Genomic DNA, 54,354 nt, shown 5'->3' with positions numbered 1-54,354 from the left:
ATCCCATGACCGACCTCGCCCCCCTCTTCCACACCCACATCGCCGAGCGCCAGCGGACCACCGCCGAGGCCTTGGCCGAGACGGGCTTCGACACCCTGGTGATCTCCAGCGGCAAGGTCTACACCCACTTCGCGGACGATCAGGACGCCCCTTTCCATCCCACGCCCCACTTCGCCCACTGGTGCCCCATGGCCGGGCCGCATCATGTCCTCGTGATCCGCCCGGGTCAGCGCCCGCGGCTCATCCGCTACGCCCCCGAGGACTTCTGGTACGAACAGCTGCCCCTGGGAAACCCGTTCTGGGCCTCCGAGTTCGATATCGAGGAGGTCGGCACCGTCGAGGATGTGTGGAAGCGCCTGGGAACCCCTACTCGGGCAGCCTACATTGGCAATGAGACGGAGCGAGCCGAGGCCGCGAACCTGGAGTTGAACCCCGCCGGCCTCACCGCCCGGCTGGACTGGCACCGCACCAACAAGTCCGCCTACGAAGTGCAGAACATCGAAGAGGCCACGGTGCTGGCCGCCCGGGGGCATCTGGCCGCCCGGGCCGCCTTCCTGGCCGGCGCCAGCGAGCTGGAGATCCACCACGCCTACATCCAGGCCGTGGGCATCGTAGATCACGAAATGCCCTACGGCAGCATCGTGGCCCTCAACGAGAAGGGCGCCACCCTCCACTACGAGGGGAAACGCACCATGAGGAACGGCTTCGTCATGCTCATCGATGCGGGTGCACAGGTCCATGGCTACGCCGCCGACATCACTCGCACCGTGGCCGCGCCTCACTGCGACAGCCGGTTCGCCGACCTGGTGGACGGCATGGTGAAGATCGAGCTCCAGCTCTGCGATAGCGTGATGCCAGGCCTGCCCTACGGCGACTTGCACCATCAAGGGCACCTCGCCATCGCCGGCCTCCTGAAAGAGCACGGCATCCTGAAGGCGGATCCCGAGGAAGCCGTGGAGAAGGGTCTCAGCCGCCCCTTCTTCCCCCATGGCCTGGGCCATCACCTCGGCATCCAGGTCCACGACGTGGCGGGCCGGCAGGGCGCCCCGGATGGCACCATCGCGCCACCGCCACCCCAGCATCCCACCCTGCGCACCACCCGGACCATTGATGCGGGCCAGGTATTCACCGTGGAGCCTGGCCTCTACTTCATCCCCATGCTGCTCCGGCCCTTCCGGGAGAACGAGCACAAGGGCCGCTTCGACTGGAAGCTCATTGACGACCTCACGCCGTGCGGTGGGATCCGCATCGAGGACAACCTGCTCGTGACCCCGACCGGGCACCGCAACCTCACCCGCCCCCACCTGCCCAACTGAGGGTGAGCCGGGCGACCAGGGGGACCGGGAGCGGGAGAAGGATCAGGGTGAGGGTTCTGGCATCTGCCCAGGAAGCCTGCCCAGCCTGCAGTTCCGTCTTGTGGATCGGGAGGTACTCGGGTCTGATGGGTGAGTTCCTCCCCAGTCCACCATTCTGATCCCAGCCCCGGAGGCCCTATGTCTACTCACGCCTTTGACGTTACGCGGAATCACCTCATTCCTCAGAATGAGGCCGCCCAGCTGGTGGGGGCCTTCCAGAGGGGCATCCGCCCTGGGGAGCACGTCTCGACGGCCTTCAATCGTTCGGCCTTCGAGAACCTCCTGAACCAGGAAGGCTGCGCGGGCATCCGGATCTACCGGGCCACCCACCAGGATGGAACCCATACTCTGGTCATGGTCGGAGTCGATGCTTCAGGGGCCGATCTGGCCGGAGCCGACAACCTCTTTGCCCAGGCTGGCCAGAACTGCCCCCCGGTCTGCGCCCCAATGACCTGGCTGTGACCTACCTCGCGTCATGATCGACGCCACCAGAGCCCTCCTTTTCACATCGCGAAGCCTTGAGCTCTTCTACCTCGTCCCTCTGGCTTCCGCCTGGATGAATCAGAGATCCATCCGCTATCAGCGGGAGCCCTGGATGCCTGCCCTGGTGGTGACGATCGCCTTCAATGTCCTCATCAGGGCCGTCCTCCTTGGAACAGCCATGGCCGGCATTCGGAACCATTGGGTGTCCAATCTCGCCTTCCTCCCGAATTATTTATTGATGACCTGGGTGATCTCCGGCTTCAGGGTGAACAGCCGCACCCGGCCAGCTCTGCTGATCGCCGCCCTCCCGGTGGCCGCATTGGCCTTCTGGGAAGCCAGTCAAGTGGGGTTGAACAGTGTGTGGAACCACTCTGCGACCCTTGCCGCCGTCATCTTTCTCGTTGCGACGCTGGTGGAGATCCACCAACTCTTCCTGCTGGATACCACCGGCACGCTTGGATCGATTCCCGGGTTCTGGGTGGCCACGGCCTGGGCCTTGGACAACGGGATATCCCTCATCTTCCATTCGCTGTTCGATTTCTTTCTGCAGACCTTGTCAAAACCCTGGATCCTGGTCCCGTGGCTCGTCGTGTTTCTCCTGGGGGCTTTCTTCAACCTTTTTCTGGCCAGGGCTTTCCTATGTCTGAAGCCCCAATCGTCTTGAGCTTCATCCTCGCCGTGCTGGTGGCCCTTGCCACGAGCGGGCTGGCTCTCTTCGCCGTGGCGCATGCCAAGAACCGCATCATCCGCGAGCAAAGCAAGGCCCTGGAGGCGGAGCAGCGCCTTCGCCGCGCCCAGGAGGCCTTCATGGACAACGCCCACCACGAGCTGCGCACACCTGTGCAGGTGCTGGGCGGACAGCTGCAGATGTTGCGGGACCTGGAGCCCACGGCGCAGCAGGTCCAGCTCCTCTCCCTGGCCCAGGAGACCACCCTGCGCCTGGGTCACTTGGTGCAGGGGCTGCTTGATCTGGCCAGCCTGACCCAGGGGTCTCTCCCACTCCGTCCCACCCTGACGGACCTCGGCTCGCACCTCGACCAGCTCGGCAAGAGTTTGCAGGCTCGTGCCACGATCAAGGGGCTGCAGGCCCACGTCACTCTCGACCCCCTTCCCCGCCCCCTTGTCTGCGATGCGGCCCGTCTTTCCCAGGCCCTGGAAGCCTTGTTGAACAACGCCCTGGGCTTCACCGAACGTGGCACCCTCGGCTTTCGCCTGAAGGCCCGCCCTGAGGGCCGGACCTGGCACCTGCGGTTCGAGGTCGAGGACCATGGGCCGGGCCTGCCTCCGGACTGGGAGCGGCTGCTGAGACCGTTCGAGCAGGAGGAGCAGAGCCTCCGCAGGCGTCGCGGCGGCCTCGGTATCGGTCTGCCCCTGGCCGCCGGCCTCCTCCGGCTGATGGGTGGCCGGATGGGGCTCGAACCCCTTGCCACTGGCACGCTGGCCTGGGTGGAAATCGAGCTGAGTGAAGCCTGAGACCAGGAAGGCCTCGCTTCGCGATATATATTGAGCATCCACCGGAGCCGCCATGTCCGTCCGAACCCTCCTGGCCTGCCTTCTCCTCGCCCCCTGTCTGCTGGGGCAGGGATCTGGCCTGCTCACACTCGAAGCCATCGCCCATCCCACGAGGAAGGTCGCCTACGCGGGCCTGCCCACCACGCGCCTGGAGTGGCTACCGGATGGCAGCCTGGTGCAGACCCGCCGGGAAGGTGATCAGGTGACCCTGGACCACGTGGATCCCCGGACCTGGGAGCGGAAGCCACTGCTGGAATCCTCGCGACTCCTTGCCGCCCTCGTGGCGGCCGGGGCCACGGAGGCCGCAGCCAAGGCCGCCCTTGGCCGCGGGAGCTTCACCTGGAACGGGGATCACAGTGCCTTCGCGGTGGACGCCGGAGAGAACCTCTTCCTCGTGGATGTGAAGGCAGCCAACGCCAAACGACTCGCGAGTGGAAAACCCGAGGAACCTGCCTTCAGTCCCGATGGCACCCAGGTGGCCTACCTGCGCGGGAACGATCTCTACCGGGTGGAAGTGGCCACGGCCCGGGAGACGCGCCTCACCACCGGCGGCAGCGAGACCGTGTTCAACGGGCGCCTGGACTGGGTGTACCAGGAGGAGGTCTATGGCCGGGGCAGCTTCCGCGCCTTCTGGTGGGCACCGGATTCGAAGCACCTGGCCTACCTCAGCCTGGATGAGACCAAGGTGCCGGTCTATACCCTCATGGACGATCGCTTCCAGCCCCAGAAGGCCTTGATGGCCCGCTACCCCAAGGCTGGGGACCCCAATCCCATCGCCCGCCTGGGCGTGGTGGATCTCGCCGGGACCACCGTTTGGATGGAAGAGCCCTATCCGACCCAGGAGACCCTCATCGTGCAGGTGGGTTGGGATCCCATGGGCCACCTGCTCGCCACCCACCAGGATCGGATCCAGAGTTGGCTGGACCTGCGTCAGTACGAAGGCAGCGTCTCCCGGCTGCTCATCCACGAGAACGGCCGAGCCTGGCAGGAGCGCCTGCCCCTGCCCCGCTTCCTCCCCGATGGGGGTTTTCTCTGGGAATCGGGGCGCACCGGACGCCACCATGTCTACCACTACGGGAAGGAAGCCCAGTTGATCGGCGCCGTCACGGCCGGTGACTGGGATGTGCGGCAGGTCCATGGCACGGACACGACAGGGCGGATTCTCTATTTCGACGCCACGGAACGCAGTCCCATCGGCCAGGATGCCTACCGCATCGACCTTGATGGAAAGGGGCTCACTCGGCTGACGGACCGGCCCGGCACCCATCGCATCCACTTCAACGCCACTTTCACGGCCTTCCTCGACACTTGGAGCGACGCCCGGACCCCACCCCAGCAGACCCTCCACGACGGCGCCGGGAAGCAGCTCCGTCTCATCGATTCGAATCCCAGCGACAAGCTGAGGGGCCTGAAACTTGGCCAGGTGAGCTTCCAGCAGGTGAAGACCCGGGATGGCTTCCCCATGGAGACGATGCTCGTCCTCCCCGTGGACTTCGACCCTGCCAAAAAATACCCCGTGTTCCAGACGCTCTACGGCGGGCCGATGACCCCGGAGGTACGGAATTTCTGGCGCCGGGACATGCTCTGGTTCCAGTTCCTGGCCCAGCAGGGCATCGCCACCTGGGTCTGCGACAACCGCAGTGCCTCGGGCAAGGGGCTGGCCAGTGCCCATGGCATCTACCGCAACCTGGGCGCTCAGGAGCTTCAGGATCAGCTCGACGGCCTCGCCTGGCTGAAAGCCCAGGGTTGGGCGGACATGAGCCGGATCTGCCTCGACGGCTGGAGCTACGGCGGCTTCATGACCACCTACGGCCTCACGCACAGCAAGGCCTGGAAGCTGGGCATCGCCGGAGCGCCCGTGACGGACTGGCATCTCTACGACAGCATCTACACCGAGCGCTACATGGGCCTGCCCAGCGACAACAAGGCGGGCTACGAATCCAGCTCCGTGCTGAAGGCCGCCGGAAACCTCTCCGGCCGGCTTCTGCTGCTTCACGGCACCCTGGATGACAATGTCCATCCCCAGAACACCGTCATGCTCATCGACGCCCTCCAGAAGGCGGGATTCCCCGTCCAGATGGTGCCATTGCCGGGATCCGACCACAGCCCGCGCGCGCCCCAGCACAACTGGGCGCGCTTCCAGGCCATGTGGGAGTTCCTGTCGAAATACCTCTGATCAGGCTTCCCGCCCAGGCGAACCGCGGAACAGGCATCGGGAGGCATCGGCCTCCAACCCGAGGCGCCGACTAGGCACCCCGGGTTGGGTGAGACACCCGTTCAGGCCCGCGTGACCTGGTTCGGTTTCGCGGGCAGCATGCGATCGTACGCCCACAGCAGCACGGCCGTGAGTACGCCCACTCCGGTGATGGTCCAGAGCATGCCGGCCGGCTTGTGGGTCACCTCGCCGAAGTGATGCATCAATTTCCCGCCGAACCAGCCGCCGATGAGGGAACCAAGGCCGATGGGAAGGAAGGCGAAGCCCATGTAGGTGCCCTGCTGGCCCGGAGGGGCGAGGCGCGAGATGTACTCGTAATAGCGTGGCGACTGCACGATCTCGCCCAGCGCAACGCAGATGAGCGTGATGATCACGCCTGTCACGGTCGGCTTGAAGATCAACACGATCCAGGCGAGGGAGGACATCAAGGTGCCGATCGTGACGGCCTTCACCGAGGCGATCTTCTGTGTAGCCAGGTTGATCAGAACCGTCAGGGAGATCACGACCAGCGGGCCGGTCATCAGTAGGAGCTCTGTATCTGCCTTCGGATCGATGTATTTGGCGACATACAGAGGGAGGGTGATGAACTCCTGCCAGTACACCACCCAGTACCCCGTGAAGATCACCAGGAACAGCATGAACTTCGGATTCGAGAGGACGGTGATGAAGTTCCGGCCGGTCTCCGCCAGAGAAGGAGGGGGCGCATCGCCCGCCTGGCGCGGCTCCTTGAACATCAGCAGCACCGCGAAGAACATCAGGAATACGCTGACGGCGGCCACCCGGAAGACGTTCTCGACACTCATGTGCCGGTGGACGTAGGACGCGACAAAGGGGCCGGCGGCGCCACCGATGTTCACCAGGGTGTAATAGATCGAATAGCCGATCGAGCGGACATTCTCCTTCGAGGCACGCGCGGTGGTTCCAACCACGGCGGGCTTCACCAGCGCGATGCCGAGGGCCGGCAACATCAGCAGGAAGGCGACGAGGGCTCCGAGGGGCACCAGGCCACGCACCGGCGCCATCCAGGCGGATCCGAGCGAGCCGAGCAGAAAATAGGAGCAGCTGAGGATCAGGTAGGCGAGGGAAAGCGCCCGACGGAAGCCGAGGCGGTCCGCGATCGCTCCGCCAAAAGCCGCCAGGAACCAGACCAGCCCACCGAACAATCCGGCCAGGCTGCTGGCATCTTGTGTCGGAAAGCCGAGGGATTCGTTCAGATAGCGCGCCAGGGAAGCGAAGGCCGCGTAGTACGAGAGGCGTTCGAACAATTCGCTGATGTTGGCCACCCAGAAGGGGCGCTCAAATCCGTCGCGGATATCACGCAAACGCTGAGCTGTGCTCAAGGTGCCTCCTGGGCAAGGGGACTGCCCTTCGATCTTCCTGGGAATCCGTGGGAGCGGTCAACCGGGCCAGCCGCGACCGATCGCGGAATCAACTCGCCACATGGCAAAACAAGGTTGGGGGCCGGGGGCCCCGGCCTTTGGACAGACCGGCCTACTCCCGGGTCCTGGCGAACTCCACCACGGCCTTGAGCATGTCGCCCACGGACATGATGCCCACCAGCTTGCCCTTGGCATCCACCACGCACAGGCCGTAGAGCTTGTGGTCGAGGATGGACTGGGCCGCCGTGGCCAGGTCCGTATCCGGCGTCACCGTGTGCGGATGCGGGTTCATGACCTCCTTCACCGCGGTCTTGGACAACAGGTAATGCACTTCCCAGGTGTCCAGCGAGGTGGCCTTGCCCGGGGTGTAGTCCTTGATCATCCGTTCCGTGATGAGCCCCACGAGGTGCCCCTTGGCCATGACGGGGAGGCGCCGGATCCCCTTCTCCTTCATGAGGTGGATGGCCTCGATGATCGAGGCGTCCTCATTGATCGTGATGGGATTCTTGGTCATCCACTTTTCGACAGTGGTCATCGGGATCTCCTCACATGCCCAGGAAGGCTTTCTTGATGTGCTCATTGTTGAGCAGTTCGTCGCCCCGGCCCGTAAGCACCACCCGGCCCGTCTCCATGACATAGGCGCGGTGGGCAATGCGGAGGGACTGGTAGACATTCTGCTCCACGAGAAGGATGGTAACGCCCTCCTTGTTGATGCCGGTGATGATGTCGAAAATGTTCTTCACCAGCAGGGGCGAGAGCCCCAGCGAGGGCTCATCCAGCAGCAGCACCTTGGGGTTGGCCATGAGGCCTCGGGCGATGGCCAGCATCTGCTGTTCGCCGCCGGACATCGTTCCGCCCAGCTGCTTCTCCCGCTCCTTGAGGCGCGGAAACAGGTGGAACACCCAGTCGGTGTTCTTCTGGCGGTCCCCCCGGGTAGCCTTGACGTAGGACCCCATGCGGAGGTTCTCCATGACGGTCATCTCGGGGAAGATGCGGCGGCCCTCGGGCACCTGCACCAGCCCGGCTTCGACCACATGGTGCGGCTGCATCTTGCCGAGGTCCTTGCCATCGAAGGTGATGCTCCCGGAGGTGGGTTTGACTAGGCGAGAAATGTTCTTGAGGGTGGTGGATTTCCCGGCACCGTTGGCGCCGACCACGGTGACGATCTCGCCCTCGTTCACTTCCAGATCCACATCCCACAGGACCTTGAGATCGCCGTAGGCGAAATTCAGCTTTTCGATCTTAAGCATGGCTCTCACCCAGGTAGGCATCGATCACGTCCTGATTGCTCACCACCTCCTGAGGGGTGCCTTCGGTCAGCTTCTCACCGGAGGTGAGGACGACGATCCGGTCGGAGATGCGCATGATGGCCTTCATGTCGTGCTCGATGACCATCTGCGTGAGGCCGTGGTGCTTGATATCCAGGATGAGCTGGATGATCTCTTCGCTTTCCGCCGGGTTGAGACCGCCCATGACCTCGTCCAGCAACAGAAGCTTCGGCTGCGTGGCGAGGGCCCGGGCCACCTCGAGCTTCTTCCGCTCGCCGATGGGCAGACCGCCCGCCAGGAAGTCCACCCGGTGTTCCAGGCGGACCACCTTGAGCTGCTCCATGGCCAGCTCCCGGGCGTGCTTCAGCGAGGAGGTTCGCGCGAGGGCACCGACCATCACGTTATCGATCACTGATAGCTTGGCCAGGGGCCGCACTTTCTGCCAGGTCCGCACCATGCCGAGCATGCAGACCTTGTCGGGCTGGAGCCCGTTCATGCGCCGGCCGTTGAAGATGACTTCGCCCTTGGAGGGGGGATAGTAGCCGGTGATGCAGTTGAAGAGGGTGGTCTTGCCCGCGCCATTGGGCCCGATGAGGCCCATGATCGTGCCCTCCTCCACCACGAAGGACACATCGGAATTGGCCGCCAGGCCGCCGAAGAACTTGCTGACGCTCTTGATCTCCAGGATGGCCATCAGACCGCCTCCCGATTGCGGCGCGGGGCCATCTTCTTGATAAAGCCCATGAGCCCTTCCGGCATGAAGAGGATCACCAGCACCACGAGGATGCCGTAGAGCAGGACGTGCGCATGGGAGAGGTTCTCCTTGAGGAAGAGCCCGATCCGCGAATCCGCGCTCACGAGGCCGATCTTCACCAGACCCTCAGTGATCATGTTGCTGCGGAGGGCCTCAGAGAGTGGCACCAGCAACAGGGACCCCAGCACCGGGCCCCAGATGGTCCCCATGCCGCCGATGATGCAGATCAGCATGATCTGCACGGAGACATCCAGCCCGAGCACCGTGGGCGGATCGACGAATCCCACGTAGATGCCGTAGAAGGCGCCGGCCAGGGAGGTCAGCACGGCAGAAATCACCAGCCCGATGTTCTTGTAGACCGTGATGTGGATGCCCAGGGAATGGGCCGCGTCCTGGTCCTCGCGAATGGCCTGGAAATAGTAGCCCAGCTTGGAGTGCTGCACCCAGTACGTGATGGCGATGGTGAAGAGGGCCAGGAAGAGCCCAATGTAATAGAACGGGACCTTGGTGAGGAAATCCGTGATCACCCGCTCCCCGATCTTGAAAGCGGGAATCTCAGTGGCCAGGATGCCCTCCGCGCCGTTGGTGAGCGTGGTGAGGTTGATGGCGGACAGCCTCATGATCTCGGCGACGGCGATGGAGGCCAGCACGAAGTAGGGGCCCCGCAGCCGGAAGCAGATGCTGCCGATCACGAGCGCCACCACGATCACGATCGCGACGCCAACCCAGACGCCCACCCAGGGGACGACCTGCCTGGAATACATGAGCATCATGGTGGTGTAGGCGCCCACGCCGAAGTAGGCGGCGTGGCCGACGGAGTACTGTCCCGCGTAGCCACCCAGGATGTTCCAGCTCTGGCCCTGGGACACACTGAGAAAGAGCAGGATCATCATGTGCAGCGCGTAGGGGCTCTCCACGTATCGCGGAATGACCAGCAGAGCTGCCAGGAAGATGAGGCCGAGTGATGCCTTGATGAGGGTCTTGTACATGTCGTCCTCCTCAGGTCCGCGACTTGCCCATCAAGCCCGAGGGCTTGAAGAGGAGTACGAGCAGGAAGAGCACGAAGACCACGACATCCTTCCAGCCGGATGAGATGTAGACCGCGCTCATGGATTCGGTGACGCCGATGAGGATTCCGCCCAGGGTGGCGCCCACCACGCTGCCCATGCCGCCGAGCACCGTGATGACGAAGGCCTTCAGGGTGAAGGTCCCGCCCACCTGGGGAAAGATGTAGTAGGTCGGGGAGATCAGCGCCCCTGCGGTGCCCGCCAGGGCCGCCCCAAGGCCGAAGGCGATGACGGACATGCGGCTGACGTTGATGCCCATGAGCTGCGCCGCATCCCGGTCCTGCGCCGTAGCCCGGATGGCCTGGCCCGTATCGGTCTTCAGCAGGAACCAGCCCAGCGCCGCCGTGATGGCGGCGGTGATCAGGAACGAGATCAGCAGAGGCGTAGATACCGAAACCCCGCCACCCACCTGGATGGTGGAGGAGGAGTACGAGGTGGTGAGGATCTTGTAGTCCGACGTGAAGATCAGCATCACCGTGTTGCTCATGATGAGGCCCAGCCCGATGGTCAACAGGATCTGGTTCTGGGCGACGGCGTTGAGCACGCGGTTGATGAAGACCTTCTGGAGGAAACCTCCGAAGAAGAACATCAGCGGGAAGCTGATGAGCACGGAGACGAAGGGATCGATGCCCATCAGCGTGAACAGCAGATAGGTGAGGTACATCCCGACCATCATGATGTCGCCGTGGGCGAAGTTGACGACCCGCATCACGCCGAAGATGAGCGTGAGCCCGATGCCGATAAGCGCGTACACGCCACCGATCAGGATGCCGCTGATAAGGGATTGCAGGAATACGGCCATGGGCGTCTGGAACTCCTGGAGGGGGTGGAAAAGGGGGGGCGCGGTGAGGCGCCCCCCGCTCAGGGAGGAGTCACTTCCACTTGGGGAAGGGGTACACAGCCTTCTTGGTGGCGAACTGGGCAGGCAGCACCGTCTCGTAATTCCCGGAGAGGATCTGCTGAACGAGCATCTGGTGGTTGTTTTGGTTCGTGAACCCATCGTAGTCGGCGAACTGGACTTCACCCATCACGCCATTCCATTTGCCGGCCTTCAGGGCATTCCGGGTCTTGGTGCGGTCACCACCGGCATTCTTGGCGGTCTCAGCCATGATCATCATGGAGGCGTAGGCGCAGGCCGCGTGGTAGGTGGGCTCCTTGCCGAACTTGGCCTTGTAGCGGGTGCCGAAGTCCTTGGCCCCGGGCCAGTTCACATCGTTCGTCCATTGAGTGCACGAGATGACGCTCTCAGAGATGGCGCGCTCCTTGGCAAACTCGGTGGTCGTGAAGCCGGCGCCCGCGCCCAGGAACGCCTGGGGCTGAAGGCCGACTTCTTTCGACTGCCGCATGAGCAGGATGGCGTCGGCCACGTAGGACACCATGAACACCAGATCAGGGTTCTTCGACTTCACTTTGGCGAGGGTGGACCGGTAGTCCGCGGCGCCCTTGGGATAGGGCTCGTCAGCTACGATCTGGATGCCCTTCTTGGCCACATACTCCTTGGCGGTCTTGGTGGTCGAGGTGCCGAAATCGGTGTTCTCGTAGATGAAGGCGATCGATTTCGGCTTGCCGAGGGACGCCGCCGCATCGATGAGGCTGGAGGCGTACTTATCCGCGGGAGCGTTCATGCGGAAGACGTACTTGAGGCCCTGGCGCGTGATCTCCTCCTTGGCGGCGGCGGGAATCAGCAAGGGCACACGGTATTTCTCGGCCAGCTTGGCCACGGCATTGGAACACGCCGAGGTGTAGGGACCCACCACTCCCACGACATTGTCACGGGTGGCCAGCTTCTCCATGGCGCTCATGGAGATCTGCGGCTTGCCCGTGTCGTCCTCCCACACAAGCTGCAGGTTGATGCCCTTCTTCTTGAGGTCCTCGTCCGCGAGCTTGATGCCGTTGGTGATGTTCTCTCCGATGGGCGCCTCGGGGCCACTCATGGAATTGATGACGCCGATCTTCTGCGCCATGAGACACGGAGAGAGGGCGAGTGCGGCGCCCAGGGCCAAGAGGTGCTTTCGCATGGCAGCTCCAGTGCAAAAAAGATGTGGGTGGAAGGTATGGGGGATTCTACACCCACCGAGAGCTGAAAAAACCACGGAACCCGTGGGTTGTGACCCATGAGCTCCGTGGCTTTGGTGACAAGAAGGACCTGCTAGGTAGAACGTGCTCGGATCAGAATCCGACCATCAGGGAGGCGACGAGGGAATCACCACCCTGCTCGCCGGTCTGGCCAGCGCGCGGAGCCAGGAAGTTCTTGCTGCGGTGGACATAGTCCAGCTTCAGCTTGCCCGCGCCGTACTTGGCAGGGTTGAACACGTAGTTGTAGCCGACGGTGATCTCGGTGTACTTGGGGCTGTAGTCGCCGCCGGCCGCCGGCATGTAGGGATTGGTGGCCGTGTACCAGTCGTCGCCGGTGTTGTAGTTCAGCATGTCGTAGCGGGCCGTGAACCAGTGCTGGCCCATCTTGTAGGCACCATCGATGGCATAGCCCATGAACTTCTGGTCGAGGTGCTCGCGCAACGGCGTGAGGGTGGTCGTGCCGGCAGCGAAGAGGGTGGGGTAGCGACGACCCAGCAGGCCCGTGGCGAGCTCGGCGCTGGCGTGCCAGGTGGCCGTGTCGAAGGCGTAGTAGGCGCCCAGGAGGGTGGTCTTGTCCTTGTTGTCCTTGATCTGGGCGGCGGAAGGAGCCCCCACGGTCCAGGTGGCGGGAACGGTGGCATTCAGGAAGGTCGAATCCTTCAGCCCGGTCACGCCCTCGCGGTAGTAGGCGCCGAACTTGTGCTCGGGGCCGTAGTTGAACTCGAGGCGGGTGGTCCAGTCCTTCTGGGCATTGCCGGCGCCAGTCAGGGTGTTCTCGTTGTTCTTGCCGCCGCTGCCGTCATCGGTGGTGCCGTTGGAGATGGCGAGGTTGACCTTGCCGTTGAAGCCCTTGGGATCGCCGAAGGCGTAGATGCCCCAGATGGCGCGATCGCGCTTGTCACCGAAGACGCGATTGATCTGGTTGCGCTCGAAGAACAGGATGTTCGTCGCGGCGACCATGGTGGCTTCATAGGTCGTAGGCATCTTGAACTGGCCGGCCTTGACAGTGAAACCACTGCCGAGGTTCCAGGTGACAGCGATGTCCTGCAGCACGTTGTTGGGAGCGGCGGTCGTGTTGCTGTTGTTCGGGTCGAACATCAGGTTCCAGCTGATGTCGTCGGTGATCTTGCCGTTCAGGTAGATCTCGGCGCGCTTGACGGCGAAGGTGTTCTCCTGGAACCGGGAGTCGAGCCCGTAGTACTTGGTGGCGGTGCCGGCCGGAGCAGCGGTCGCGTTGTTGCGCAGGTTGCTGTCCAACATCTGGGTCTGCCAGAACTCGAAGAGGACGCCGGTGAGCTTGATGTCCTGAGCCTGGGCCTGGGTGACCCCGGCGGCGAGGAGGGCGGCGACGCCGGCAAGGCGGGTGATCTTCATGGGTGGGCTCCTAGTGAGGGAGGGTTGGGAGGGATTGAGTGGCTGGAAGGCTGGGAGGGAGTCGGATTCAGGTCAGACCACCAGATGTCTCGGACGCCTGTCGCTCGAAATCGATGAGTGGATCAAACGGATTCAAGCTAAACGGGGGAACTCCTTGCGTCTATTGAAAATGATCGAAAAGTTCCGAGGGTTGTGATGATGGACACAAAGGTGTGGCGACACCCCGCTTGCCAACCACGGGGCAGGTGAACGTGACACCTTCGCGAGGCTGGATCAACTCGACTCGGTTCTTGTGAAGAATCGCGAGACGGCTGGTGAAATATAGACCCTCATAACAGCGCTACCCGTGTAGAAAACCGGGATCGGGACGCTCTGGCACGAATTCACCCCTCAGGTACAGGGCGGTACCGGGATCTTCGCGCCCATGTCACAGGCAGCCGGGAACCTTTCTCCCGTTGGCCTGTCGGCCCTCTAGGAGACTCCATGAAGCGCATCCGCAACCTCAGCCTGGCCGCCCTCGCCCTTGCCGCCCTGCCCGCCTCCGCCCAGACAGTGAAGATCGGGGGCGACATCCAGCTTTGGTACACCCAGATGATGGACAGCAACCTCCGGTACAACAGCGCTGCTCCCGGCGGGTACTACAACCTCCGCAGCGAGTTCAAGGAGAACACCTTCTCCATCCGCCGGTCCGAGATCAAGCTCTCCGGAAATGTGGCGGAGGACGTTGATTACGAAGTCATGTTCGACCCCTCCATCTCCACCGGAACCTCGAACCCCATCATCCTCCAGGACGCGTTCATCGTCTGGAAGCCCCTCGCCGGCATCGACGTGAAGGCCGGCCAGTTCAAGAACCTGCAGACCTACGAGGGCGTGACGAGCTCCACCGAGCTGCTCTTCGCCGAACGCAGCCAGCTGGGCCGCATGTTCGGTGACAAGCGCGACCGCGGCCTCGCCCTCGGATTCTCCTATGGCGATCCCAAGGCCTTCGCCGGCAAGGTCACCGCGGCCGTGTTCAATGGCATGAACGACGCGACCTCCGGCAAAACCAACGACACCAACGCCCAGAAAGACTTCGTTCTCCGCCTGGACTTCAACCTCGGGAAAGCCCACAAGTTCGGCGCTTACACGCTGCAGGGCTCCACAGACGTGGCCGACAAGGGCAACCCCTCCACGGCCATCGCCGCGAACCCCGGAGGCCCCTGGCCGGGCCAGACCGCCATCTACGACAACAAGGACAAAACCACCAACCTTGGTGCGTTCTACGCCTACCAGGATGGGACCTGGACCCTCACGGCCGAGTACATGACCGGGTTGCTCGGCCGGCGCTTCGCCACCCTCGCCGCCACCGCCCCCGCGGTGAAGCGCGAGCACCTGGACCAGAAGTTCGTGGGCTACTACCTCACCGGCGGCTACACCACTGGTCACCACAGCTTCCTGGCCCGCTACGACGTCATGAACCTCAACAGCGGTGACGACTGGTACACGGCCACCAACCCCTACACCACGAACGTGGCGACCGGCCTGTCCACCGGCACCGACTACAGCCCCAAGTACACCGAGGCCACCGTCGGCTACACCTATGCCTGGATCCCCGAGAAGGTGAAGTCCGCCAACTTCAAGCTCAACTACATCGCCCGCAGCAAGAACTTCCTCAAGCCCTTCGGAACCGAGACCGGCGAGCAGGGCGGCAACACCGTCGTGGCCGCGCTCCTGGTCGCGTTCTGATCCATCCGGAAACCCATGCAAGCCCCCGGGAGACCGGGGGCTTTTTCATGGATCAGCTGGCCTCTCCTCCCCGGAGGCGTTTGGAGCCGCTGACGATTGCCCTCACAATCGCCCTTTACCGAGAGCGCGTCGCCGCCCCACCAGAGGCTTTCGTGAAGAAGAAACTGCGGTTCCTCGGCCAGGTCGCCCTCCTGGCCGGAATCTATCTCCTCGGGAACAAGATCGCGGGCTTCGCCCATCTCCCTGTCCCCGGGAACGTGGTGGGCGTCGTCCTGCTCTACGCCCTGCTGAACCTCGGCCTCGTCCCGCTGGAGTACGTCCAGGACGCCGCCGATTTCCTCCTCAGGCACCTGGTCTTCTTCTTCATCCCCGTGGCGGTGGACCTGATGAATTGGGGAACCGTCTTCTACAGGTACGGTTTGGCGTTGGCCTTCGCCATCGTCGTCAGCACGATCTTGACGTTTCTGGGGACCGGCTATCTGGCCCAGTGGTTTCAGAAAGGGGAGAAGCCATGCCCCAGCTGATGATCCTGTTCACCATCCTGCTGACGCTCGGCGCCTATCTGCTCGCCAAGGCCCTGTACCTGCGGTATCGGCATCCCCTGCTGAACATCGTGCTGCTGGGCGCGGCCATCGTCATCGCGACTCTGCTCGCCCTGAACATCCCCTACCAGTCCTACCTTCCCGGCCGGCGGATCATGACGTCCCTGCTGGGCCCCGCCACCGTCGGCCTGGCGGTGCCGCTTTACCGCCACCGCAGTCTGTTGCGGCAGTACGCGCCGGCGATCGTGGCCGGTGTGGGACTCGGCTCCCTTGCCTCCATGCTCGCAGCCGGAGGGATCGCCCTGGTGGCTGGCCTGCCAAGGGAAGTCGTCCTCTCCGTGCTGCCGAAGAGCGTCACCATCCCCTTTGCCGTCGAGATCGCCAGGATCCATGGCGGGAGCCCAGGGCTGGCTTCCGCCTTCGTGGTGGCCACCGGCACGCTGGGTTCCGTGTTTGGAGGCACCCTATTGACCTGGGCCGGCATCAAGGACCCCGTGGCCCGGGGTTTGGCCTTGGGCACGGGAGCCCATGGCCAGGGCACGGCGATGGCCTTCATGGAAGGCGAGCGGGAAGGCTCCATGGCGGGATTGGCCATGACCCTTGCGGGCATCACGACAGCCACCATGGCTCCACTGCTGGTCCGGCTGCTGTTGCGGAACTGACTTCGGACCAGACGCGTTCCAGAAGGAGAAAAGGGGCGGGCACGTGGCGCAGCGGAGAGACCAGGAAATCGTCGTCCTAGGGGCGGAGACCCACAACCTCGCGGGATTCGACCTTCGCATCCCCCGGCGAAGCCTCACGGTCATCACGGGCGTCTCCGGTTCCGGCAAGTCCTCCCTGGCCTTCGACACCCTCTTCCGGGAGGGCCAGCGCCGGTTCCTGGAGACGCTGCCTTCGTTCGCGCGTCAGTTCGTGGGCGGCTTTTCTAGGCCTGCGGTGCGGAGCATCGAAGGCCTGGGACCCGCGGTCGCCGTGGGGCAGCGGCCCACCCTCTCCAACCCCCGCTCCACCGTGGGCACCCTGACCGAAGGCTGGGATCTCCTGCGCCTGCTCTTCGCCCGGCTGGGCTCGGCGCCAGAAGGCATCCATCCCAGCCGGGGGCTCTTCTCCTTCAATGGCGAGGAAGGCGCCTGCCATCACTGCCAGGGCCTCGGCGTGGAAGACCGCCTCGACCTCGACCTGCTGGTGGCCGATCCCACCAGGTCCCTGAGGGACGGCGCGCTGCGCGTGAGCACACCCAACGGCTACCTCATGTACTCGCAAGTGACCTTGCAGGTCCTGGATGAGGTCCTCAGGGTCCACGGTGGGTCCGTGGATATCCCGTGGCGGGATCTGGGCGAGGAGGCGCGCGGGGTGGTGTTCCACGGTTCCGACCGCCTGAAGGTTCCCTACGGCAAGCACCCGCTCGAATCCCGCCTCAAATGGACTGGCATTACTGCCCGACCCCGCCAGGAGGGGTTCTACCGCGGGCTGGTCCCGGTCATGGAAGAGATCCTCCGCGGCAAGCGGAACGATTCCATCCTCCGCTTCGTGCGCAGCGCACCCTGCCCGGCCTGCCAGGGCGCCCGCCTGCGCCCGGAGGCACTTGCGGTGACGTGGTGCGGGTACCGCATCGTGGATCTGGCCGGCATGACCGTCCGGGAACTGAGGGCCTTCCTGGCCTCGGTCGAAGCCTCCCCCTGGGAAACCGCAATCCTGACGCCGATCCGAGCGGATCTCCTCGCCCGCTGCGACCTGATGACGGAGCTCGGACTGGGATATCTGACCCTGGACCGCCCGGCCCCCAGCCTCTCACGGGGTGAGATGCAGCGGTTGAGGCTCATCACCCTGGCCCTGGGAGAGCTGCGCGGCCTGCTGGTGGTCCTGGACGAACCCTCCGCCGGCCTCCATCCCCACGACGTGGGCCGGCTCATCGGTGTGCTCAAGCGTCTGCGGGACGAAGGCCAGACCGTGGTGGTCGTGGAACACGATGCCCTCATCGCGCGCTCCGCGGATTGGCTGATCGACCTGGGGCCGGGCCCCGGACGCGAAGGGGGCCGGTTGCTCTGGAGCGGCCCTCCCTGGGAGTACCTCAAGCAACAGGTGGAGGAACCTGTCCCGCCGACTCAACGCTGGTTGACGGGCACCTTCCCGGCCATCTCCCGGAGGCCCTGCCCTGCCCAGGGAACTCTCAAGCTGCGGGGTCTGCACTGCCACAACCTCCAGAACCTCGACCTGGAGCTGGCCGTGGGCGCCCTCAACGTGATCTCGGGTGTCTCGGGCGCAGGCAAGACCTCCCTTCTGGACGAGGCGGTAGCGCGCTTCCAGGCGGGTCTGGTCCCGGAAGCGCCCTTCCGCCGCATCGTCACCGTGGATGCGGACCCCATCGGGCGGACGCCTCGGTCGAACGCGGCCACCTATACGGGCGCCTTCGACCTCATCCGCGATCTCTTCGCAGCCTCCAGCGAGGCCAGACAGCGGGGCCTCGGCAAAGGAGCCTTCTCCTTCAACACCGGCGGTGGCCGCTGCGAAGCCTGCGAGGGCGCGGGCGTCCAGGAAGTCGGCATGCGGTACCTCGGCACCGTGGACCTGCTCTGCGATGTGTGTGGTGGGCGCCGGTTCCACGCCGAGGTGCTGGAGGTGAAGGTCCAGGGCCGGAGCATCGCCGACGTGCTGGAGGGCAGCATCGCCGAGGCCGCGGTGTCTTTCGCGGAGCATCCGAGGCTCCGACGCATCCTGGCCGCGCTTCTGGATGTGGGGCTCGGCTACCTGCCCCTGGGCCAACCCGCCACCACGCTCTCCGGCGGGGAAGCCCAGCGCGTGAAGCTGGCCACCGAGCTCGCCAAGGCCGGCGGCGGCCCGGCCCTGATCGCCCTGGACGAGCCCACCACGGGTCTCCACGCCGCCGATGTGCGGGTGCTGGTGGAGGCCTGGAACCACCTGCTCGAAGCGGGCCACACCCTGCTGGTGGTGGACAACGACCTGGAGGTGATACGCCAGGCGGACCGCGTCCTGGATCTCGGCCCCGGGAGCGGGCCCGAAGGTGGGCGGCTGGTGATCAGCGGCTCCCCAGCCGATGTGGCCGCCTGCCCGGAATCCCTCACGGGCGCCGCGCTGTGGGAGGTTCCCTCCCCCGTCCTTCCGCCCCCCAGGGCGGCCGAGCCGCCACCCATCGAACTGGTCGGGGTCCGCACCCACAACCTCAAGGACATCGACCTGACCCTCCCCGCACAGGGCTTGACGGTGGTGACGGGGCCCTCAGGCTCCGGCAAGTCCTCGCTGGTCTTCGACACGCTGCTGGCCGAGGCCCAGAACCGCTTTGCGGACCTTGTCTCTCCCTGGGCCCGGCGCCTGCTCCCCCGGCGGGGCGGCGCCGACCTGGTCGCGGCCCGCGGGCTCCAGGCCACCCTTGCCGTACCCCAGCGGGCAGGCCGCCGCAATCCCCGCGCCACCGTGGGAACGACCACCGAGCTGGACGAGCTGCTGCGCCTCCTGTTCGCCCGGGCGGGCGAGCGCCCCTGCCCCGCCTGCGGAACTCCCACCTATGGGGAGCACTGCGCCTGCGGGCAGATCCTCCCGGCCCTCTGGGCTTTCGATTTCTCGCCGCACTCCGAACGCGGGGCCTGTCCCCGATGCAAAGGGCTGGGGTTTCTCCAGCGCTGCGATCCCGAGCGCCTGGTGAGCCATCCCGACCGCCCCCTGGACGGCGGAGCCATGGCGGGCACCCGGTTCGGAGCCTATCTGGGCGAAGCGGATGGCCAGTTCCTGGCCACGCTCCGGCACGCCGCCGCGCAAGCCGGCCTGCACCTGACCCGCCCCTGGCGGGACCTGGGCCCGGAAGAGCGCCGGCTCGCCATGTTCGGCAGTGGTGATGCCGTGCACGAGGTGGCCTGGCGCTATCGACGCGGCAAGGTCGAGGGCACGCATGCCCTGCGAACCACCTGGGCTGGCTTCGCGAACCTTGTGGATCGGGAATACGAGCGGGTCCACGCCGATTCCAAGGGTGAGGAGCTCGAGCCCCTGCTGGTGGATGCAGCCTGCTCCATGTGTGGAGGTGAGGGCCTTCGCGAGATACCCCGCAGCGTCCGCTTCGGGGGCCGCCGCCTCCCGGAACTGATGGCCCTCCCCGTGGGCGAGCTCCTGGGCTGGTTCGATGCCCTGGCGGCCCCCGGGCTTTCTCCCCGGGTGCTCACCCTCACGGAAGGCCTCCGGAAGGATGCCGTCCAGCGCCTCGGAGCCCTCTCGGAAGCCGGGCTCGGCTACCTGGCCCTGCGGCGGGAGCTGGCCAGCCTCTCCGGCGGCGAGGCCCAGCGGGTGCGCCTCGCCGCAGCCCTGAGGGGCGGCCTGGTGGGCGTCACTTATGTGCTGGACGAACCCACGCAGGGACTCCATCCCCGCGACGTGCAGCGCCTCGGCGGCGTTCTGCGCCACCTGGCGGATGCGGGCAACGCGGTCGTCGTGGTCGAGCACGACACCTCCCTGATGGCTTCGGCGGATCGCATCCTGGAACTCGGCCCCGGCGCGGGCCCCGAAGGTGGACGGCTTGTGGCCATGGGATCTCCAGGCGAGCTCAGGGATCAGCCGACCTCGCGGACTGGCGCCCAGCTCCGCCGGTCGCGCCAGGCTCTTAAGGAGGAACCGAAGGCGACCGGTTCGCCGGGAATCCGAATTCGGGGCGCCCGCCTCCACAACCTGCAGGGGATCGACGTCGCCTTCCCCGCGGGTGCGCTGGTGACCGTGACGGGCGTCTCGGGCAGCGGCAAGTCCAGCCTCGTGCTGGAGTCGCTTGCCCCCTCCCTTCGCAACCACTTGCGGGGACAGGGCCCGGTGGGCTGCGAAGGCATTGACCTCCTGACGAACATCCAGGAGGTCATCTCGGCCGATCAGGAGGCCCTGGGCCTCGCGTGGAACAGCACCGTCCTCACCCTCCTGGGCCTCGGCGAGGCCCTCCGCAAGCGCTTCGCTGCGACGCCTCGGGCCAAGGCCTTGAAGCTTTCCGCCAGGTACTTCTCGACCGCCACGCCAGGGGGCCGCTGCGAAACCTGTGAGGGCCGCGGCGTGATCACCGTGGCCATGGACCTTCTGCCAGACGTCACGGTGGGCTGCGAGGCCTGCGAAGGCCGCCGCTTCAAGCCGGAGGTGCTGGGGTGTCTTCTGGAAGGTCGCAGCATCGCCGATGTGTTGGAGGCCAGCGTCGCCAAGCTGGCCGGGCCCTTTGCAGAGGCTGCTGGGCTGGCGAAGGCTCTCGCTGCGCTGGACCAGATCGGCCTGGGCTACCTGCGGTTGGGCCAAGAGGGTTCCGCCCTCTCGGCGGGGGAGCGCCAGCGCCTGCGCCTGGCCGCACTGATCGCGGCCCCGCCGAAGGGAAGAGCCGCCATCCTCCTGGACGAGCCCACCCGCGGCATGGGCTTCGAGGATGTGGATCGCCTGGTGGCGTCGCTTCACCGCCTCGCGGAGGCCGGGCATCTCGTCGTGGCGGTGGAACACGACCTGGACTTCATCGCCAGCAGCGACTGGGTCATCGACCTGGGCCCCGAGGGCGGTGCCGGGGGTGGTCGCCTGCTGGTGGAAGGACCGCCGGACGCGGTGCGCGCCTGCGCGGGCTCCTTCACGGGCGCGGCTCTCATGCATCGGTGAGACGCCCATCGAAACGGGCCCCGCCTCCCCCGAAAACGCGAAAAGCCCCATTTCTGGGGCTTTTCCTTTGGTGGTCCCGGAGCGACTCGAACGCCCGACCCTCAGATTCGTAGTCGGCGTGACCGATTGGGGCCCTTGCGGCCCATAGGGAATTGGAACTACTCTCGCCCCCAGGTAATCAGGAGGCGAACGTGGAAGCGTATCGAACGATCATGTAACGGCTGGGCCTTCGTGATCCGCGCCAGGTAGTAGCTGGATGCAGGATCCAGGGCCGAACCTCGAAGGGCGGGCGGATGGCCTGGCCCGGTGTTCTGCTGCGCGACGGCAGGACCAGGCGCCCAAACCCCCTTCAAGTAGCCGCCCACGGGCGGGCCCTCGGTAGGGCCGCCTGTCCCATTTGGGGTTTTGCCGTGGTGGCAGACCCCGCCCCGATTCGCCCGGCGCTGAATCCAGCGCGGGGCCTTGCCCTGCCTGGACGCAGGGGGAGGATCGCATGCTCGCAAGTCTGACGGTTCAAGACGTCATCAACGGTTTTACCCTGGCGGGCATTGGCCTGCTGGGGATCTTCGGCCTCGTCTGGTGCGCCATGCCCAAGGGGAAGCGCCTGAAGGCCCTGCCCAACGGCACCCGCCGCGTAACCGCTCAGGAGCTGAAAGAGGCCCACGAGCAGACCTGGAAAAACGAGCAGGCCGTCGACGCGCTGCGCCGCGGGGGTGCCCTGTGATCGTTCGCCTGAGCCCAAATCGCTGGATGGACCTGGGCACGCTGACGCGCTTCGAAAGCCGACCGGTGGACCTGGTAGATGGCGTCATGCCGACCCTTTACGTCACGCCCGTTCAGGGGCCCATGCTGGTGCTGAACGATGACGAGGCGCTGGCAGTTGAGAGTTTCCTGGAGGAGCAGACACGCCCCTTCCCCATGCTGACCATGGCCCCGGGCCTTTTGGATCGTGAGCCCCTTGGGGGCGAACCCGAGGCGCCGAGTTTGAGCGACCTGACCGCCGTGGCACTGGCGACCCTGCAAGACATGGCCGAAGCCCGCCGGGAGTCCGCGGCGCTGAACGTGTTACAGCGCCTGCGCCGGTTCATCTTCGGGGGTGCCCGATGACCGGCACCACGAAGCCCCGGGCGGAGGATGCCAACGGCATGGACGTGATTTACGTCGCCGGGCCCTACTCAGCCGCCACGCCCCAGGGAGTGGCCCAGAACGTGGCCGCCGCCGTGGCCTTCGGCCAGAAGGTGCGGGCCCTTGGTGCGCTGCCCGTGGTGCCCCACCTGACCATCCTGCCCACGGATGACTACGAGGCGGCCATGCGGGAGTGCTTCGAGATGATCCGCCGCTCTGACGCTGTGATCCTCATGCCCACCTGGAAGCAGAGCCCAGGCGCCGGCCGGGAATTGGACTTCGCCCGCGCCCTGGGCCTGACGGTCTTCGATCACCTGGTAGACCTCGCCTCTGTGTACGACGCACAGAAGACCCAGGGGGTGGGCCGTGCCCTCGCTTCGTGATCTTCAGATGGCGAACCTTCGGGAACAGCTGGAGGCGCTTCTGGCGCCCCGGTTGCCCCATCCCGTGCCACCCCTGGCGGACCCCGCCTATCAGACCTGGCGGAAGCGCTTCGAGCGGTACGTCGAGCGCAAGACCAAACTGCACGACCAGATTCACGAGCTGGGAGGCCTTCATGCGGCTGCGTGAAAAGGAAGCCTATCAGCGCCACCAGACGCACATCGTCACCATGGATGACGTCGCCAGGGATCGCCGGGCCCGCGAGGCCCAGGCGCGGAAGGACGACGAACGGAAGAGGCAGGCGGCTAAGGAAGCCGCCAAGGGCCCGGCGCTGCTGGGCATGGGAGGCGATCATGCTGAGTGACTTGACCCTTCTGGCCGTGCTGGTGGTCTTCGCCGGGGCCGTGTACGGCATCCTCCGGAGCCAGGACAAGCGGGGATCGCGTGAGCTGCAGCACGGCGAAATCAACGTACCGGAACAGATGATTGCTGACCTGGTGGATGAGATCGAGCTGGGCCGGCTGCACGCTGGTCGCCTGCGCCTCGGCATGCAAAAGCTGATTGACCACTGGCCCGGACATTTCAGGCCAGAGGAGCTGGCGGAAGCCCAGGCCCTCATCGATGAGGCGGCTGGGGTGGGGCTATGAACCGCGCCGAAGCTGAGTTCATCCTGGCCCCCATCGTCCTGGGGTTTGAGTGCGCCAAGGATCGCGCCGCCGAGCTGCTGAAGCAGAGCCAGGACCGCGGCCTGGATCGCACCCGACTCCACGAAGTAGCGAGGCATGAGTGCGATCTGGAGCAGGCCCTGGCCTACGTCCTGGCCCGCGGCAAGAGCTGGAGCGTGGACGGGCTTATGCAGGCCGTGGACACCGGCCGCACGGTGGCAACGTGGCCCGGCGTGTTGCCCGGATCCGACTACCGGGAACGCACCATCGCGGCCTGGCGCGAAAGCAAGGCCGGCGTGGAAGCCGCCTCGAACGTGGTGCCGCTGGCGGTGCCGGCATGAGCGATCTGGTGCATCCGGAAAGCTACTGCCGCCACGGGGAGGCGAGTTGGATCCAATGCAAAAGGTGCGCGGACCTCATCGACCGCGCCAGCTTCCCTCTGATTGGGTTCATGGTGGAGCCCGGGGGCTGTGCTAAGTGGTCACATGACCTGAAGATCGCCCCGGAGCATCTGGCCGAAGTGATCAGCGGCCGGAAGACGTTCGAGGTCCGCCGGAACGACCGCGACTTCCGAGCTGGAGACGTGGTGTATCTGAAGGAATGGGATGGCTATAAGTTCACGGGCCTTCAGGTTTCCAAGTATGTGCCCTACCTTACGGACTTCGAGCAAAAGGCCGGGATTGTAGTCATGAGCCTGGCGCCGTGGAACTGGGTTACGGTGCGGCAATGAAGGGCCGCGAGGTCAAGGCCATCCGGGCAACGCTGGGATGGACCGCGGGGAACCTGGCCGATCTGCTGGCCGTGCACGCCACTACGGTTTTCCGGTGGGAAGCCCAAGGGGATCGACCCATCAAGGCCGAGGGCATGGCGAAGCGGGTTCTTGGATGGCTGGCTCAGGTCGTCGCCTTGAAGCCCGCCATTGAGCAGTTGCAGAAGCGGATGGATCGGGAGGGACACCTGGCGGCATTCGCCTATGTCGTGGGCTATGGCTACGGCCTGGAGCTCTTCCGGACTGAGCGACAGCCCGGCGGATTCGTCCGAAACACCAACCCCTGCGCCCCGCCCTGGGAGCGCCAGAAGTGCCCGAAGTAGCGGCCTAACGCCCCGAGCTAACCCGGCGCGGGCTACCGCGTCCGGCGAGTGAAACGAGCGAAGGTTGAGCGACCTGTTGGGCGCGCGATTGGAGGAACACATGGCAATCAATCCGAAGTGGTGCCGTTACGCGTTGAAGGGGGGCTACGTGAAGCGAATCAGCCGAGCATCAAACCGAGTCACGATCTGGCTTTGGCGGCACAACAGAGGGCTGACGATCAAGGAACTGAAGTAGCGCCCAACTTCGGAGCTAGCTCGGCGCGCAAAGCGCGTCCGACGCTGAGCGACAGGTTAGAAAGCCGCCGACAACGAATAAAGGAAACTCAATGATCGCTGCGCTTTTTGTGGAAACCAACGGATGCTACTTCGGGCTGCCGAATGTGGACCCATGGGACATTCGCCGGGACGCGAGGCTCTACGAGGGGCCTTGGCCTGTGGTGGCACACCCGCCCTGCCAGCGATGGGGACGCTACTGGGGTGGAGCGCCCCGCACCTGGCCGCGCCTCAAACTCGGTGACGATGCTGGATGCTTCGCCGCAGCCCTGGCTGCTGTGAGGAAATTCGGTGGTGTCATCGAACACCCCGAGGGAAGCCACGCCTGGAAGCACTTCGGAATCAACGCCCCCCCCCGGCGTGGTGGGTGGGTTCCTGCTGGGGGCTGGGTTGAGGGTGAGAAGGGGTGGACCTGCTGTGTCGAGCAAGGGGCCTATGGACACCGCGCCAGGAAGGCCACCTGGCTTTACGCCTTCGGCATTCCTGAACTGCCCGAGTTGAAGTGGGGGAGAGCGGATGGTGACTTTCTGCGACTCGATGACGGGTTTCACTCCAAAGAAGAGCGAGCTCGCGCTGTGAAAACCGGCTCTTGCCAACGCCTGAGCCAACGCCAGAGAGCCGCTACGCCGGTCCCATTCCGGGATCTCCTCATCTCCCTCGCGGCCAGAACGGAAGAAATGGTGAAGGCTATCTAACTTTGAATTAGACGACCTAAGAAAAACGGCCAACGCCAACCACTGAACGCAGCAACCCAGCCAGGCCCAGCACTGAACAGTTCGCCTAAACCACTAAACGAGGCAAGCATGCGAGGCACCACGATCCAGCCCGCGACCGGTCCCCATTCCAGTGTCCGGTACGTCATCGAATGGCAGGCCTGCGAACCCTTCGGGGAGCGGGCCCTGCTCATCAACACGTTTGCCACGATGAAGACGAATCGAGTGTCCCAGGTGCTGGGCCATGTCTGGCCGAAGATGGGGCGCTGGTGCGCCTCGGACAAGGCCGGGAAGTTCCTGGGCCGGTTCCGCACGCAGGAGCAGGCCCGCGCCCGCGTGGTGCAGCCCCAGGTTCTGAACGGGGCGCCCGTGCTGGTCAGGTCGTTGAAGTAGTCCAATCGCTCCATCAATCCCACGAAAGGGGAAGCCATGCCCGAACCGCACGTATTTGTCTCACTGGCCGAAGCCCTGCCACAAGAACAGGCCCGCGTCCGAGAAGTTCTTGCCATATACAAATCCCTCGGGGCGGCAGGCGTCATCGGCGCGGCGATGATCGAAGACGACCTTAGGGCCGCTGATCGAGCCATTGCCACTCAAGACATCGTAGCGATGCTCCGGTGCTATCAGACCCTGAAGCAGATCCACGAGTAATGCCCAGGGGTGCGGGGCGCCGCAGGCGCTCCGCACCCCTAGTCTTGACTCCGGCGCTACATTTTTCGCGCCGGGGGTTCCGGAAGGGGAACCTAGTGAAGAAAGAGAAGATGGACGCGGCGACACCCGGCGAACTAGCCGCCGCTCTCCGTCATTCCATCGGGCAGGACCACATGGGCCAACCCATCCACCCGGAGGACGGGGGACACGTCCGGGAGCTGGCCAGGATGGGGCGGGACTTCGGCCTGGCCTACGGTGCCCATGAGTCCCTGGGCCTCGAGCCCTGGAAGCGCCTCAGCCTGGATCAGCTCGCCGCCTTCGTGGCGAAGACCATCAGCCCGCACCCGGAGGACTTCCAGGCCAAGGCCGAGGCCGTGAAGCGCTTCGAGGGAGAGCGGCTGTGGAAGGAAGCCAAGCGCCTGGACACCTGCGGCACGCCGTGGGGCCGCGTGGTGCGCCTGTTCTGGAAGGATCGCAAGGGCCGAGAGGTCATGCGGACCCGCGGACTTCATAGCTGCAAGCACCGCTGGTGTCCGCGCTGCGGGAAGCCCAGGCAAACCAGACTCGCCGGCCAGATGGAGCGGGTAGTGGAGCTGGCCCGGGAGTGGGGATTCGATGAGGCACACCTGCGCTTTGTCACCCTCACCGTGCCCAACGGAAAGAACATTCCAGCACTACGAGAAGAAGCACACTCCGCGTGGGCTCGCCTTCAGAGAACGCGCTGGTGGCCGGGCCGCGTCTTCGGCTGGTTCCGCGGCTCCGAGGTCATCACCGGCAAGGATGGCGCCTGGAACATGCATCTTCATATCGTCGTGATCCTTTGGTCCCGACAGATCAGCTATCAGAACGTCTGGGATGCCTGGGAGGCGGCCTGCGGCGGGCGCTACCAAGTGGACATTGAAGGCCTTCAGGACATTCGCCGGAAGGCCAAGGGGAACGGCACGGTGCGGGCCGTCCACTACATCAGCAAATACATCGCCAAGCGTGAGGAGCTGGCCAAGCTGAAGGAAGGGCCCGGCGGCCTGGCTCACCTGTTCAGCGGTACTCGAGGCATGCGGACGTTCGCCATGGGCGGCGGGTGCAGCGTCCTCCGGCGCATGCTGGACGTGCTGATGCCCACCTGGGCACTCCAGGCGGAGCGCGTCATGGAGGATGCCGAGCTGCGCGACGGGAAGGCCCCCTTCCGCTGTGAGGAAGTGGACCCCACGACCGGCGAAGTCATGGAGTCCGCTATCCCCAAGCCGTACCTGGATGAGCGGGAAAAGGCCCGATGGCGGGCCCTAGCAGAGCCCCTGTGGTTCGAGTCCACCCGAACCGTGGGCCGGAAGGCCGGGCCCCGGGGACAGTTCCGGAGGATCGGCGGCCTACCCTACGAAAGCAAGGGCATCACCCTGGACGACCACCGGAAGGGAAAGCAGCAGGAAGGCATCCGCGCCCTGGTGGCCGGCGGGCGCTGGCGGGTTCAACAGTGGGAAGAGTTCAGCAAGAAGACCGGGAAAACGCTCAAATTCAGCGTGGTCCTGCCGGTCGGGCGCTACTCGTGGCGACCCATCGCCGCCAGGGTCTGGGCCGCCATGGGCCTCGATCAGCGCGGCTGGAGCGAGCTGCGCCGCGTGGCCTTCCGTGCCCATGCTGAGGCTTCCGTTCATCCGCTGGACAAGCGCGACAACATGCACATCATCGCCGCGGCGCTGGATGACCGTCTGACCTTCAGCGACGGCGAACACCGCACCACCACCACCCGCCGGAGCCTGAAGGCCGCCGAGCTGTGGAACCAGTACCTCACCGAAATGAGGACCAACCCCCTGGCCGTCTGGGATGACGCGACCCAGGCCATCCGCCGCCGTGCCCTTCACCTTGAACGCCCCAACCTGCTGGAAGTCGAAGGCCCAGCCCTTCGCCAACTCCGGCAAGACCTCGACCCCACCTTCTAGGAGCCCCATGCCCATCGAAAAACAGTCCTACCGCTACTCTGACGCCGCCATCGTGTTAGGCGTCAGCCGCCGAACCATCCGCCGCTGGGTGGACCTCGGCCTGTTGCCAGTCATCCGAGTGACCCAGCGGACCATCTTCGTCTGCCGCAAGGCCGTGGAAGCTATGATGTCCACGCCGCTGCCCTTCGATGAAACCGACCGCAAGGTTCTATTCGCCCACAAGAGGAGTTGAGAACATGTACCAAACCGATGACTGGTCCTCTGAAGTCAGGGCGATATGGGGTTTCGGTAGCATCATCGCCGTAACCATTTCCTGGGGCATCAATAAGTCAATCCTGTGGGCGATGCTGCACGGCGTCTTGTCCTGGCTTTATGTGACGTACTACGCCCTCCGCCGCCTTGGGCCGATGTGACCCATGGCGATGACGAAGAAGAACCTGCTGGCCCTGCTGGAAGACTGGCCCGACGAAACGGAAATACACGTTGAGGCCAAGCCCGGCGGAGTGACCGAGATTCGGCTTTGCGCGTTCGGGAGGGCGGAGGCCTTACTGGACAAAGACACGGGAATCCTTGCCGTGGGGCCCGTGGTCTTCAACCCCAAAAACTAGCCCGCCACTCCCCACCCGAAGGCCCTCCACCCGGGGGGCCTTTTTCTGCCTCGTCCACCCCGCCGGCCATCACACCCCTGAACCCATAGGGGGAACGCGGGGGAATGGCGGGGGCACGCAGGGGGCACGGCGGGGGCCCGCTGGGGGGAATGGGCGAATATGGCCGCAACCGGGACAGATGCGGCCACGGACCCGGCGCGGAAACCGGACTCTGGAGCGGGAGGAAAGCCGTGGCAAAAGACGGAAAAATCAATTGGATGGAACCGCCCCGCGTGGTCAAGCCGGAGGAGCTGCCGTCCTTCTTACAGCCTGGGAGGCCTGACCTGGCGATGCCAGACCCGACGATGCCAGTGCTGTCCGAGGCAGAGCAGGAGGCCATCACGGAAACGGCCAGGCGTCAGCGGGAACTGGATCACACCGAGGCCGTGGCCCGGGGGACGGCCGCCGCAACCGTCAATCAGATGCTGGCCGCGCACTCGAAGACCACGACGCAGGCCCAGGAGGAGGAGCGCCAGCGCCTGGCCCCGTTCTATGCCTACATGGATAGCCTGCGCGACCTGACCGCCGACGACCAGGGCGAGGCCCGCACAGAGCTGAAGCTGACCCTCAACCGCCTCGAAGCGAACGGCGGCCCCAAGCCCACGCGGATCTTCTGCGAGGAGCTGGCGCTGGACCAGGAGGGAGTCAAGGCCCTGGGCGATCCCGGGTTCGAAATGCGAACCATGGACTACGCCAAGCGGTCCGGGCGCTTCGGCCGCTACGAATGGCGGATGAAGGGATGGGCGGCCGGTGAGCTGACGCTGGACACCACCACCACCGTGACCGTCGAGCCGCCCCCGGGCTACGTTCCGCCCGTCAATGCCGTGATTGAAGACCGGCCGAAAGAGGATCCCATGGGACACCTGAACACGACTCTGGACATGGTTTCGAAGGTGGCGGGCCTCTTCGGCGGCGGCAGCAAGGGCGGAATGGATCCCGTGGAGATCGAGAAGCTGAAGGGATTCAGCTACGAGCAGGGCCAGCGTTCCGGGAAACTGGAGGGCCAGCTGGAGGCCGACCGTGCCCACCGGAAAGAGCTGGACGAACTGCGCGAACGGCACCGCCGGGAACTGGACGAGGCCGAGCAGCGAGGCATGGCCCGCGGCCAGATCGAAGGGGAGCGCAAAGTGCGCGACGAACTGACACCCCGGATCTGGAAGCTGGAGCACGAGGCCGGCGTACCCGAGTCCAGCGTCATCGGTGAACTGGTAGGACACATGGGCGGCCCGGAGGCCTTCCAGGGCCTCATTGGCGCCGTGGTGAGCAGCCTGAACAAGCCCAAGGCCACCGCGCCCCAGCCGCACCGCCAGCCGCCCCCAGCGCCCCACCAGACGCACGCGGCGCCCGTGGTGATCAACCCCAGCGGAGAGCCCACCCGGGCCGAGCATCTGGAGGCCATGAGCCTCGTGGACGAGGCCGCGGCGATCATCGAGGAGAAGATCCCCGACGAGGGGCCCGAGGCCGCCGCCCAGCTTGCCCAGGTTCAACAGATGTTGGAGGACTTCCACGCCGCCGGCATGCAGGAGGGCCCAATGGCCGCGTGGTGGGCCGCGTGGACGCAGCACTGGAAGGCCAACGTGGAAAACATCATTCAGGCGGCAGAGCAGCACGCCGCGGAACGCGCGGGCCAGGTGCCCGCCTCAGAGGAGAGCAGCGTGGACCTGGAAAGCTTGCGAGCCAAACTGATGGAGGCCCTGGATTCAGGCAAGACGGATGAGGAAATCCTGGAAGGCCTGAAATCCACCGTTCCCGATGAAACGCGGGCCGCCTGGCTCCGCGCCATGGGCGCCATGCCCATCGCCTTCGTGGCGGGCGCCATCGGTCAGGGCCAGCACAATGACCGCCTGATGCAGCTCCTGACCGCCTTCAAGGCCCAGCAGTAGACCACCCCAACCCCAACCATCGAAAGGGAAACCATGATCGTCTATCGCAACTGGCAGAAGAAGACCGGCGGAGCCGTGGGGAACCTCTGCGAAGGCTGGTTCCTGTTCGGGATCCTGCCGCTCTACATCCGCAGCCTCAACGTCAAGGTGCCCCTGCCGAAGCGCTGAAGCCCCACGACCGAGCAAAGGCCCGCCACCCGGCGGGCCTTTGCATGTCCGGCGCCAGGTGCGGCCCGGAGCGGCCACGGGCCGGAACGGAACGCCAGAGGCTTGGGACATGCTGTGGACCCCGACCGTCTCCCCGCTGGAATACCGACCCCCTGTGCTGGCACCGCCGGCCGCCGTGGTGAGCCAGGCCCCGGCCTCCTCCCCCAGCGTCCAGCCCCCGGCCAAGCCCCCGGCGCTGGCGCCGAAAACGGGAATCCAGACGACGAAGACGGTCAGGGTCTACGGTTCAAATGACGAGCAGGCCGCCGCGAAGGTGGCCGTGTTGCGTGAGCAGGTGGTCAGGCCCGCCCTGGGCGCTGGCCCGCGCGGCATGGCGAACACCCGAGCCCTGCTGGCCGAGGCCCTGGGAAGCGCGCCGAAGACCACCAACGGCCACCACAAGAGCGCCGAAGCCGTGCGCATCTACGAATGGGTGCGCAGCCGCGTCCGGTACGTGAACGACCCCGCCGGCCGTGAGCTGTTCCAGCAGATCCCGGAACTGATGAAAGACGGAATCGGGGATTGCGAAGACTTCACCGGCCTGCTGGCGGCACTCTTCACGGCCGCGGGAATTCAGGTCAAAGCCCGCCTTATCCAGATCCCGCGAAAAAAGGGCTGGGCCCACATCTACCCCGTGGCCCTGCTGGACGGGAAGTGGAGGGCCTTCGACGCGACGGAAAACAACCGTGCCGGCTGGGAATACCCCCAGGCCACCAAAAGCATGGATCTTGAGGTGATGCCTTGAGCACAATCCAGATTCTCGGCAGCACCGAAGCCTTTTCAGGCCTGGCGGATGATCTGCTCTACCTCGTGAGCGGCCCGGCCACGGTGCCCACCGCGCCGGCCGTGTCGTCTTCGGTGAATCCCTACGTGATCACGGCGGAGCCCAGCGGCGGGGGCTTCCTCGACTTCCTCACCACGGCCAGCAACTTCGTGACGAAGGCCGGCCAGAGCGCCGTCCAGGTGATGAATGCAGCCGGCAAGGCCAAGGCCCAGGCGCGAATCACCGGCACCGCCGTGAATGATGCCTACTACCGGAACATCGTCAACACGCCGTATTCCTGGTTCGACCAGGAAATGGTCCCGGGCCTGAAAAATTCCGCCTTGCTGGCCATCTTGGCAGCCGCGGGCCTCGGCCTGTTCCTGATGAACCGCAAGCCTTCCCAGGTGGTGCAACCATGACCGGAGTCGTCACCAACACCTTTTACACCCCGGACGACATTCAGCCCCTGGTGCAATCCTCAGACGGCCGGATGGTGCCCGCGGGCTCCCAGAGCATGCTCCCCGCCACGCAAGGCGGGAACCTTCCCACGTACCCGCAGAGCGTGCCCGGTAACTCCTGGATGACCCAGGAAAGCATTATCCCGGGCCTGCGCAACGTGACCGTGCTGCTGGGAGCCGGCATCGCCGCCCTGGGCATCTGGTTCATGGTCCGCAAGGCCAGCCACAAGGTGATCGCGTGACCGCCTTTGGCGCGGTAGCGCCCGAGCTGGACGAAACGCCGCTCCAGATGAACCCCATGTTCGCCCGGATCGTTCAGCCCCTCATCACGCAGGTGAAGGCCCGAGCCTTCGCGGAGAAGCAGGCCACGGCCCAGGCTGACACGCCGGGCGCCAGTGCGCCGCTGCCATCGCTGCAAGAGCTGATCAAATCCGTCACCGCGCCGCAGCCAATGATCGCAACCGCGACGAACATCGGACCCGCCAACGGCGAAGCCATTCTGCCGACGCCCATGCCCATCCAGGCCCCCACGACCGAGACCGCGGCCGCGACCGCCACGGCACCCGCGGCCGTGCCCGCCGCCATGCCAGTGGCATCGAATCCCCAGCCCCAGGCGCCCGGGTTCTTCGACCAGCAGATCATCCCCGGCGTGCGAAACCTCTATCTGGTGGCCGCCGCCGGGATCCTGCTCGCCTTCGTCTTCTTCCGGAAGGGCCGCCGATGAGTCACGTTTTCATTCTTCACACCCCATTCGATCCCCTCAACATTCAAGCCCGCGCCGTGCCGCAGCCCATGGGCTGGCGGCCGATGACGCCGCTGGATGACTACGGCGACATGCAGGGCCTGGGCAGCTTCTTCAAGAAGGTGGCGCAGACCGTTTCCAAGGTGGCGCTGGCGCCCATCAAGCTCGTGAGTCCGCAGCTCGCAAAGAACCTGTCGAAGATCGACAACAAAATCATCGACAAGGTGGACGACCTCCACACGAAGATCAACGTCTGGGCCAAGAAAAATTCGAAGTGGCTGATTATCGTGGCGGCCATCGCCATCACGATTTACACCATGGGCACCGGGGCGACCATCGCCGCGAAAATGCTCAGTGGGATGCAGGCCATCGGCGCCAAGATGGCCGCCGCAAAGGCCGCCGTGGGCTCCCTCTTCACCAGTGGCGCCGCAGCAGGAGGAGCGACGGCCGCCACCACGGCCACCACCGCCGCCGGCACATCCTGGATTGCCACGGGCGCAAAGCTGGCCCTTGCCGGTTCCCAGCTCCTCGTCAATGGCAGCAAGGTCAGCGACCTCAGCGCCGAGCAGGCCGCCCAGATGCTGGAAGCCCAGAAGCAGGGTTACAACCTGGTAGACCCATCCCTCCAGCCGCTCCTCCAGCAACGGGTCCAGCTGGGCGGCGGCCCCATCCAGTACGACGCGAACGGCTACCCCATTGAGCCCACGGGAGGCTTCGGCCAGGTGCCCGCTGGCATCACCGCGAACGGCACCTATGCACCCGGGACCTATACCCCGGGCATCGGCGGCGGCGGCAGCATGGGCTCGGGCAGTTCCAACCCCTGGTTGGTGCCGGCCCTGGTGGTCGGTGGAATCGGCCTCGTGGTGCTGGCCACCCGATGACGTACGCGGAAACCTTCAACGTCCAGGAATGGCTGGAAGATGACGCCAAGTGGCTGCGCTGGGCCATGCAGAGCCTGACGGCCCGCAACCTGGAAGACGTTCGATACAACCTCCAGCAGTTCTGGGCGTCCCTCGCTGACGCGAAGCTCGAGGCCTCCACCCCGCAGGATTGGGGCGACATTCTCACGCTGGATTCCCAAAGCCAGTGGACCTTGGGGAACCTCTACCAGAACGACCAGAGCGACCTCCTCAAGCAACTCAATGACATGATGCTGGCCCGCAACCTCGTAGCGCCCTCGCTGGGTTCGGTCGTGGTCATGGCGGCGCAGTATTTCAACGCCGAAACCTCCGGCATCCGCTCCCAGATTCAATCCCTGGGAACCTCCGCCGGGGCCGCCTTCGAGGCGCAGAAGAACCTGGCCAGCCAGGCGCAGGCCGCCTACCGGGACGCGAAGACCACGACGAACCAGGCCGGCAACTCCGCCGCCGTGGCGAAGACCGCCGCCTCCGGCAACGCCGGGAATACCGCGTTCAACCTGCGGCAAGCCTCCGCCATTGAAAAGCCGGTTTCCCTGATGGATTTCCTGAAGGGCGATCTGTTCGGCCTTCCGACCTGGGCATGGCTCGCGGGCACCGCGGCGATTGCCCTACTGGTGCTGACCGGCCCCACGGTCGTGATGGCCAACACCGCCTACCGAAAGGCCACGGCATGACCGCCAAGACGAACCCCGCCCCGGCCTTCGGCTCCGCCGAGCGGGCCCGCGTGATGAAGGGCATCAAGAAGGTGTCCGGCAAGTCCGGCGCCCGCGCCAAGAAGCGGCGCGACCGAGGAGCCAAGCGCAAGGCCCAGGACCACGCCGAGAAGACCTATCAGCGCCTAAGCACCAAGGAAGCGAAGGGCGAGAAGCTGACGAAGGCCCAGGCCGCCGCACTGAAGCGCCACGAGCCCGCAGCGCTACGAGGCGCGGGCCTGGTGGGAACCGATGCCGAAGTGATGGCCGAGGCCGAGCGGCTTTCCAAGGAACACCAGAAGCAGGAGGCCGCCTACGGCAAAGCCGTCGCCCGCATCCTGGGCGAGAAGGGCATCACCAGCGCCGTCAAGATCAGCCGCGCCGATGGCACCCCGTTTGAGCGTGTCGAGCTGGAAGGGCTTCAGTCCATGGGCTGGCAGATCCACCCCGGCGGAACCATCGCGGCCCAGGTCGGGAAGGTGCTGAAGGGCAACCGGTTCAACCCCACCGATGCACTGGCCAAGGCCCTGGGCCCCGAAGGGGAAACCCGCGCCGTGGTCATCGTGGCGCCGGGCATCACCGAGGACACCCTGCACCGGCTCCGAGGCTCTGGCTACGACCTCAGCCCAGCCCCCAAGCGCATGCGTGAGGCCGAAGTGAAGACGAACCCAGCGCCCGGGAAACTGTCCCGAAAAACGGCCCTCGGCCTGCTGGCCGTGGCCGGCTACCACGGCGATCACCGGGCATGGGTTCGGGTCTATGTCGAGAACCGAATCAGCCGGAAGGCGGCCGATGAAGCCTGGGCCAAGGGCGAAAACCAGCGCCGGGCCGGGATGCCCTGCTCGTGCTGGGAGTGCAAACCCAAGACCAACCCCACAGCGGCACAACCCGCCGTCCAGAAAAAGGTCTATGACGCGCTCCGCAAGGGCATCGCCGCGCCTTCCGACATCGCCCGCGTGGCGAAGGTGGAGGAGCCCCAGGTAGAGGCGGCACTGACCCGGCTCCAGTCCATGGGCCTCGCCCACGTGGTGCGGGAATCCATGTTCGGCTGGGAGTGGGCACCGGGCGCACTCCAGAAGGGCCTTGCCTTCAATCCCAACGGGCAGGAGCGTCCGCGTGCGGCCACGGGCCAAGTCAAAGGGCAGCAGCCTGGGAACATGACGAAGGCGAACCCCAAGAAGGCCCCGAAGAAGACCGCCCCCAAGGCGGCCAAGAAGCCCGCCGCCATTGGTCCGGATAAGGTTCAGCCCCTCAAATCCAAGGCCGCCGATCGGCACCGCCTGGAGGTGGCCGTCACGGAACTGCTGAAGGGCAAGCCCGCGCCGAAGGCCAAGGCGAAGACCGCCAAGGCCACCCCGGAAAAGTTCACCATCACGGGCCGATTCAACCCCACCAACCCCGCCGATCTGCTGAAGGTCTGGCGCGACTGGACGGGCTCCGATCCCCGGGAAACCCTCACATTCAAGGTGGATGGCGACACCCATGGCATGCCCTCGCATGTGGTGGTCCTCGGCCGCGTCAGCCGCTTCATCAGTGAAGACGGGAAGCTCGTGGATTTCGGAGAGTCCGGACCCATGGCGGTGACAGACAAGAGCGCCCGCCGCATCTGGCTACTGGACGGCCGCGCCCGAAAAGTCAGCTTTACCGCTTCCGTCATCTGCTACCTGGCCCGCAAACCGAAGTTCGGGGACCGCGGCCTGGTGGAGTACGTCCACGCCTTCACGCGCCCCGCCCGGGTGGTCATGAACGGCCAAGTGGGCACCCTCGCGGGCGGCTTCAAGATCACGCCTCGCGGATTGGAGGGCTAGACCCATGAAGACCATCCAGGCCCTGAACGGCAAAGACGACCAGTTCACGCTCACCGCCCTCAACCGGGCGGCAAGTAAGGCGACGGGCCAAGCCCGCGCCACGATCCAGGGACTAATCCGGTCCCTCTCTTCCACAACTGCGGCCCGTGGCCGCTCTGCAAAGGAGCTTCCCATGAAGAAGCACCACAAGCGGGCCACGAAGAAGGCCCGCAAGTCCAACCCCACCGCCGCCCCCAAGGCCTACAAGGTCAACCGGCACGGCAAGCACCACACCACCAAGCACAACCCCACCGCGGCGAAGGCCCGGCCCAGCTTCAGCGGCAAGCTGAACATGGCCGGCATCATCGAAGTGGCGAAGGAAGGCGCCCTGGTGGCCGCCGGTTCCCTGGGCTCCTCGTTTGCCCAGCGCCAGGCCGAGCGGCTCCTGCCGGACTTCAACCCGACGCTCCGGACCATCCTCGCCACTGGCGCACTGGCCGGCGGCGCCCTCTACTTCGGCGGCAAGACCTTCGGCAAGCCCATCGCCGTTGGTGCCATCGCGGAAGGCATCCGCAGCCTGGGCCAGTCCTTCATGCCCGAGCTCTTCGCGGGCGTGGACGGCAACGATGTGGCCGGCGTGACCGGCTACTGGGACGAAAACGGCCAGTGGGTTGATGCGGGCGTGTCCGGCCTGACCTACCCCCTCGGCTACGCCGAGCCCACCCTGCCGATCCGGCCCGCCGGCTTGTAGGGAGGTGCCCATGCGCTCGCTCTTCTCTCGCAACGCCCAGGAACGGCTCCCCAAACGGGCCGTACCTGCCACCCCCGCCACCCCTGCCACCCCCGGCATTTCTGCCACCCCCGCCACCGCTGCCGCCCCTGTGGCGACCAGCCCCCAGGAGATTCGCACCATGGCCCTCGACAACATCGGCGAGAAGGACACCCAGCCCCTCTTCTTCCGTCTCACCCAGGCCGCCAACGCTGCCCAGGCCGGCAACTCCAAGGTGCCCCTGTTCAACGTCACGCGCACCACCAACCCGGACAAGACGAACCTGGAAGTGGCGAACGGCATGCCCAACACCAGCCGCTTCATCGTCTCCGGCGTGGAAATCCGCGTGAACCCCAACACCACGGCCGCCGCGCTGGCCATGTTCATCGCTCACACCCGCCTCGTCCTGAACGTCGGCGCCAAGGGCTATGAAAAGCTCAACCAGCCCACCATCCTGTTCCCCGGCCTCGGCGGCGTGCGGAACATCACCGGCCTGGACTTCAGCACGTCTGACGTGCGCGGCCTCCACACCTTCAACCCCGGCGAGGAGGTCAAGCTCCAGGAGTCCCAGACCTTCGACATGCGGTTCGAAGTGGACGCCACCGGTTACACCCTCGGCGCTGCTGACGTCCTCGACGTGGTGGTGATCCTCAAGGGCCAGAAGCAGAGCCAGGTGGCCCTCTAGCCACCACGCGCCACCTGTGAACCAGCGGGCGGGCCCGCAACGGCCCGCCCGCGCCTCTTCCGGAGAACCCCATGGGCATCCCTCAGATTGCCTCGTTTCGCATGAAGCTCGGCACCACCGAGCCCACTACCAAGAGCCTGGATATCACCGGCCGGGCGGACGTGATGGTGGATCGCATTCAAGCGTTCATCACCGTGCAGCCTTCGGCCGCGGGCGCCCTGCCCACCCGTGACGCCGTGCGCATGATCGAGCGGGCCGTGCGCCTGCGCTTGGCGCTGGACCGCCAGGATGCCCAGGTCATCACCGTGGGCGACATGCCCGCCGCGATCTTCAGCCAGCTCGACCAGGGCCCCGTCGCCGTGCCGCCCTTCAAGCTCGTGGGCAACAACCAGCCCACCGTCAAGCTGGATATCAATGCGAACGTCTTCCAGACGGACGTCCTGAAGAACTACGGCGACGTCGAACTGGAAATCGTTTTCTGGGGCCAGGGGGCCTGACATGCAGCCGCCTGATTCCGAGCTGAACCCGCTATCCGTGTCCCTCGTGGGCCGGGTAGCCACGGTGATGAGCAACGGGCGAATTGAGGCCCGGGACGAGTCCCGAGGCTGGCGCAAGTATCAGCTGATCCGCTATTTCTGCGGGTCGGACGCCTACGCCCGGATCATGCGTATCCAGATCGAAGTAGCCGGAGAAATCCGCTACAACATCACCCCGAAGGGCCCCGTGGATGAACTCTACATCGAAGGCCTGGTGAAAGAGGGCGCCCCGCTCGTCGTGCGCGTGGTGCGCGATCCCAACACGGACCCCTCGGTGTTCCCGGTCCCGTTCCCTGATGCAGATGTTCGCGTCGAGGTGTTCGGGTGATGACCCTGCTGGGTCTGCTGCCGCCCGCCATTAGCTGGCGGGTCTTCCAGGTGCAGAACCTGGTGGCAGGCCTGGCCCCCTTCTGGCGGTCCTGATGGCCTTCCTGGACTTAAAACCACTCATCGAAGCCGCAGCCAAGGCCTACGGCTACGATGCCGCCCTACTGGCCGCCCAGGCGCACCAAGAAAGCGCCTTCCGTGAGGATGCCGTGTCACCGGCCGGCGCCATGGGCCTGATGCAGTTCATGCCCGCGACGTGGGACGAGTGGGGCCGGGGCGGCGATCCGTTCGACCCCGAGGACTCCATTGACGCAGGGATCCGCTACATGCAGATGCTGCTCGCCCGCTACCGCGGCGCGGCCGATCCCGAAGCCCTCGCCCTGGCAGCCTACAACGGCGGCATGGGTCGGGTTGACGCGGCGATCCGCAAGACCGGCCGCACCGATTGGGATGGCATCGTGGGCGCCCTGCCGGCCGAGAGTCAGGCCTACGCCCCGGCGATCCTCGCCCGGCGGACCTTCTACCGAACCATCTTCAAGGTGGGCATGGGCAGCGCGGCCGTGGGCCTCCTCGCCCTGCTCGCGTTCTTCGTGGCCCGGAGGGTCTTCGCATGATGATCGCAACGGATATCGGGGACACCCCCTACACCCCCGGCGGAAGCTACGGCGGCGGCACCGGCTCCGGCACGGGCGGCACCGGCTCAACCTCGGGCAGCACCACCGGCACCACCCCGGGAGGCGTGGCCCAGGCGATCAAGGTTCTATTCTTCCGCGTCGGGTTCGACATGGAGCGCATGCCCATCGAACGCTGGGCCTACAGCGGGCCCTTTGTGCGGCCGGAAATCCAGGCGACCGTCTTCAACGATTCCGGCATCTTCCACCCCATTCCTGACGGCGTGGTGAGTCTCGACCTGGCCCCTGGCGAAGTGGTGCGATGGTCCGAGTCCGCCGACCCCGGCGCCCTGGTGGATTCCCTCGACACCGCCACCGCCATCGAAGACCTTCACCAGCCGACCATCGGCCTGCGCGTGACGCGCCAGCTCGTGGAGCCCTTCCAGAAGTATCTGCGGGCCATCATCATCGGCCCCGCCGCCGGCCTGCTGACGAAAATCGAGGCCCTGGGCGACTACGACCATCCACCCGCGACCATGATCCCCGGGCGCCTCATCACCGTTGTGAAGTAGGAGCCAGCCAATGACCATGAGGGTTGTCAAATCATTCTCCATGACCCCCCCGGCCGCGGCCGTGATAGCGGACATGCAGCCCGTCATCAACGCCCTGGGCCTCACCATGCAGGCCACCGCCGGCCAGGCGATCATTGACGCCCTGGCGCTGCTCCCCAAGGCCGCCACCAAGGCCCGGGAGGTCACGATCAACATGGCCGCCGGCCTGGTGGATTCCGCCGTCGCCCTGGGCACCCTGACGACCGTGCAATCCGTCTTCGTGAAGGATCTGACCGGCGCGATCGTTCCCACCCTCAAGCTGGGCGGAGCCGGAGAGAGCCCCCTGACCCTCGCCAAAGGCGACACCCGCGACGGCTTCAGCGTGACCGGCCTGCTGCTAAACTGCGGAGCCGGCGGCGGATCCATCACCCTCGAACTTTATGGGAGGTAAGGCATGGGCCTGCGCCAAAGGCTGAACGCTGATCGTGTGGCCTATAAGGCACCTTTAGCGGGTGCCAGTGAGAGGATGCAACAGGATAAAAATAGGGAATATGTATCGGTTTCAGACTTTGCGGGATACGATCCCACGGGCGGAACAGATAGCACGGCGGCGATCATCGCCGCCCTGGCGGCATCTAAGCATGTCGTTGTCCCGGATGGCCACACGCCGCTGATTTCTAGCACCATTGTGATCCCTTCTCTGACTACGCTGGAATTTAGGGGCGCTCATTCCGTAGTCTCTGGATCGCATCCAGGATCTTATTTCATCAAAAAAGCGACGATGGTAGATAACGGCATCGAAATGCGGGATTATTCTCGAATTTCTGGCGGGGGACTTATCTATCAGGCTGGGGCAACCGGCGACGGAATTGCTGTCCAGGGTAACTCGTGCCGAATGAATAACGTCGCGGTCATTGGGGTGGACAAGGCGACCCCATCAGGGGTGGGGATCCGTGTGGGCAAGGATGCCGCCGGAGCTAACGCAAACTCTTGGCAATTCACGAATTGCAACGTAGCAGGAATGTCCGGGCACGGCTTTTATGTGCACGACAAACCGGGCCTCCCGCCAGATGCGAACGCGGGCAACGCCATCGGCTGCTTCTCCATGAACAATGGCGGCGATGGCTTCAACGTGGACAATGCGAACTTGTGCACCTTTCACGGGTGTCTGGGAGAGCTGAACACGGGGAATGGCATTGTTTTCGGGACGAACGTAGCCGATGCGGCCCATTCTTACTGTTACGGAAACATCATTCTGGGCGGAGACTATGAAATGAACACCGCGGGGCAGGTGCTGCTCAACCGCGGAGCCCGTAATTGTGGCGTTCATTCGGGCAATGTAGGGCTGTCCGTGGTGGACAATGGCTACAGGACGCAGCGGCTAGACCTGGTTCAGGGCAAGCGCCGATCATTCACCCCCGCGCTGACCGGAACAACCGCCGTTTCAAAGGCGATCACCGCTTATTCAATCGTCGGGAACACGGCGACTTTGACTGTCGCGGGGCACGGTTACGCCAACGCGAAATCGGTATGGATCCGCTATTTCAACGGCGGCGGGAAAGAAAACCTGAACGGGGTATTTGTAATATCGAACGTAACGGTGGACACGTTTGATATCACAATCGGGGATGATGTGACCTTCGTCCAACCATCCGGAGCCGGAGCAGTGGCCGGTCCCATGGCGGTCCTGTGCGGGACGTATAGCACGGCCCAGGGAAGTTACCGGATCGAACAAGACCGAATCTTTTTTGAAGCGGCAATCGTTACAACCGATATCAGCAACATCACCGGAACCGTGCAGCTCATCCTCCCGTTTCCTGCGGCGAACCTGGGCGCCCTTATGCCTGGACACACAGAAATAGAGTCGTATTCAGGTGTTACGCACACCGGGAAATTAGGTTGCATTATTTGGCAAGACGGGAACGCTCAACAGAAGTTCTATCAGAGCATCGGGAGCGGACTGGCCCCTGGACTATTGACCAATGCGGGACTGGCCGCCGCAACGTCGTTTTACATCTCCGGATGGTATTTCTCGCAGTAGCAACGACCGGATGATCTGGGAGTCATGAATGAACGCCAAGGATGTATTTAATCACCTGTCTGCCGCCTTTCTCGACCCGGCCTCCTCCCTCGGGACGGCCCGCTGGGTGGCCCTGGGCCTCACGGCCTATGACGTGATCCGGAACAACATGAACGGATGGAACGGCGGGGCGATGCTGCTGCTGGCGGGCATTGAAATCGCCGGCCGCTGGTTCAATCGCACACCGATGCCGCCCACCATGCCGCCCGCTGTGCCCACGATGAACCCACCGGTGCCCGCATGAGCCTGCCGATTTTGGATCTGCTGGCCCGGCTGACCATCACCGCGGGCCTGCTCACTGGCCTCTGGAAAATCCTCAGCTACGTGTGGGGCGCTTTGGTTGAGCGCGTGAAAGCCCTTGAGGCCTGGCGCACCAAACACGAGGACGGGCACGTCAATGTCCTGCTGGAACTCCAGCAGCTCACGCTGCAAGCCCAGGGCACGCGGGAAATCGTGGAGGAAATGAAGGGCATACTTTCAGACGTGGCGGCCATCGTGAACCTGCGCAAGCCCCCCACGCGCCGAAGGGCCGCCGGGGCGCTCCCGTGATCCGCCGGGGCCTCACCGCCGCCGGAATCTGCCTCGCCTGCCTCGGCCTCGGATTCCTCGCCGGCCGCTGGACCCTTCCGGCCGCCGCGCCCCTCACCATCGGCGCCACCACGCCGAAGCCGGAGCGCGATCTAAGCCCCGCCGGAGCGCCCCGCACCATCATCGTGACCCGGATCATTCCCGGGCCGCCCGCGGCCCTCCCAGAGCCCGCGCAACCGCAAGCCGAGCAGCTGGGCCATCACCTCAGCACCACCGAGACAGCCCTGCCCGCCCTGGCTACCGGAGGGACCTTCCATTCCGCCCTCTTCGGGCAGGTGGAAGGCCCGCGGCTCACCCTGCGTACGGTGGAATGGCTGGACACTCCCGCCGGCCGCGTGCCGCTGGGCGAGGCCAGCACCCGGGAAACCGTGACACAGTTTCCACTCCCAGCTTCCCGGCCCCTGCCGCGCTGGACCGTGGCCATCGCCCCAGGCCTGCGGGACGGCAAGGCCAACCTGGGCGGCCTGGCGCAGTACGCCCGCGGCCCCGTGGTGGCCGGCGCCGGGTACGTGAACGGCGGCCCCTTCGGCATCGTCGGCGTCCGGTGGTAGTTGTGATCCGGCCCGAGGCCGCCCCGTCAGATACTCCGGGATCACCCGGAGGGTTCCATGTTCAAGCCCGAACTGATCGAAGCACAGGCCCGAGGGCTCGAGACAACGGCCACGCAGTACGTCATCGTGGCCGTCACGCTGGGGATCATTGCTGGGGTTCCGATCTTCATCCTGCTGCAGAAGCTTACGGACTTCGCCCTGGTGGCGGCGCTGGTCCCGGTCTTCATCGGCGCTCTGATCGGGGATGCGAAGGGCCGCGCCCTGCGTCTTCAAGCCCAGCAGATCCGCCTTCAGCTTCAGATCGAGGCAAACACCCGACACCTGGCCACCATCCTAGAACTGCTTTCCAATAGATAGCATCTCGGCAGTGTTTGCCTAAGTGTTGAATTGAGACAAACATACAATTAGCTGTGACCATCTCCACCGCCAGGCCCGCCGATAATTGACCATCGGGGGTATTGAAAGTGGACATAACGGCCGGACGGAGACAGGAGCCCCCGCCCGGCCGTTCCCCTGTTAGGATTCGGGCTCGCGCAGCCTCTGGACGTGAAAAGTCCGAGGAGCGGAGCATGGCCAAAGCGGAAGCCAACCCCCTCCAGAAGGCCGCGGGAGCCTACCTAGTCGCGTCCGAAGTCCTGGGCAATGCCACCCGCTGGGTCTATCAGCAGGCCGTCATCCTGGGCGACTTCAGCAGCCACCTGGAAGCCGAGGGCATCAGCGATCTATCCAAGGCCGAGCCGCACCACCTGACCGCCTTCCTGGCCCGCTGCAAAGCCGCCGGGCAGGGGAAGACCACCCTACACCGCAAGGGGACCGTGATTCGCGCCTGGGCCCGCTGGGCACTCGCCAGCGGCTACCTGAAGCGCGCCCCACTGGCGGCGGCCAAGCTCAAGAAGCCGCAGCGCCCGCCGATTGAGCTGGCCCAGTTCGCCGCCGTACTCGAGGCCATCCTGTCCGTCTGGAAGCGCGACTACCGGGAGGCCTTCCTCTGCCTGCTGGGCTCCGGCCTGCGCCGCGGCGAGCTGCTGGCGCTCCGCTGGATGGATTGCGACCTGGCGGCCGGCGTGCTTGAGATACGCCCCCACAAAGTCACCGGCTGGAGCCCAAAAAGCAAACGCGCCCGCGCCGTGGGGATTCCGCTGTGGGTGGTCGAAGTGCTGACGCTGCGCAAGGCCCAGCTCGGAAACGCCGGCCCATTCCAGGATGCCGAAGGCGCCCCGGTCTGCCACGAAAGCACCCTCAGCCATGTCTGGGGCCGCGTGAACCGAAAGCACGGCCTGGGCATGGCCCTGAAGGATCTGCGCCACGCGCACGCGACCGAGGCCCTGCAACGAGGCGCGACCATCCGCGAAGTGCAGGCGCAGCTCGGCCATGCCAGCGTGACCACGACCGAGATCTACACGCACGTCGATCGAAAGAGCGCCGGCCGCGTGGCGCTGGCCATGGAAGGCGCCATGATCGCCCGGGCCGAAGCGAAGTAGCGCCGGAACGCAAGCGAAACCGCCGAACGGTCGAAAATCGCCCCTGAACGGGAGGCCAACAAAAGACCGCCCCGGCGAGGTGCCGGGGCGGCTGGAGGGGAGGATGGTGGTTCAGGTAATCAGGAGCCCCCCCTCCAACAAAGTTTGCAGCACCCCCAGAAAAAAAGTTAAATTTATTTTTGCGGGTTGTGCTGCCTGTTTTTTACATGCTCCCATCATGTTTTGTTGGTGGTCCCGGAGCGACTCGAACGCCCGACCCTCAGATTCGTAGTCTGATGCTCTATCCAGCTGAGCTACGGGACCGCACTGAAGGAATGATTCTACCGGATCTGCGCCGCCTGTCCATCCCAAAGGCGCAGGAGTGCGGTGGTGGAGGTCTCGCAGCGCAGGCCCGTGAGGTCCGTGGCCAGCCGGTCCATGAGGGCGCGGGCGGTGGTGAGCTTGCCGCCGAGCACCAGGGTGAGGTTCGGAAAACGGGAGTGCCGTTCCAACACCGCCTCGCGGCTCAGATGGGTGGTGGCACCCCCCCCGGCCACCAGGGGCCGCACGCCCAACTCTTCGGCCCGCACTGGCATCTGCCGCCAGGGGAGGCTGGGCAGGTTGCTCTCCAGGGCCCCGAACAACTCTTCGCGCTCCGCCTCGAGAATCGGCACGCAGCCATCCTCGACCTCGCGCTCCGTGGTGCCCACTTGGAGCATCCCGTCCCGCGGGATCACGAAGAGGATGCGCCCCTTGGGCCGGCGGATGGCCCAGGGCCGTTCGCAGCCCGGCACGGCGTCGAACCACAGGTGGATACCGGCGGACAGCCGCAGCCGCTTCCGCGACTCACCGAACCACTGCGCCATGGCGCCATCCGTCCAGGGCCCCAGGGCGAACACCCAACGGCGCGCCGCGAGCCGCCGGGCGGAACCATCCCGCCGGTCCCGCAATCGCAGGGCTCGCAGGCCACCACCCCCCTCTTCGAAGGCCTCGGGCTCATGGAAGTCCAGGACGATGGCGTCACTGGAGGCCGCCAGATCCCGGGTCAGCTCGCGATCCCAGGTCATGAGGTCGGCGTAGGCCGTGGCGCCGCGGAAGGGACCGAGGACACCCCGCGGGTCGGTCAGGAAGGCTTCCTTCGGAATGTGGCCGAGGCTCAACTCCGCTGGCCAGCCGGGCCGCTCGGCACCCCAGTGGTCGTAGAGGCCGATGCCGACGCGGTGCGACAGGCCTTCGATCCACCCTCGGTGGGGCATCCAGAAGGCCTCCCAGCGGCAGCGGTGGGGCGCGATACGGGCCCAGGTGGCGCGCTCGGCCAGGCCCTCCCGCATTTGGCGGATGTCGCCCGTGAGCATGTAGCGGATGCCGCCGTGCAGGAGCTGGCTGGACCACTGGCTGGTGCCGCCGCCCACCTCGCCCTTGTCCACCAGAGCGCAGGACACGCCACGCAGGGTCAGTTCCCGCGCCAGGGCGGCGCCGTGGATGCCGGCGCCGAGGATGGCCACCTCCACCTGCAGATCCATGGCCGCGGAACAGGCATTGGCGGGCGGGGCGGGCCAGGCTGATTCGGGCACGGACTCCTCCAGCGCCCAGTGTGCCTGACCCAGGGCCCGAGCGCGCGAATTTGAATCCCCGGGCCCGCCGCCGCCACTTGAACTGGGACCCGATCACAGGAACGATGGATCCACCCACCCCCAGCACATCTGGAGCTGCCTGATGAAAAGCCATTCCTGGAAGGACGTCGTCAACCTCACCGTGATCGTCGGCGCCCTCGGCTACTTCGTCGACATCTTCGACCTGATCCTCTTTCCCATCATCCGCACGAAGAGCCTCACGGACCTCGGCGTCCCGGCGGACCAGATCCTCCCCACCTTCGTCTACCTGTTCAATTTCCAGATGATCGGCATGCTCGTGGGTGGGGTGCTCTGGGGCATCCTGGGCGACAAGAAAGGCCGCATGTCGGTGCTCTTCGGGAGCATCACCCTCTACTCCCTTGCGAACATCGCCAACGCCTTCGTGACCACCATCCCGGCCTATGCGGCCATGCGCTTCCTCGCGGGCCTGGGACTTTCGGGCGAACTCGGGGCGGCCATCACGCTCGTGAGCGAGGTGCTTCCGAAGGAGATCCGGAGCTACGGCACCGCCGTGGTGGCCAGCGTCGGCATTACCGGAGCGCTGGTGGCCGATTTCGTGGGCAATACCCTTTCCTGGCGGGGAGCCTTCATCACCGGTGGTGTCCTGGGCCTCCTCCTCCTCATCCTCCGCATCAAGGTGACCGACTCTGGGATGTTCAAGAACCTCGCCAGCCAGAACGTGGTCAAGGGGAACTTCCTGATGCTGTTCACCAGCTTCGCGCGCTTCTCCCGGTACTTGCGCAGCATCCTCATCGGCGTCCCCATCTGGTACGTCGTGGCCATACTGGTCGCCTCCTCACCGGAGCTCGCCAAGAGCCTCGGCGTCGTGGGAGCCGTGAACCCGGGCCATGCCATCGCCTCCTGCTACCTGGGCCTGGCCATCGGCGACCTGGGGTCCGGATTCATCAGCCAGTGGATCGCCAGCCGGAAGAAGACGGTCCTGATGTTCCAGGGATTCACGCTGGCGGCCGTGCTGGCCACCCTCCTCAGCCGCGGGATGCCCGCCCAGGCCTACTACGCCATGTGTGTGGCCCTCGGCTTCTCCGCCGGGTACTGGGCGGTGTTCGTCACCATCGCCAGCGAGCAGTTCGGCACCAACATGCGGGCCACGGTCACGGTCACGGTCCCCAACTTCGTCCGGGGGGCCGTCGTCCCAATCACCACCGGCTTCCTGGCGCTCAAAGCCCACTGGGGCCTCGTGAACTCCGCCCTGGCCATCGGCCTAGCCTGTCTGGCCGTCGGGGCCCTGAGTCTCTGGGGCATGGAGGAGACCCATGCGAAGGACCTGAACTTCCTCGAAGTGGATTGATCCCCGCACCGCTGAGCAGCGCCCGGTCAGCGGGCCTAATAGACCGCGTCAGCTCCGCCGTCGAGCGGGATCACGGCCCCTGTCGTCCAGCCGCTCTCGCCGCTGAGCAGGTGCGCCGCCAAGGCGGCCACTTCGGCTTCGGTGCCGAGGCGCCCCAGGGGATTCACGGCCGACAACGCGGCGAGATCCCCCTCGGGATCCGGGCTGGAGGCGAGGCGGGCCTCCACCATGGCCGTGCGGACGGGCCCCGGCGCGATGGCATTGCAGCGGATGCGGCGAGGCGCCCATTCCAGGGCCAGCACCTTCGCCAGCATGTGGACGCCGGCTTTGGCCACGCTGTAGGCCGCGCTGTCCGGGATGGCCCGCAGGCCGATGTTGGAGCCCACCAGCACCACGCTGCCGCCGTCCTTCACCCGGCCACCCAGATGATGGGCCATGAGCCAGGGACCGCGCAGGTTCGCCGCGATGGCCGCATCGAAATGGGCGATGGGCGTAGAAGCCACCGAGCCCAGCACCAGAGCGCCCGCGTTCAGGAACATCCCATCCAGCTCGGGGCACTCACGGGCGAAGGCGGCCACGCCCGCGTCGTCGGTGTGATCCAGAACCACGTGGACCGCGTCCGGCAGCGTGTCCCGGAGCGCCTCCAGGCGTCGGCCCGCCAGGATCAGATCCGCGCCGCGATCCCTGAAGAGCCTGGCCGCCGCCCGCCCGATGCCGCTGCCGGCGCCGGTGATGAGGATGCGTCGGCCCTGCAGGGCGGTCATGACTTCTCCGGCATCCGGAACGTGCCAGTCCCCGTCCGGGCCGGCACCACCACGCCACCGCTGATGGCCCAGGTCAGGGCCTGGTCGGCGCTGAGGTCCGCTGGCGACACCTTCGAGGCCTCGAGCATGATCACGTAGCCTGAGGTGGGATTGGGGGCGGTCGGAATGTAGACGGCGAGCATGCCCTGCCCCCCGGGGATGGCCCAGGAACAATCCCGGCTGGCCACGAAGCCCAGGGTATAGGAACCGGGATGGGGCCACTCCACGACCACCACCTCCTTGAAGCTGCCGCCCTGCCCCGACTGGATGGCGCCCATGAGCTGACGAGTGGCGCCGTACACCCCCTTCACGACGGGCAGGGACATCATCAATTCGTCCAGCCAGGTCAGCAGCTGGCGGCCGATGAAGTTGCCCATCAGGGCCCCCACCACCAGGAGCAGCAGCACCGTGGTCAAGGCGGAGAACAACGCCAGCGCCCAGGTCGGGGGGTCCGGAACGTGGATCAGGTGGGACAGCCAGGTGAGCGGCTCCCGGAAGATGCCCACCAGGGCCGTGAAGATCCCCTTGAGGATCCAGAGCGTCACCACCATGGGCAGCAAGGTGAAAAGGCCCGCGAGGAGGTACTTGCGGATCATCGGCACACCCCAAGTCGGCACACGGACCACGCCCCAGCGAGCGTCTCACGCATCCCCACAGGGGATGCCGAGAGCAAACCTGCGAGGAGATACTTGCGGATCATTCAGAGTCCTTCGGAACCTGGTTCCCGGTGAGACGTCCGTCTTCGGCCATGATGCTCGGTCCCACCACCTTCCAGAAGCCGTGGAAATAGGAGATGGCGCTCCAGATGGCGAGGATGACGGCGCCCCAGAGCAGGAGCACGCCCATGCCCCAGAAGAAGCTGTAGGGCCGGTTGAGCTGGATGAAGAGGTGGAAGATGTCCTTGTGGGTCCATTCGTAGAGCCAGTAGTCGAGCCTGGGGCCGAGGATGAGGCAGGAGATGGCCGCCACCTGGAAGCCCATCTTCCATTTGCCGATGGCGCCGGCCGGAATGGTCATGCCCTCCTCGCTGGCGATGCCGCGCAGCCCGGTCACGGCGAATTCCCGGGCCAGGATGATGAAGGTCATCCAGGCCGGCGCCAGGTTCAGCTCCACCAGGGAGATCAGGGCGCCCGACACCAGCAGCTTGTCCGCCAGCGGATCCAGCAGCTTGCCGAGGGTGGTCACCTGCTTCCAGCGCCGGGCGAAGTAGCCATCCAGGGCATCCGTGATGGAGGCGGCCCAGAACACCAGCACCCCGATGACCTCGTGGTTGGTGACCTTGGTCATGAGCACCACGACCAGGACGGGGACCATGAGGATCCGCGCGAGCGACAGGAAATTGGGCAGGTTCATGGCGGGCGTTCGGCTCCGCATCCAGCCTACCGCCTTTCCGGGCGAGCCGCCGCTCCGCCCTGGAACCCCGTGACATCGGCCTGCCCGGGGGCGAGGATAGTCTTGGGAGGTGGCCTCCGCGTGCCAGTCGAACACTCCGATCCGCTGGCATTCAAGACCTGGCTTCGGACCGAGGCCCTTTCCGCCGGCTTTGCCCGGGTGGGGTTCGCTGGCTGCGACCCCTTTCTGGCGGAGGAAGCGCGGCTCGGCACCTGGTTCAAGGAAGGCCGGGGCACCCTGCTCCCCTACTTGGACCCCGCGACGCTTTTGGATCCCCAAGCCCTCTGGCCCCAGGCCCGCACCGCCCTGGTGGGCTTCTTCCCCTATGCCCGCCCGGAGGCCACCCCCGGGGCAGCTCCGGGCAGCCTGAAGCTGAGTCGGTATCTGTGGGGCCCGGACTATCACATGATCCTGAAACCACGGCTGGCCCGGCTCCTGGAAGCGGCCCAGGCGCAGTGGCCGGGCCTGGAGGGACGGGTCTGCGTGGACACGGCCCCGCTACTGGAGCGCCAGCTGGCGGCCCGGGCCGGCCTGGGCTGGCAGGGGAAGCACACCCTCCTCATCGCCGGGAAGGATGGTTCCTGGGGCTTTCTCGGGGTGCTGCTGCTCTCCATCGAGCTGCCACCGGATAAACCGTTTGGAACCCAGCAGTGCGGAACCTGTACGGCCTGCCTGGAGGTCTGCCCTTCGGGCGCCCTGGAACCCTTCCGCCTAGACCCGTCCCGGTGCCTGACCACCTACACCATCGAAACCGAGGCTGAACCGCCCCCAGAGGTCGCGGCGGCCCTGGCGGCAAGCCGCTGGGCTGCGGGCTGCGACGCCTGCCAGGAGGCCTGCCCCTGGAACCGGGCTCCGATCTGGGGGGATCCGGCCCTCTGGGGCGGCCCCAGCCCCCTCCACACCCGTTCTGCGGGGGAACTTCCCCGGGGTGCGGCCCAGTGGCGGAAGCTCACCCGGCGGACCGCCCTGAGGCGCGTGAGGGACCGCCATTGGCGGGCCACCCTTGCCCGGATCCTCGGGGAGTGATTTTTCATTGGAACTATTGGGCTTTTTTCCATATAAACAAACTTCCGGCCAAAGGTGGCCGCCCCGATTTTGAGGAGGCACCTCGGATGCCCATGAAGCACTGGACGGTCCAGGACGCCGCGACCTTGTACGGCGTGAAAGAGTGGGGGAATGGCTACTTCGGCATCAACGCCAAGGGCCATCTGGAGATCACGCCCACCAAGGACGAGTCCCTCAGTTGCGACGTCTACGAAATCGTCCAGCATCTGAAGAAGAAGGGCATCCGCACGCCGGTGAACCTGCGCTTCCCGCAGGTGCTGGACCATCGGGTGGTCGAGGTCAACGAGGCCTTCCGCCGCTCCATCAACGAATTCGGGTATGAGGGCAGCTACCAGGGCGTCTACCCGGTGAAGACCAACCAGACCAAGGAAGTGGTCGAGGAGATCGTCCGCTCCGGCAACAAGTACCACTACGGGCTGGAGGCGGGCTCCAAACCCGAGCTCATGATCGCCCTGAGCCTGGATCTGCATCCTGAGGCCCTGGTGCTCTGCAACGGGTACAAGGACGAGTCGTTCATCCGCATGGCCCTGCTGGCCCGGAAGGCCGGCCGCAAGGTGGTCATCACCGTGGAGAAGATGACCGAGCTGCCGCTGATCCTGAAGGTGGCCAAGGAACTGAAAGTCGAGCCCCTGATCGGGCTCCGCGCCAAGCTCAACGCCCAGGGCAGCGGCAAGTGGGAGACCAGTGCCGGCGACCACGCCAAGTTCGGCCTCACGACCCGCGAGATCCTGGACGCCATCGAGGTCCTGGAGAAGCGCGACCTGCTGGACAGCGTCATCGAGCTGCACTTCCACATCGGAAGCCAGATCACGGACATCCGCAAGATCAAGTCGGCCATGAAGGAGGCCACCCGCATCTACGCCAAGCTCCGCAAGATGGGCGTGCCCATCCGCTACCTCAACGTGGGCGGCGGTCTGGGCGTGGACTACGACGGCAGCAAGACCACCTTCAGCAGCTCCATGAACTACACCATCGCCGAGTACGCGGCGGATGTCGTCTACACCACCAAGGACATCTGCGCCCAGGAGCAGGTGCCCATGCCGGATCTCCTGAGCGAGTCGGGGCGCGCCATCGTGGCCTACCACGAGGTGGTCGTGGTCGACATCATCGGCCTCATCGACACCACCCACACCAAGTACACGGTGACGCTCACCGGCAACGAGCCCCAGATCCTCAAGGAACTGGCCTACACCCGCGACAACATCTCCGTGAAGAACTTCGCTGAGATGTACCACGACGCCATCACCCAGAAGGATGAGCTGCTCACCCTCTTCAACCTGGGCTACCTGGGCCTGGAGGACCGCAGCAAGGGTGAGACGCTGTTCTGGGAGGTCTGCCGGAAGCTGTCCCGCATCCTGACCAGCAAGAGCCTGAAATACATTCCCGAGGAATTCCAGGATCTCAACAAAAGCCTGGCGGACAAGCTGATCGCCAACTTCAGCATCTTCCAGAGCATGCCGGACCACTGGGCCATCGAGCAGCTCTTCCCTGCGATGCCCATCCATCGGCTCAAGGAAAAGCCGGGTCTGTCCGCGACCCTGTGCGATATCACGTGCGACAGTGACGGGAAGATGGAGAAATTCATCGACCTGAAGGATGTGCGCGACGAGATCCCCCTCCATGAACCCCGGAGCGGCGAGGCCTACTATGTGGCCTTCTTCCTCACGGGTGCCTACCAGGACATCCTGGGCATGCGGCACAACCTCTTCGGCGCGCCCAACGAGGCCCACATCGTGGTCCACGAGGACGACACCTTCAAGATCCAGCACATCGTCAAGGGCGACACCGTGGATCACGTGCTGCGCAGCGTCCACTACGATCCCGATGTGCTCATCCAGGGCCCCCAGACCAAGCGGAAACCCAGCGCCAAGGGCGATGCCGCCGAGGCCCTGCGGGCGTTGCTGACCGAAGAGCGGAAACTGCACACGTATCTGGAAATATAGCGGGCAGCTGTCAGTAGGGGATCTTGTCGGCTTTCCGGTCCCAGGACTGGAAGACGGCCTGGGCCTCGTCGCGCAGCACCTGGAAGGTCGGCAGGCTCCGTTCCTCCATGGGCAGACCCACTTCGCGGTAGAGCCAGTCGTCGTCGAACTGGATGGCAGCGGCATCCGCTCGATCGTTGGCGTACCAGATCCGATCCAATCGGGCCCAGTAGATGGCCGCCAGGCACATGGGACAGGGTTCGCAGCTCGTGTAGATCTCGCAACCCCGAAGCTGGAAGACGCCGAGTCTCGCGCAAGCCTGGCGGATCGCCACCACCTCGGCGTGCGCTGTGGGGTCGTGGCTGGAGGTGACCTGGTTCCAACCCTCACCCAGGATTTCCCCGTCCTTCACGATCACCGCGCCGAACGGGCCCCCGTGGCCCAACTCCATGTGGAGGCGGGAGAGTTCGATGGCACGCCGCATGAACCGCAGGGAACTCGCATTTGTCCGCATGGCCTATCCCCGGAGCTGGTTCCGTTTCATTCTTCCACCACTCAGAGGTCCCAGCGCCCATCGGGCCGCTGTTTCCAGAGCCAGATGATGTAGTCCACATTCTTCGGCTCGGCCCCCAGGGCCTTGAGGCGCGTCATGTTCTGGGCGCGGTGGTGCTGGGTATGCAGGCAGATCTGGAGCAGCGCCTCGGCCACGGACACCAGGCAGGGCGGATCCGGGAACCACGGCACTCGTACGATGCGGGCCAAGGCGGCCGCGTCCAGGCCGCGCCCCAGGGCGCCCAGGGCCTCGTGGTTGGCCCTGCAGCGCCTTTTCAATGCCTCGAAATCCTGAAGGGAACGGGCCTCAGGCACCCCTGCGTCGCCCTTGAGGATTCCCAGGAAGCCCTCCTGCACATCCACCAGATGGCCAGTCCTGGTCCGCAACTCGAGGTCCTCCCGGCCGGCCGACTTGCCCCAGGCATGGAAGAACATGGCATCCGCCCAGACCTGATGGCCGAGCAGGTCTTTCAGCAGGCCGGTCACGGGCACCTCCGGGGAATGGCCGATCATAACCAAAGAACCCTACCGCAGGTCATCCTCCCCTCCAGCGCAGAAGCGGCAGAGAATGGGGACCAGACCATCACCATTCCAACAGGGAGCGCCTTATGGACATCCAGCGCATCGGCATCGTCGGTTGCGGGCTCATGGGCTCGGGCATCGCGCAATGCGCCGCGGAGGCGGGCTGCGAAGTCTGGGTAAAGGAGGTGGACGAGTCGCTCCTGACCAAGGGGCTGGCGCGGATCAAAGGCACCTGGGAACGCGCCGTGGCCAAGGGGAAGATCACTGAGGAGCAGAAGGCTGCCTTCAGCGACCGGCTCCATGGCACCCTCGCCTTCGCCGCGCTGTCGGGTTGCGATCTGGTGGTGGAGGCCGTCCCGGAACGGATGGATCTCAAGCTGGAAACCTTCGCCGAGCTGGACAAGGTCATGGGCTCGGGCGCCCTGCTCTGCACGAACACCTCCAGCCTCACCGTCGCCCACCTCAGCCCTGTCCTGTCGCCGGGCCGCCTGCCCCGGCTGGCGGGCCTGCACTTCTTCAATCCCGTGCCCGCCATGTCCCTGGTCGAGATCGTCCGCACCCTCGCCACGGATGGAGAGACCCTCGACGCCCTGAAGGCCTTCGTCCAGAGGCTCGGCAAGACCGTGGTGCTGGCGCCGGACGCCCCGGGTTTCGTGGTGAACCGACTCCTGGTGCCCTACCTGCTGGACGCGCTGCGC

The 54,354-nt window shown here is 65.5% G+C and carries 64 protein-coding genes and 1 tRNA gene (1 of these 65 running past the window's edge); 50 read left to right on the top strand and 15 right to left on the bottom strand.

The annotated features are described in order from the left end of the window. Positions 1-5 precede the first annotated feature (5 nt). The 5 genes from pepQ to NOV65_RS01080 all read left to right on the top strand — a co-directional run bounded on the left by pepQ (position 6) and on the right by NOV65_RS01080 (position 5,526). Positions 6-1,316: a Xaa-Pro dipeptidase gene (pepQ, locus tag NOV65_RS01100; RefSeq protein ID WP_257303481.1), complete on the top strand. Its 1,311-nt coding sequence runs from the start codon at positions 6-8 to the stop codon at positions 1,314-1,316. A 177-nt stretch (positions 1,317-1,493) separates the two neighbouring features. Continuing rightward, on the top strand, positions 1,494-1,817 hold the full coding sequence (locus NOV65_RS01095) for a hypothetical protein (protein ID WP_257303479.1): 324 nt from the start codon (positions 1,494-1,496) through the stop codon (positions 1,815-1,817). A gap of 133 nt (positions 1,818-1,950) precedes the next feature. Continuing rightward, a complete protein-coding gene (locus tag NOV65_RS01090; RefSeq protein ID WP_257303477.1) occupies positions 1,951-2,502 on the top strand; it encodes a hypothetical protein in 552 nt (183 codons plus the stop codon). Continuing rightward, positions 2,478-3,311 carry a sensor histidine kinase gene (locus NOV65_RS01085; RefSeq protein ID WP_257303475.1) on the top strand — a complete coding sequence of 278 codons (834 nt, stop codon included), beginning with the start codon at positions 2,478-2,480 and terminating at the stop codon, positions 3,309-3,311. Before NOV65_RS01090 ends, NOV65_RS01085 begins: the two co-directional genes overlap by 25 nt. Positions 3,312-3,363: 52 nt before the next feature. After that, positions 3,364-5,526, top strand: coding sequence for a S9 family peptidase (locus NOV65_RS01080; RefSeq protein ID WP_257303472.1), 2,163 nt, complete (start codon positions 3,364-3,366; stop codon positions 5,524-5,526). Positions 5,527-5,627: 101 nt separating this feature from the next. Here NOV65_RS01080 and NOV65_RS01075 read toward each other — a convergent pair whose 3' ends face one another. The 8 genes from NOV65_RS01075 to NOV65_RS01040 all read right to left on the bottom strand — a co-directional run bounded on the left by NOV65_RS01075 (position 5,628) and on the right by NOV65_RS01040 (position 13,483). Beyond that, on the bottom strand, positions 5,628-6,905 hold the full coding sequence (locus tag NOV65_RS01075; RefSeq protein WP_257303470.1) for an MFS transporter: 1,278 nt from the start codon (positions 6,903-6,905) through the stop codon (positions 5,628-5,630). A gap of 151 nt (positions 6,906-7,056) precedes the next feature. Then, positions 7,057-7,479: a CBS domain-containing protein gene (locus NOV65_RS01070; protein ID WP_257303468.1), complete on the bottom strand. Its 423-nt coding sequence runs from the start codon at positions 7,477-7,479 to the stop codon at positions 7,057-7,059. 10 nt (positions 7,480-7,489) lie between these two features. Then, positions 7,490-8,194, bottom strand: a complete 705-nt coding sequence (locus NOV65_RS01065; RefSeq protein WP_257303467.1) for an ABC transporter ATP-binding protein — start codon at positions 8,192-8,194, stop codon at positions 7,490-7,492. Continuing rightward, positions 8,187-8,906, bottom strand: a complete 720-nt coding sequence (locus NOV65_RS01060; protein WP_257303466.1) for an ABC transporter ATP-binding protein — start codon at positions 8,904-8,906, stop codon at positions 8,187-8,189. The genes NOV65_RS01065 and NOV65_RS01060 overlap by 8 nt, the downstream gene beginning before the upstream one ends. Next, the gene (locus tag NOV65_RS01055; protein WP_257303464.1) at positions 8,906-9,955 is read right to left on the bottom strand and encodes a branched-chain amino acid ABC transporter permease; all 1,050 of its coding nucleotides are present in this window, start codon (positions 9,953-9,955) and stop codon (positions 8,906-8,908) included. The genes NOV65_RS01060 and NOV65_RS01055 overlap by 1 nt, the downstream gene beginning before the upstream one ends. 10 nt (positions 9,956-9,965) lie before the next feature. After that, on the bottom strand, positions 9,966-10,835 hold the full coding sequence (locus tag NOV65_RS01050) for a branched-chain amino acid ABC transporter permease (RefSeq protein ID WP_257303463.1): 870 nt from the start codon (positions 10,833-10,835) through the stop codon (positions 9,966-9,968). A gap of 70 nt (positions 10,836-10,905) precedes the next feature. After that, on the bottom strand, positions 10,906-12,051 hold the full coding sequence (locus NOV65_RS01045; protein WP_257303461.1) for an ABC transporter substrate-binding protein: 1,146 nt from the start codon (positions 12,049-12,051) through the stop codon (positions 10,906-10,908). Positions 12,052-12,202: 151 nt separating this feature from the next. Next, positions 12,203-13,483, bottom strand: coding sequence for a porin (locus NOV65_RS01040; RefSeq protein ID WP_257303459.1), 1,281 nt, complete (start codon positions 13,481-13,483; stop codon positions 12,203-12,205). 483 nt (positions 13,484-13,966) lie between these two features. Between NOV65_RS01040 and NOV65_RS01035 the strand changes: the two genes are divergently transcribed. The 41 genes from NOV65_RS01035 to NOV65_RS00835 all read left to right on the top strand — a co-directional run bounded on the left by NOV65_RS01035 (position 13,967) and on the right by NOV65_RS00835 (position 44,478). Next, the gene (locus NOV65_RS01035; RefSeq protein ID WP_257303458.1) at positions 13,967-15,208 is read left to right on the top strand and encodes a porin; all 1,242 of its coding nucleotides are present in this window, start codon (positions 13,967-13,969) and stop codon (positions 15,206-15,208) included. Positions 15,209-15,360: 152 nt separating this feature from the next. Continuing rightward, positions 15,361-15,732 carry a CidA/LrgA family protein gene (locus NOV65_RS01030; protein WP_257303456.1) on the top strand — a complete coding sequence of 124 codons (372 nt, stop codon included), beginning with the start codon at positions 15,361-15,363 and terminating at the stop codon, positions 15,730-15,732. Continuing rightward, entirely contained in the window at positions 15,720-16,412 is a 693-nt protein-coding gene (locus NOV65_RS01025) for an LrgB family protein (protein WP_257303454.1), read from the top strand. Before NOV65_RS01030 ends, NOV65_RS01025 begins: the two co-directional genes overlap by 13 nt. 43 nt (positions 16,413-16,455) lie before the next feature. Next, positions 16,456-21,366 carry an ATP-binding cassette domain-containing protein gene (locus tag NOV65_RS01020; RefSeq protein WP_257303451.1) on the top strand — a complete coding sequence of 1,637 codons (4,911 nt, stop codon included), beginning with the start codon at positions 16,456-16,458 and terminating at the stop codon, positions 21,364-21,366. 493 nt (positions 21,367-21,859) lie between these two features. Next, positions 21,860-22,090: a hypothetical protein gene (locus NOV65_RS01015; RefSeq protein ID WP_257303450.1), complete on the top strand. Its 231-nt coding sequence runs from the start codon at positions 21,860-21,862 to the stop codon at positions 22,088-22,090. Further along, the gene (locus tag NOV65_RS01010) at positions 22,087-22,473 is read left to right on the top strand and encodes a hypothetical protein (protein ID WP_257303448.1); all 387 of its coding nucleotides are present in this window, start codon (positions 22,087-22,089) and stop codon (positions 22,471-22,473) included. The genes NOV65_RS01015 and NOV65_RS01010 overlap by 4 nt, the downstream gene beginning before the upstream one ends. Beyond that, on the top strand, positions 22,470-22,874 hold the full coding sequence (locus NOV65_RS01005; protein ID WP_257303445.1) for a DUF4406 domain-containing protein: 405 nt from the start codon (positions 22,470-22,472) through the stop codon (positions 22,872-22,874). The genes NOV65_RS01010 and NOV65_RS01005 overlap by 4 nt, the downstream gene beginning before the upstream one ends. 7 nt (positions 22,875-22,881) lie before the next feature. Next, on the top strand, positions 22,882-23,061 hold the full coding sequence (locus NOV65_RS01000; RefSeq protein ID WP_257303444.1) for a hypothetical protein: 180 nt from the start codon (positions 22,882-22,884) through the stop codon (positions 23,059-23,061). Beyond that, positions 23,048-23,236 (top strand): hypothetical protein, encoded by a 189-nt coding sequence (locus NOV65_RS00995; protein WP_257303442.1) that lies wholly within the window; start codon positions 23,048-23,050, stop codon positions 23,234-23,236. The genes NOV65_RS01000 and NOV65_RS00995 overlap by 14 nt, the downstream gene beginning before the upstream one ends. Then, positions 23,226-23,519: a hypothetical protein gene (locus NOV65_RS00990; RefSeq protein WP_257303440.1), complete on the top strand. Its 294-nt coding sequence runs from the start codon at positions 23,226-23,228 to the stop codon at positions 23,517-23,519. Before NOV65_RS00995 ends, NOV65_RS00990 begins: the two co-directional genes overlap by 11 nt. Then, positions 23,516-23,878, top strand: a complete 363-nt coding sequence (locus NOV65_RS00985; RefSeq protein ID WP_257303438.1) for a hypothetical protein — start codon at positions 23,516-23,518, stop codon at positions 23,876-23,878. The genes NOV65_RS00990 and NOV65_RS00985 overlap by 4 nt, the downstream gene beginning before the upstream one ends. Beyond that, the gene (locus NOV65_RS00980) at positions 23,875-24,267 is read left to right on the top strand and encodes a DUF3850 domain-containing protein (protein WP_257303437.1); all 393 of its coding nucleotides are present in this window, start codon (positions 23,875-23,877) and stop codon (positions 24,265-24,267) included. Before NOV65_RS00985 ends, NOV65_RS00980 begins: the two co-directional genes overlap by 4 nt. Beyond that, positions 24,264-24,629: a helix-turn-helix domain-containing protein gene (locus tag NOV65_RS00975; RefSeq protein ID WP_257303435.1), complete on the top strand. Its 366-nt coding sequence runs from the start codon at positions 24,264-24,266 to the stop codon at positions 24,627-24,629. The genes NOV65_RS00980 and NOV65_RS00975 overlap by 4 nt, the downstream gene beginning before the upstream one ends. Before the next feature lie 1,076 nt (positions 24,630-25,705). Beyond that, complete coding sequence (locus NOV65_RS00970) at positions 25,706-26,008, top strand: hypothetical protein (protein WP_257303432.1); 303 nt, start codon at positions 25,706-25,708, stop codon at positions 26,006-26,008. A gap of 36 nt (positions 26,009-26,044) precedes the next feature. Then, positions 26,045-26,266, top strand: a complete 222-nt coding sequence (locus NOV65_RS00965) for a hypothetical protein (RefSeq protein ID WP_257303431.1) — start codon at positions 26,045-26,047, stop codon at positions 26,264-26,266. Between the two features lie 95 nt (positions 26,267-26,361). Continuing rightward, positions 26,362-28,200, top strand: coding sequence for a protein rep (locus NOV65_RS00960; protein ID WP_257303429.1), 1,839 nt, complete (start codon positions 26,362-26,364; stop codon positions 28,198-28,200). Positions 28,201-28,207: 7 nt separating this feature from the next. After that, positions 28,208-28,432: a helix-turn-helix domain-containing protein gene (locus NOV65_RS00955; RefSeq protein WP_257303428.1), complete on the top strand. Its 225-nt coding sequence runs from the start codon at positions 28,208-28,210 to the stop codon at positions 28,430-28,432. A gap of 4 nt (positions 28,433-28,436) precedes the next feature. Beyond that, complete coding sequence (locus NOV65_RS00950) at positions 28,437-28,613, top strand: hypothetical protein (RefSeq protein WP_257303426.1); 177 nt, start codon at positions 28,437-28,439, stop codon at positions 28,611-28,613. 3 nt (positions 28,614-28,616) lie between these two features. Next, a complete protein-coding gene (locus tag NOV65_RS00945; RefSeq protein WP_257303424.1) occupies positions 28,617-28,808 on the top strand; it encodes a hypothetical protein in 192 nt (63 codons plus the stop codon). Positions 28,809-29,137: 329 nt separating this feature from the next. Further along, positions 29,138-30,730: a hypothetical protein gene (locus NOV65_RS00940; protein ID WP_257303422.1), complete on the top strand. Its 1,593-nt coding sequence runs from the start codon at positions 29,138-29,140 to the stop codon at positions 30,728-30,730. A 33-nt stretch (positions 30,731-30,763) separates the two neighbouring features. Then, positions 30,764-30,898, top strand: a complete 135-nt coding sequence (locus NOV65_RS00935; RefSeq protein ID WP_257303420.1) for a hypothetical protein — start codon at positions 30,764-30,766, stop codon at positions 30,896-30,898. A gap of 109 nt (positions 30,899-31,007) precedes the next feature. Continuing rightward, complete coding sequence (locus NOV65_RS00930; protein WP_257303418.1) at positions 31,008-31,682, top strand: transglutaminase-like domain-containing protein; 675 nt, start codon at positions 31,008-31,010, stop codon at positions 31,680-31,682. Beyond that, positions 31,679-32,119, top strand: a complete 441-nt coding sequence (locus tag NOV65_RS00925; RefSeq protein ID WP_257303415.1) for a hypothetical protein — start codon at positions 31,679-31,681, stop codon at positions 32,117-32,119. Before NOV65_RS00930 ends, NOV65_RS00925 begins: the two co-directional genes overlap by 4 nt. Beyond that, on the top strand, positions 32,116-32,400 hold the full coding sequence (locus NOV65_RS00920) for a hypothetical protein (protein ID WP_257303414.1): 285 nt from the start codon (positions 32,116-32,118) through the stop codon (positions 32,398-32,400). Before NOV65_RS00925 ends, NOV65_RS00920 begins: the two co-directional genes overlap by 4 nt. Continuing rightward, a complete protein-coding gene (locus NOV65_RS00915; protein ID WP_257303412.1) occupies positions 32,397-32,882 on the top strand; it encodes a hypothetical protein in 486 nt (161 codons plus the stop codon). The genes NOV65_RS00920 and NOV65_RS00915 overlap by 4 nt, the downstream gene beginning before the upstream one ends. Continuing rightward, positions 32,879-33,781: a hypothetical protein gene (locus NOV65_RS00910; protein ID WP_257303410.1), complete on the top strand. Its 903-nt coding sequence runs from the start codon at positions 32,879-32,881 to the stop codon at positions 33,779-33,781. Before NOV65_RS00915 ends, NOV65_RS00910 begins: the two co-directional genes overlap by 4 nt. Then, a complete protein-coding gene (locus NOV65_RS00905) occupies positions 33,778-34,494 on the top strand; it encodes a hypothetical protein (protein ID WP_257303407.1) in 717 nt (238 codons plus the stop codon). The genes NOV65_RS00910 and NOV65_RS00905 overlap by 4 nt, the downstream gene beginning before the upstream one ends. Then, on the top strand, positions 34,491-36,320 hold the full coding sequence (locus NOV65_RS00900; protein WP_257303405.1) for a hypothetical protein: 1,830 nt from the start codon (positions 34,491-34,493) through the stop codon (positions 36,318-36,320). The genes NOV65_RS00905 and NOV65_RS00900 overlap by 4 nt, the downstream gene beginning before the upstream one ends. A gap of 4 nt (positions 36,321-36,324) precedes the next feature. Next, a complete protein-coding gene (locus NOV65_RS00895; RefSeq protein WP_257303404.1) occupies positions 36,325-37,050 on the top strand; it encodes a hypothetical protein in 726 nt (241 codons plus the stop codon). 10 nt (positions 37,051-37,060) lie between these two features. Beyond that, on the top strand, positions 37,061-37,753 hold the full coding sequence (locus tag NOV65_RS00890) for a hypothetical protein (protein WP_257303402.1): 693 nt from the start codon (positions 37,061-37,063) through the stop codon (positions 37,751-37,753). A gap of 71 nt (positions 37,754-37,824) precedes the next feature. Next, complete coding sequence (locus tag NOV65_RS00885; RefSeq protein ID WP_257303399.1) at positions 37,825-38,250, top strand: hypothetical protein; 426 nt, start codon at positions 37,825-37,827, stop codon at positions 38,248-38,250. 1 nt (position 38,251) lies between these two features. Beyond that, complete coding sequence (locus NOV65_RS00880) at positions 38,252-38,617, top strand: hypothetical protein (RefSeq protein WP_257303397.1); 366 nt, start codon at positions 38,252-38,254, stop codon at positions 38,615-38,617. A gap of 94 nt (positions 38,618-38,711) precedes the next feature. After that, the gene (locus tag NOV65_RS00875) at positions 38,712-39,230 is read left to right on the top strand and encodes a transglycosylase SLT domain-containing protein (protein WP_257303395.1); all 519 of its coding nucleotides are present in this window, start codon (positions 38,712-38,714) and stop codon (positions 39,228-39,230) included. Beyond that, entirely contained in the window at positions 39,227-39,799 is a 573-nt protein-coding gene (locus tag NOV65_RS00870) for a hypothetical protein (RefSeq protein ID WP_257303394.1), read from the top strand. The genes NOV65_RS00875 and NOV65_RS00870 overlap by 4 nt, the downstream gene beginning before the upstream one ends. Before the next feature lie 10 nt (positions 39,800-39,809). Next, on the top strand, positions 39,810-40,229 hold the full coding sequence (locus NOV65_RS00865) for a hypothetical protein (RefSeq protein WP_257303392.1): 420 nt from the start codon (positions 39,810-39,812) through the stop codon (positions 40,227-40,229). A gap of 3 nt (positions 40,230-40,232) precedes the next feature. Continuing rightward, positions 40,233-41,819: a hypothetical protein gene (locus tag NOV65_RS00860; RefSeq protein ID WP_257303390.1), complete on the top strand. Its 1,587-nt coding sequence runs from the start codon at positions 40,233-40,235 to the stop codon at positions 41,817-41,819. 28 nt (positions 41,820-41,847) lie between these two features. After that, positions 41,848-42,102, top strand: coding sequence for a hypothetical protein (locus NOV65_RS00855; protein ID WP_257303388.1), 255 nt, complete (start codon positions 41,848-41,850; stop codon positions 42,100-42,102). After that, positions 42,099-42,407: a hypothetical protein gene (locus NOV65_RS00850; protein ID WP_257303385.1), complete on the top strand. Its 309-nt coding sequence runs from the start codon at positions 42,099-42,101 to the stop codon at positions 42,405-42,407. Before NOV65_RS00855 ends, NOV65_RS00850 begins: the two co-directional genes overlap by 4 nt. Beyond that, the gene (locus NOV65_RS00845) at positions 42,404-42,997 is read left to right on the top strand and encodes a hypothetical protein (protein ID WP_257303383.1); all 594 of its coding nucleotides are present in this window, start codon (positions 42,404-42,406) and stop codon (positions 42,995-42,997) included. The genes NOV65_RS00850 and NOV65_RS00845 overlap by 4 nt, the downstream gene beginning before the upstream one ends. 57 nt (positions 42,998-43,054) lie before the next feature. Beyond that, entirely contained in the window at positions 43,055-43,354 is a 300-nt protein-coding gene (locus NOV65_RS00840) for a hypothetical protein (protein ID WP_257303382.1), read from the top strand. Positions 43,355-43,566: 212 nt separating this feature from the next. Continuing rightward, the gene (locus NOV65_RS00835; RefSeq protein WP_257303380.1) at positions 43,567-44,478 is read left to right on the top strand and encodes a tyrosine-type recombinase/integrase; all 912 of its coding nucleotides are present in this window, start codon (positions 43,567-43,569) and stop codon (positions 44,476-44,478) included. Positions 44,479-44,704: 226 nt separating this feature from the next. On the opposite strand, the gene NOV65_RS00830 is transcribed toward NOV65_RS00835, so the two are convergent. Together NOV65_RS00830 and NOV65_RS00825 are read right to left on the bottom strand one after the other, a co-directional pair. Further along, positions 44,705-44,781 (bottom strand) — tRNA-Arg (locus tag NOV65_RS00830). A gap of 17 nt (positions 44,782-44,798) precedes the next feature. Further along, entirely contained in the window at positions 44,799-46,031 is a 1,233-nt protein-coding gene (locus NOV65_RS00825; protein WP_257303377.1) for an FAD-dependent oxidoreductase, read from the bottom strand. A gap of 142 nt (positions 46,032-46,173) precedes the next feature. Here NOV65_RS00825 and NOV65_RS00820 point away from each other — a divergent pair, with 142 nt between their 5' ends. Then, entirely contained in the window at positions 46,174-47,400 is a 1,227-nt protein-coding gene (locus tag NOV65_RS00820) for an MFS transporter (RefSeq protein ID WP_257303376.1), read from the top strand. 35 nt (positions 47,401-47,435) lie between these two features. On the opposite strand, the gene NOV65_RS00815 is transcribed toward NOV65_RS00820, so the two are convergent. The 3 genes from NOV65_RS00815 to pgsA all read right to left on the bottom strand — a co-directional run bounded on the left by NOV65_RS00815 (position 47,436) and on the right by pgsA (position 49,556). Then, a complete protein-coding gene (locus NOV65_RS00815) occupies positions 47,436-48,164 on the bottom strand; it encodes an SDR family NAD(P)-dependent oxidoreductase (RefSeq protein WP_257303374.1) in 729 nt (242 codons plus the stop codon). After that, complete coding sequence (locus NOV65_RS00810) at positions 48,161-48,799, bottom strand: DUF502 domain-containing protein (protein WP_257303373.1); 639 nt, start codon at positions 48,797-48,799, stop codon at positions 48,161-48,163. The genes NOV65_RS00815 and NOV65_RS00810 overlap by 4 nt, the downstream gene beginning before the upstream one ends. A gap of 100 nt (positions 48,800-48,899) precedes the next feature. After that, positions 48,900-49,556, bottom strand: a complete 657-nt coding sequence (pgsA, locus tag NOV65_RS00805; RefSeq protein WP_257303371.1) for a CDP-diacylglycerol--glycerol-3-phosphate 3-phosphatidyltransferase — start codon at positions 49,554-49,556, stop codon at positions 48,900-48,902. 120 nt (positions 49,557-49,676) lie between these two features. Between pgsA and queG the strand changes: the two genes are divergently transcribed. Together queG and speA are read left to right on the top strand one after the other, a co-directional pair. Continuing rightward, on the top strand, positions 49,677-50,621 hold the full coding sequence (gene queG / locus NOV65_RS00800) for a tRNA epoxyqueuosine(34) reductase QueG (protein WP_257303368.1): 945 nt from the start codon (positions 49,677-49,679) through the stop codon (positions 50,619-50,621). A gap of 92 nt (positions 50,622-50,713) precedes the next feature. After that, positions 50,714-52,603 (top strand): biosynthetic arginine decarboxylase, encoded by a 1,890-nt coding sequence (gene speA / locus NOV65_RS00795; RefSeq protein ID WP_257303367.1) that lies wholly within the window; start codon positions 50,714-50,716, stop codon positions 52,601-52,603. A gap of 10 nt (positions 52,604-52,613) precedes the next feature. Here the strand turns inward: speA and NOV65_RS00790 are convergent, their stop codons facing one another. Together NOV65_RS00790 and NOV65_RS00785 are read right to left on the bottom strand one after the other, a co-directional pair. Beyond that, positions 52,614-53,096 (bottom strand): nucleoside deaminase, encoded by a 483-nt coding sequence (locus NOV65_RS00790; protein WP_257303364.1) that lies wholly within the window; start codon positions 53,094-53,096, stop codon positions 52,614-52,616. A 41-nt stretch (positions 53,097-53,137) separates the two neighbouring features. After that, positions 53,138-53,620, bottom strand: coding sequence for a DinB family protein (locus tag NOV65_RS00785; RefSeq protein ID WP_257303363.1), 483 nt, complete (start codon positions 53,618-53,620; stop codon positions 53,138-53,140). Positions 53,621-53,742: 122 nt separating this feature from the next. Here NOV65_RS00785 and NOV65_RS00780 point away from each other — a divergent pair, with 122 nt between their 5' ends. Continuing rightward, on the top strand, positions 53,743-54,354 hold the 5' portion of the coding sequence (locus NOV65_RS00780) for a 3-hydroxyacyl-CoA dehydrogenase family protein (protein WP_257303361.1). Its footprint extends 276 nt past the window's final position; 612 of the gene's 888 nt are visible here — the first part of the coding sequence; it begins with the start codon at positions 53,743-53,745; its stop codon lies off the right edge, out of view.

This window comes from Geothrix campi, from assembly GCF_024609265.1.
In the GTDB taxonomy this organism is placed as follows: Bacteria; Acidobacteriota; Holophagae; order Holophagales; family Holophagaceae; genus Geothrix; species Geothrix campi.
This window is presented reverse-complemented; position numbering and strand designations above follow the sequence as displayed.

Excerpts from the sequence above, each read along its gene's own strand:
- pepQ (WP_257303481.1), top strand. The coding sequence starts at position 6 with ATGACCGACCTCGCCCCCCTCTTCCACACCCACATCGCCGAGCGCCAG.
- NOV65_RS01095 (WP_257303479.1), top strand. The coding sequence starts at position 1,494 with ATGTCTACTCACGCCTTTGACGTTACGCGGAATCACCTCATTCCTCAG.
- NOV65_RS01090 (WP_257303477.1), top strand. The coding sequence starts at position 1,951 with ATGCCTGCCCTGGTGGTGACGATCGCCTTCAATGTCCTCATCAGGGCC.
- NOV65_RS01085 (WP_257303475.1), top strand. The coding sequence starts at position 2,478 with ATGTCTGAAGCCCCAATCGTCTTGAGCTTCATCCTCGCCGTGCTGGTG.
- NOV65_RS01080 (WP_257303472.1), top strand. The coding sequence starts at position 3,364 with ATGTCCGTCCGAACCCTCCTGGCCTGCCTTCTCCTCGCCCCCTGTCTG.
- NOV65_RS01070 (WP_257303468.1), bottom strand. The coding sequence starts at position 7,479 with ATGACCACTGTCGAAAAGTGGATGACCAAGAATCCCATCACGATCAAT.
- NOV65_RS01065 (WP_257303467.1), bottom strand. The coding sequence starts at position 8,194 with ATGCTTAAGATCGAAAAGCTGAATTTCGCCTACGGCGATCTCAAGGTC.
- NOV65_RS01060 (WP_257303466.1), bottom strand. The coding sequence starts at position 8,906 with ATGGCCATCCTGGAGATCAAGAGCGTCAGCAAGTTCTTCGGCGGCCTG.
- NOV65_RS01055 (WP_257303464.1), bottom strand. The coding sequence starts at position 9,955 with ATGTACAAGACCCTCATCAAGGCATCACTCGGCCTCATCTTCCTGGCA.
- NOV65_RS01050 (WP_257303463.1), bottom strand. The coding sequence starts at position 10,835 with ATGGCCGTATTCCTGCAATCCCTTATCAGCGGCATCCTGATCGGTGGC.
- NOV65_RS01045 (WP_257303461.1), bottom strand. The coding sequence starts at position 12,051 with ATGCGAAAGCACCTCTTGGCCCTGGGCGCCGCACTCGCCCTCTCTCCG.
- NOV65_RS01040 (WP_257303459.1), bottom strand. The coding sequence starts at position 13,483 with ATGAAGATCACCCGCCTTGCCGGCGTCGCCGCCCTCCTCGCCGCCGGG.
- NOV65_RS01035 (WP_257303458.1), top strand. The coding sequence starts at position 13,967 with ATGAAGCGCATCCGCAACCTCAGCCTGGCCGCCCTCGCCCTTGCCGCC.
- NOV65_RS01025 (WP_257303454.1), top strand. The coding sequence starts at position 15,720 with ATGCCCCAGCTGATGATCCTGTTCACCATCCTGCTGACGCTCGGCGCC.
- NOV65_RS01015 (WP_257303450.1), top strand. The coding sequence starts at position 21,860 with ATGCTCGCAAGTCTGACGGTTCAAGACGTCATCAACGGTTTTACCCTG.
- NOV65_RS01005 (WP_257303445.1), top strand. The coding sequence starts at position 22,470 with ATGACCGGCACCACGAAGCCCCGGGCGGAGGATGCCAACGGCATGGAC.
- NOV65_RS01000 (WP_257303444.1), top strand. The coding sequence starts at position 22,882 with ATGGCGAACCTTCGGGAACAGCTGGAGGCGCTTCTGGCGCCCCGGTTG.
- NOV65_RS00995 (WP_257303442.1), top strand. The coding sequence starts at position 23,048 with ATGCGGCTGCGTGAAAAGGAAGCCTATCAGCGCCACCAGACGCACATC.
- NOV65_RS00990 (WP_257303440.1), top strand. The coding sequence starts at position 23,226 with ATGCTGAGTGACTTGACCCTTCTGGCCGTGCTGGTGGTCTTCGCCGGG.
- NOV65_RS00985 (WP_257303438.1), top strand. The coding sequence starts at position 23,516 with ATGAACCGCGCCGAAGCTGAGTTCATCCTGGCCCCCATCGTCCTGGGG.
- NOV65_RS00980 (WP_257303437.1), top strand. The coding sequence starts at position 23,875 with ATGAGCGATCTGGTGCATCCGGAAAGCTACTGCCGCCACGGGGAGGCG.
- NOV65_RS00975 (WP_257303435.1), top strand. The coding sequence starts at position 24,264 with ATGAAGGGCCGCGAGGTCAAGGCCATCCGGGCAACGCTGGGATGGACC.
- NOV65_RS00970 (WP_257303432.1), top strand. The coding sequence starts at position 25,706 with ATGCGAGGCACCACGATCCAGCCCGCGACCGGTCCCCATTCCAGTGTC.
- NOV65_RS00965 (WP_257303431.1), top strand. The coding sequence starts at position 26,045 with ATGCCCGAACCGCACGTATTTGTCTCACTGGCCGAAGCCCTGCCACAA.
- NOV65_RS00955 (WP_257303428.1), top strand. The coding sequence starts at position 28,208 with ATGCCCATCGAAAAACAGTCCTACCGCTACTCTGACGCCGCCATCGTG.
- NOV65_RS00950 (WP_257303426.1), top strand. The coding sequence starts at position 28,437 with ATGTACCAAACCGATGACTGGTCCTCTGAAGTCAGGGCGATATGGGGT.
- NOV65_RS00945 (WP_257303424.1), top strand. The coding sequence starts at position 28,617 with ATGGCGATGACGAAGAAGAACCTGCTGGCCCTGCTGGAAGACTGGCCC.
- NOV65_RS00940 (WP_257303422.1), top strand. The coding sequence starts at position 29,138 with ATGCCAGACCCGACGATGCCAGTGCTGTCCGAGGCAGAGCAGGAGGCC.
- NOV65_RS00935 (WP_257303420.1), top strand. The coding sequence starts at position 30,764 with ATGATCGTCTATCGCAACTGGCAGAAGAAGACCGGCGGAGCCGTGGGG.
- NOV65_RS00930 (WP_257303418.1), top strand. The coding sequence starts at position 31,008 with ATGCTGTGGACCCCGACCGTCTCCCCGCTGGAATACCGACCCCCTGTG.
- NOV65_RS00920 (WP_257303414.1), top strand. The coding sequence starts at position 32,116 with ATGACCGGAGTCGTCACCAACACCTTTTACACCCCGGACGACATTCAG.
- NOV65_RS00910 (WP_257303410.1), top strand. The coding sequence starts at position 32,879 with ATGAGTCACGTTTTCATTCTTCACACCCCATTCGATCCCCTCAACATT.
- NOV65_RS00905 (WP_257303407.1), top strand. The coding sequence starts at position 33,778 with ATGACGTACGCGGAAACCTTCAACGTCCAGGAATGGCTGGAAGATGAC.
- NOV65_RS00900 (WP_257303405.1), top strand. The coding sequence starts at position 34,491 with ATGACCGCCAAGACGAACCCCGCCCCGGCCTTCGGCTCCGCCGAGCGG.
- NOV65_RS00895 (WP_257303404.1), top strand. The coding sequence starts at position 36,325 with ATGAAGACCATCCAGGCCCTGAACGGCAAAGACGACCAGTTCACGCTC.
- NOV65_RS00890 (WP_257303402.1), top strand. The coding sequence starts at position 37,061 with ATGCGCTCGCTCTTCTCTCGCAACGCCCAGGAACGGCTCCCCAAACGG.
- NOV65_RS00885 (WP_257303399.1), top strand. The coding sequence starts at position 37,825 with ATGGGCATCCCTCAGATTGCCTCGTTTCGCATGAAGCTCGGCACCACC.
- NOV65_RS00880 (WP_257303397.1), top strand. The coding sequence starts at position 38,252 with ATGCAGCCGCCTGATTCCGAGCTGAACCCGCTATCCGTGTCCCTCGTG.
- NOV65_RS00875 (WP_257303395.1), top strand. The coding sequence starts at position 38,712 with ATGGCCTTCCTGGACTTAAAACCACTCATCGAAGCCGCAGCCAAGGCC.
- NOV65_RS00870 (WP_257303394.1), top strand. The coding sequence starts at position 39,227 with ATGATGATCGCAACGGATATCGGGGACACCCCCTACACCCCCGGCGGA.
- NOV65_RS00865 (WP_257303392.1), top strand. The coding sequence starts at position 39,810 with ATGACCATGAGGGTTGTCAAATCATTCTCCATGACCCCCCCGGCCGCG.
- NOV65_RS00860 (WP_257303390.1), top strand. The coding sequence starts at position 40,233 with ATGGGCCTGCGCCAAAGGCTGAACGCTGATCGTGTGGCCTATAAGGCA.
- NOV65_RS00855 (WP_257303388.1), top strand. The coding sequence starts at position 41,848 with ATGAACGCCAAGGATGTATTTAATCACCTGTCTGCCGCCTTTCTCGAC.
- NOV65_RS00850 (WP_257303385.1), top strand. The coding sequence starts at position 42,099 with ATGAGCCTGCCGATTTTGGATCTGCTGGCCCGGCTGACCATCACCGCG.
- NOV65_RS00840 (WP_257303382.1), top strand. The coding sequence starts at position 43,055 with ATGTTCAAGCCCGAACTGATCGAAGCACAGGCCCGAGGGCTCGAGACA.
- NOV65_RS00835 (WP_257303380.1), top strand. The coding sequence starts at position 43,567 with ATGGCCAAAGCGGAAGCCAACCCCCTCCAGAAGGCCGCGGGAGCCTAC.
- NOV65_RS00820 (WP_257303376.1), top strand. The coding sequence starts at position 46,174 with ATGAAAAGCCATTCCTGGAAGGACGTCGTCAACCTCACCGTGATCGTC.
- NOV65_RS00815 (WP_257303374.1), bottom strand. The coding sequence starts at position 48,164 with ATGACCGCCCTGCAGGGCCGACGCATCCTCATCACCGGCGCCGGCAGC.
- NOV65_RS00810 (WP_257303373.1), bottom strand. The coding sequence starts at position 48,799 with ATGATCCGCAAGTACCTCCTCGCGGGCCTTTTCACCTTGCTGCCCATG.
- pgsA (WP_257303371.1), bottom strand. The coding sequence starts at position 49,556 with ATGAACCTGCCCAATTTCCTGTCGCTCGCGCGGATCCTCATGGTCCCC.
- speA (WP_257303367.1), top strand. The coding sequence starts at position 50,714 with ATGAAGCACTGGACGGTCCAGGACGCCGCGACCTTGTACGGCGTGAAA.
- NOV65_RS00790 (WP_257303364.1), bottom strand. The coding sequence starts at position 53,096 with ATGCGGACAAATGCGAGTTCCCTGCGGTTCATGCGGCGTGCCATCGAA.